The following is a 57,671-nucleotide window of genomic DNA, read 5'->3' as shown; positions in this document are numbered from 1 at the left end:
TCTTGTAAAAATATGTGGTATCACAAATTTTGAAGATGCGATAAACTCTGTTGAATCAGGAGCTGATATGCTTGGGTTTGTATTTTACAAAGGAAGCAAAAGGTATATTGAGCCGGAAAAATCCGCTGAAATAATTCGTGAGGTTTCGTCATTTGCCCTTTGCGTTGGTGTCTTTGTCAATAATGATGTTGAAGAAATTAAACGAATAATTGATCAGACGATGATTGATGTTGTGCAATTAAGTGGGGATGAGAGCCCGGATGTATGCGAAAAATTAAAAAGTTATGTTAAAGTTGTTAAATCTTTCAAAGTCGGGGATAACTTCTCTGAAAAAATTTTGCAAAATTACGATGTTGATTATGTTCATTTTGACACTTTCATTGATGGTGAATTTGGTGGAACGGGGAAGACATTTAACTGGGATAAAATTGTTGGTTTGAGCGAAAAATATAAAGTGATTTTATCGGGTGGATTAAATTCTGAAAATGTTAAGGATGCAATTTTGAAAGTTAAACCTTACGCTGTTGATGTGTCAAGTGGTGTTGAAGATTTTCCGGGGAAGAAAAATTTTGAGAAGATTAAGAAATTCATTGAAAACGCAAAGAGTGTTATGATATGAAATTAAATCTTCCAGATTCAAGAGGATATTTTGGGATTTACGGTGGTAAATTTATTCCTGAAACATTAGTTCCAGCGGTTGAGGAGCTTGAGCGGTGGTATTTGAAGTTGCGAGATGATAAGAGTTTTCAGGAGGAGTTTGATTATTATCTTAAAAATTATGTTGGACGTCCTACGCCACTTTACTTAGCACGTAGATTGAGCGAGTATCTTGGTGGAGCAAAAATTTACTTAAAGAGGGAAGATTTGTGCCACACGGGGGCACACAAAATAAACAACACAATTGGTCAAGCACTTCTTGCGAAGAGAATGGGAAAAAGAAGAATAATTGCAGAAACCGGTGCAGGTCAGCACGGAGTTGCAGTTGCAACAGTTTGTGCGCTTTTTGATTTTGAGTGTGTAATTTATATGGGTGAGGAAGATATGAAAAGGCAGGAAATGAATGTTTACAGGATGAAATTGCTTGGTGCGGATGTAAGACCCGTCGCAGCATCTGGAAGTAAAACTCTAAAAGAAGCGATAAACGAGGCAATTCGTGATTGGGTGACAAATGTTAAAACTACTTTCTACATGATCGGCTCTGTCGTCGGAATGCATCCTTACCCGATGATGGTGAGGGATTTTCAAAGTGTAATTGGAAAGGAAACGAAGAAACAGATTCTTGAAATTGAAGGGAAACTCCCAGATGTAATAATTGCCTGCGTTGGTGGTGGAAGCAATTCAATCGGGATTTTTTATCCATTTATTGAGCATGTGCCGAATGTTAAGTTAATCGGAGTTGAAGCAGGTGGGAAAGGTCTTGACACGGGATTACATTCTGCGTCTTTGACTGCTGGAAAGCCCGGGGTTTTACACGGCGCTATGCAATATCTTTTGCAAGATGAGGATGGACAAGTACTTAACACACATTCAATTTCCGCTGGACTTGATTATCCTGGCGTTGGACCTGAGCATTCCTTTCTTAAAGATGCAGGGCTTGTTGAATATACAATTGCAACGGATGATGAAGCAATTGAGGCATTTCGTTTGCTCTCAAAACTTGAAGGGATAATACCTGCTCTTGAAAGTGCTCACGCTGTCGCTTACGCAATGAAAATCGCGCCGAAAATGAGAAAAGATGAAATTGTAATTGTCAATTTATCTGGTCGCGGTGATAAAGACCTCGCAACAGCAATGAAATATGTTTGAAACTTGACAACAAAAGGAATAACTTTATGGAAACAGTAACAGGACTTTTATACAAAGAGGAACAATATCTCCCGAAATGGATTTATTTCCTGATATTTGCTTGGATTCCAATTATTTTCGCTCTTCCTTTATTTAATCCAGAGTTTGAAAAGCGAGAAGCGTTATGGCTTATGCTGGGCGGAGTGATTATCTTTGAACTTTTTCTGATTGGCTTTATCGGGAAGATGACAGTTCTTGTAAAATGGAATGAACTTTTGGTTTTTATCGGGTTTTTTAGATTGGTAAAATTCAGAATAAGAAAATCTGAAATCAAAAGTGTCAAGTTAATTGATGAAAATCTATGGAGAAAATTTGGTGGGTGGGGTGTGAGAGGCACTTTTGGAACTGTTGCGATCGTCTACGCAAGCAAAGGTGGGGTTGAAATTGAAATGCAAGAATTAAAACAAAGTCAAAGTTTATTTAAAAAACTTACAAAAGTTGAGAAATTTATCATCTCAAGCCAGAATCCAGCACGCTTGATGGATGCGATATTATCAATGACTTGAAAATAAAAAGTAAAGAAATATGTTCCAGACAGAAAAAGCTCTCGTAATCATCCCAGCGAGATTAGAAGATTTGAAAGTTGATGATTGCTTCTCGTATGAGGAAAAAGTTGAAATTTACAAATCCATGCTCCACGATATCGCCGAATACTATGTTCAAAAAAGCAGAAACACAAATGTTTATGTTTATTTTCACGATTATAAAACATGCGACTTCTTGATTCAAGTTTTCCCTTTGAGAGTTAAAGTTTTCGTTTTTGAAGGAGATGGAAATATCTATCTTGAAAGCATTTCAAAAGCATTCAGCGACGAGAGAAAGTTTGTTGTTCTGCTTGAAGTTGCAAGTTTCATTTACCCAGTTCCGTGGATAAACAATGCTTACGAAGTTATGACACATAAATATGATGTTGTTGTCACCTCAATTTACAGAGACAATCCAAACAGATTGATAGGTGTAAAAAAGTTTCACGAAAAATTCTTATCAAAGATAGAAAGTGAAACGGACGAACTTAACATTTTGAAATTTACAAATGATCTTGATGTTCTCTTTGTCCCGTTGAAAAGGATTGAGTATGCTCGTGATATTGAAACTCTTAAAAAAGTTTACTCGCCAATTTTGAAAGATTTAAAATCTGATGATTTCAAGAGAACAAGGTCAGCAATTTTGAATCTTTTGAAGAAAAGAAAGATAGCGGTTTTTGACTGATGAAAATTGGAATTTTCGGTGGAACATTTAATCCACCTCATATTGGGCATTTGATAGTTGCCGAGCGTATAAGGGAAGAAGTGAAACTTGACAAAGTTATATTTATCCCCTGTTCAAGCCCGCCTCATAAACAGGAGAAAAGTTATCTTTCTCAAATTGCAAGCCCCGAACATAGATTTGAAATGGTAAAAATTGCGATAAGAAATAATCCGTTTTTTGAGGTCTCCGATATTGAAATTAAACGTGGTGGAGTTTCCTATACGATTGATACGATAAATCAATTGACCAGAGAATCTCAAACAGATGAGTTTTATCTTCTAATTGGTGCTGATCAGTTTAAAGAATTTCACACATGGAAAGAGCCATACGAGATAGTTAAAAAAGCAAAACTTATCGTTTTCAATCGCCCGAATTACACAATTCCAGATACGGAGTTTTCAAAATTTGCCGAGTTTATAACTGTTCCAAACATTGAAATTTCAGCATCTTCAATAAGGGAAAGAGTTAGAAATGGAAAGTCAATCAAATATCTTGTTCCAGCTGAGGTTGAGGAATATATTTACGCTAATGGGTTATATAGATGAGTTTCACAATCTTTTTAAAACGATAACGGTTTGTTCGCCAAAGTATTTAAATGGGAAACTATGCCAGATGATAGATTCAACTTTATCAAGTGCGTTTAAAATTTTTTTAGGGAGACGCTCGGTTGGTTTGAGATAAGCAGGGGGTAAAAGAAACGGGAGCGCAAAGCAGGTTTCAATTGAGAAAAAATTTTTTGAAAAATTTCTTATGTCGTTAATTGAGTAATATCTTGCGACTGCGTTGGATTCTTTCCCATCAAGCGAGATATAACCCCAGCCTTTTAATCTTTTTCGCAAGTAGTTTGTTATCCCAAGTGTGAAAAATAAAAAATCACCCCAATACCAGCGATTGATTATTGATGTTATGAAATAAGAATTTGGTTTCAAAACTTTGTGGAGTTTTTGAAAAAAATTCTCTATGTTGGTTATGCAGTTTAAAACGCCGAATGAGGAATAAGCGCCGTCAAATTGAATTTTGAAAGAGTCAATATATTCAGCAGGTAAATTTATAACTTTGGGAAAATTATCTCCGCTCGTGTTTGCAACCGTTGTGATTTTTCGTCGTGCAATTTTTAACATTTCAAATGAGATATCTGTTAAGACAAGTTTACAGCCATAATTTAGCATTTCAACTGATTCAGTCCCAGTTCCACAACCGATCTCAAGAAGAGTTTGCCCAGATGAGAAAAATGATTTTAAAATTTTCAAATTTTTATGCCTCAGGTATAAATCAAAATCCTTTTTCTTTTCATCGTAAACGGGAGCGTAGGAGTCCCAGAAAATTTTATTTATTCTGAATCTTCTCATTATCTTCCCTCAGCTGGCTGAAATTGAACTACATTTGATTTTGAAGTGTGAGCGAGAAAGTTAACAATTGACTTTGAAATTTGAAGTTCAATTTTGTTTTTGAATTTTTCATAAAAATTTGCTTTCTTCCCGGCTTTATACCACGCATCTTTCCATTCTCTATTCATCCATCTAATTGCCCAACGATAAAATGTCGTGTTGTATTTTTCACGCTTGAATAAAAGTTTATTCTCCGCTGTATAATCCCAATCAAGCATCCAGTCCTGTGATTCAAACATCAATCTGTCTCTGACCTGTTCGTAAAACTTTGTCCCCGGCAATGGATAAGCGATCGTTGTGCTGAATTCATCCGGGAGTGTTTCTCGTAAAAGTTTGATTGAAAGTTTTATGTCCTCAATATCTTCACCCGGATAACCAACCATCATGAAAAAATAAGTTTTGATTCCGAGCTTCTTGCAAAGTTCCGAAGCTTTGTAAATTTGTTCAACGGTTATACCTTTATCCATTGCGTTGAGAACTTTTTGCGAGCCTGATTCGGCTCCAAAATAAATTTTTTCACATCCCATATCTTTTAACGCTTTCAGCATATCCTCGGAGGCGAGATTTACTCGTGTTAGGCATTCAAAAGGTATGATCGCATCTCTTTTTATGACTTCTTCACTCCATTTTAAAACCCAATTTTTTTGAACGCCTGTTATATCGTCAACAACTCTTATGAAGTCGGGTGAGTAAACTTCTTTTAAAAGTTTCATTTCCTGCGCTGAATTTTGCGGAGAGCGGATTCTGTATTTTCTTCCAAACACAGCTTTCTGACACCACGAGCAATGATAAGGACAACCTCTGCTGTTTATTATGGTAAGAGACCAGTAGCCATGTTTCTTTCGCCAGGCTTTTCTATAATCGTCCATATCAACGAGATCACGCGCTGGAAATGGAATTGAATCAAGATTCTGAATTAATTCTCTATTCCCAGTTGAGATAACTTTTCCATTATCATCTCTCAATCTTAATCCTTTAATTTCCATCAAATCATTTGGGAAGTCATCTTTTTTGAAGTAAAAATTTGCAAGTTCAAGCATTGTAATTTCACCTTCATCAAATACGACCGCATCAACAGGGAATTCATTTTTTGTCCCTTTGTAAAGCAAATATCTTTCTGGTAGGGCAGTTGGATCAGGTCCTCCTAAAATTACCTTTGCACCATATCTGTGTGCGATGTCTGCTATGATGAGAGCATTTCTTCGGATTGTAATTAATGATGTTATGCCAACAAGTTTTGGTTTCTTTGTTTTCATAAAATTTTCAAACTCATCAAAATCTTTTCTAAATGTGCAATCAAAGAGTTCAACCTCATAACCATTTTCTCTCAAAACAGAGGCAAGATACATTAAACCAAGGGGGAAATATGGTGTCATAATTTTCTTTTCAACTGGATCCTTCTCAATAAATAATGGATGAACGAGGGCTATATCTATAGACATTGTTAATTGCTCGCTTAAATTTTTCAAGTCAAAAACCTCAACCGAAAAACACTTCTGCTATCTCAAATAATTCAGGGTTAACAGTTTTCAATCCGCCGACAACTTCGTAGAGTTCAACATCAACGATTTCATTACCTTGAAGTGCTGTCATCACACCAAATCTTCCTTCGTTTATAAGTTCAACTGCTTTGACACCAAATCTTGTTGCAAGTATTCTATCAAATGCTGTTGGCGAGCCACCGCGTTGTATGTGTCCTAATATCGTTGCTCTTGCTTCCATTCCAGTTCTTTTTTCAATCTGGTCAGCTACAAGATTTCCAATTCCGCCAAGGCGAACATGACCGAATTCGTCAACTCTTAAATCTTGAACGATCAAAGTTCCATCTTTATCAACATGTTCTTCAACTTTAAATTTAGCTCCTTCTGCAACGACAACGATGCTGAAATTTTTTCCGCGGGCGTGTCTTTTTTCAATTATCTTGCAAACTTGGTCAATGTCAAATGGTTTCTCTGGAATTAAGATGACATCAGCTCCACCAGCAAGCCCTGAATAGAGCGCAATCCAGCCAGTGTGTCTCCCCATAACTTCAACGACAGCGACGCGATTGTGACTTTCAGCTGTTGTGTGAATTCTGTCAATTGCCTCTGTTGCAATGTTCACCGCAGTATCAAAACCGATGGAGTAATCAGTTCCACGCACATCGTTATCAATTGTTTTTGGAATTCCAACGATATTGACACCAGCTTTGTGGAGTTTATAGGCAACGCTTAAAGTATCTTCACCGCCGATTGCAACAAGTGCGTCAATTTTTGCCTTTTCAAGATTTTCAAGAATTGCTTTCTCTCCGTCGGGATGTTTATATGGATTTGTTCTGGATGTACCAAGTATAGTTCCGCCACGTGGTAGGATTCCAGATATATTGTTAAGATCAAGCGTGAAGGTGTCAAGCGTCATTAAACCTTTCCACCCGTATCTTATTCCAATTGTCTCGTGTCCAGAGGCAAGTGCTTTGCGAACAACCGACCTGATTGCAGCATTAAGACCCGGGCAATCCCCACCGCCTGTTAAGATTCCAATTCGCATTTAATTTCACCTCCTGGTTAGATGATTTCTTTTAATTTTGATTCAAGTTTTGCAAAATCTTTTGTTTCGGTTATTTTCAAAATTTGATTTCCTTCCCTGTCAAACAAAATCACTGTTGGAACATTCAGAATCAGATAATTTTCGGCTATTTGATAATCTTTAAGCACATTAAAATTTAAAACCTTGACACTGCCTTTGAAATTTTCTTTTAATTCATTTACAAATTTTTCCATTTCTCTGCATTTGTGTTCATCGGTCCAGAAAAAAGCAACCGTTGGTTTCCCGTTTATGTATTCAGGTAGAAGTTTTTTCTTTTTCTGCGTCAGATTTATCAAAGCCCAGGTAAGGAATACAAAAACGAACGCGAAAAAGACAATTATAATTACGCTTGTCAATTTTCAGAGAGCAAATTTTGTTTTCAAAATTATTAACCTGTTTTGGTTTATTTTTGTTTCAAAATTATGAAAGAAGTTGCTCATTGTCAAGCAAGTTTTTAAAATTTTTCGCTTGGGTTGAATTTTGTCTGTTCGGGCAAATTTATTAATTTTTAAAAAATTTCAGAACAAATCAGCAATTGAAGATTTGGAGGCGATTTTGATAGATATTCCGGGTTTGGCGGATTATGAGAGAATTTGGAGTTTGCAACTGCATTTTCATAACCTGCGCACGATTGGGAAGATTCCAAATGTGTTAATTTTCGTTGAGCATCAACATGTTTATACGATAGGTAAAGCGGGGGATGAACAGGATTTGAAGGTGAGCAAATTTTTCCTTGAACAAGCCGGAGCAAAAATTTATCAAATTGACCGTGGCGGAAAAATCACATATCACGGTCCGGGACAAATCGTTGGTTATCCAATTTTTAAACTTGATGAGTTTGGAATTGATGTCCATACTTATTTGAGAAAACTTGAAGAAGTAATCATCTTAACACTTAAAGATTACGGAATAGATGCGGAAAGAAAAACTGGGTTAACCGGTGTATGGGTCAAAGATGGGAAAATTGCTTCAATCGGGATAAAAGTAAGTCGTTGGGTCACGATGCATGGGTTTGCTTTGAATGTTAATACCGATTTGAAATTTTTTGATTTGATCTTTCCGTGTGGATTGAAAGATGTTAAGATGACATCAATGAAGGAAATTTTGAAGTGTGATGTTGATATGGATGAGGTTAAGTTAAATTTAAAGGAAAAATTTGAGCGTGTTTTTGGGGTTAAATTTGTTGAGCATTCCACAGAGCTTGTTGAAAAGAATGGAGAATTTTTTTAAAATAAAAGAAAACAAAATTTGAAACTTGCCATGCCAAGGAATACGACCAAACAGGTCAATCGTAATTTTGAAATTGAACCAGGCGTTGAAATAACCGCTGAATTGAAGCCGGATGTGTTAATTCAAGCTTTGAAATCAATGTATGTCGCAAGACAGATAGATAATAAAGCGATGACATTGTTAAAGCAGGGGAAGGTTTTCTTTCACATTGGGGTTTCGGGTCATGAAGCAATTCAAGTTGCAAGTGCAATGACCCTACGTCCGGGATATGATTGGGCTTACCCTTATTACAGAGATTGGGCTTTTGTTTATCAGCTTGGTGTTACGCTTGAAGAACTTTTTTACAGTGTTTTCGGTAGAGCTGATTGCCCCGCAACGGGTGGAAGACAAATGCCTGCTCATTTTGGGAAAAAAGAATTGAGAATAATAACTCAATCAAGCCCAACAGGAACGCAATATCTTCAAGCTGTTGGAACAGCGATGGGTTGCGTAAGAGATGGAACAGATGAAGTTGTTTATGTCTCTGGCGGAGATGGCTCAACAAGTGAAGGTGAATTTCACGAAGCGTTAAATTGGGCAAGCAAAGATAAATTGCCTGTTATCTTTGTGATTCAAAATAATAGATTTGCCATCTCAGTTCCAATTTACGAACAAACTTCCGGCGCTTCGGTTGCAAAAATCGGACAGGGTTTCTTTGGTCTTGAAGTATATGAAATTGATGGGACAGATTTTATACAAAGTTATCAAACAATGAAAAAAGCAGTTGAAAGAGCTCGCTCGGGACTTGGTCCAACGATGGTCGTTGCAAATGTTGTAAGATTAATTCCGCACTCTTCTTCTGACGACCACAGAAAATATAGAACTCCTGAGGAACTTGAACGAGATAAAATGAATGATCCGATTTTGAAGATGGAAAATTTGCTGATTAATGAGGGAATTTTGACGAAAGATGAAATTGAGAAAATTTACGATGAATTAAATCAAGAGATTGAACTTGCGGTTGAAAATGCGGAAAAGAAACCTTACGCTTCACCAGAAACCGTTATGCTTCACATTTATGCACCTGAGGAAACGAGAAAATTAAATTATGAAGCAAGTGTTCCATCAGGGAATCCAATTGTTATGGTTGATGCGATAAATCACGCACTTCACGAGGAAATGGAATTAAATCCGAAGATGCTCGTTTATGGTGAAGATATCGCAGATCCCAAGGGTGGAGTTTTTACAGCGACGAAAGGTTTGACAAATAGATTTGGAAAGAATAGAGCATTTAACTCTCCACTTGCTGAGGCAAGTATCGTTGGAACAGCCATTGGGCTTGCGGTTAAAGGTTATAAACCCGTTGTTGAAATTCAATTTGGAGATTATATCTGGCCTGCGATGATGCAGATAAGAGATGAACTTGCTCCATTTAGATACAGGTCAAACGGGCATTGGTCAGCGCCGGTTGTTATAAGAGTTCCAGTTGGAGGATATATTCACGGGGGACATTATCACAGTCAAAATATAGAGGGATTTTTCGCACATCTTCCGGGAATTTTCATCGCTTATCCTTCAAACGCTGCCGATGCAAAAGGACTTTTAAAAACTGCTTGTAGAATTGAAGACCCTGTTTTATTTCTTGAACATAAAGCACTGTATAGAGCACCGCAAGCGATGGCCCCAGAACCAGATAAAAATTATCTTCTTCCTTTTGGCAAGGCGAAAGTTAAAAAGAGCGGAAAAGATGCGACGATAATAACCTGGGGTTTGATGGTTTATAAATCGCTTGATGCTGTTAAAATCGTTGAGCAAAAATATGGGGTTGAGATTGAAGTCATTGACATAAGAACGATAAATCCTCTTGATAAGGAGACAATTTTAAATTCTGTTAAAAAAACGAGCAGAGTTTTAATCGTCCACGAAGATACATTGACAGCTGGATTTGGAGCGGAAATTTCCGCAATTATTTCAGAAGAAGCGTTTGAGTATCTTGATGCACCTGTTAAGAGAGTAGCAGGGCTTGATGTCCCCGGAATTCCTTATGCGCCTACGCTTGAAGAAGCAGCACTTCCTCAAACGGAGTGGATTGTTAAAGCACTTGAAGAGTTAATAAGATATTGAGCCATAAAAAGTTAATTTGGAGGAAATATGCTTGTCATAACAATTCCAAAGGCATTAAGAGAAAAGCTCGGCGATGAAGCGTCGGATTCATTGGTTGAGTTGCTAAACAAAGTTTATCAAAGGACAAAAGAGGATGTAATTGAGCTTGCTATGGATAAATTTGCAAGTAAAGTTGCAGATGAAAGGGTGTTAATTGAGAAAAGAGTAGTTGATGAGACCGCACGAGTTGAACAAAAGATAACAGACGAAGTTGTGAAGTTGGATAATAAAATAACCAGCGAGACCACACGGCTTGAGAAGATGATAGGTGAAGAGGTGACAAAGTTGGAACAGAAAATAACGAGTGAGACATCACGGCTTGAGAAGGTGATAAGCGAGGAGGTGACGAAGTTGGATCAGAAAATAACGAACGAGACCACACGGCTTGAAAAGATGATAGGCGAGGAGGTGGCAAAATTAGAGCAGAAAATAACCAATGAGACCACGCGGCTTGAGAAGATGATAACTGATGAAGTTGTAAAACTTCGCATTGAAATGAAAGAAGAAATTTCAAAATTGCGGGCTGAAATGTTATCGCATTATGCGTCGTTGATAAGGTGGATGTTTATTTTCTGGATTGGGCAAGTTGGAGCTTTGATTGGAATTTTGTTCGCTTTCTTTAAGTGAAAACAAAATCAAGAGGTAAATTTATGAAAGTTGAGGTCATAATGCCAAAAATGGGGGAAAGTTTACAAGAGGGAACAATTTTAAAATGGCATAAAAAACCCGGTGATAGAGTTCAAAAAGATGAAATTTTGCTTGAGATTAGCACCGACAAAGTTGATACTGAAATACCATCGCCAGCGAGCGGAATCTTGACAGAAATTTTATATAAAGAAAACGAAACTGTTGCAGTTGGAACCGTAATCGCATATATAGAAACCGAAGCTGTCACTGAAACCACACCAAAATTTGTAGATGTTAAGCCAGTTGAAAAAGTTGAGGAAATCAAAGTGGTTGAGAAAGAAATTGAAAGTCCAGTTCTTGAGGAAATTCCAGCACGAGCGAAAAGATTTTATTCTCCTGTTGTGAGAGAAATTGCAAAGCGTGAAGGTATTTCAATTGAAGAGCTTGAAAAAATACCCGGCACAGGTCACGGCGGAAGGTTAACGAAAAACGATCTTTTAAATTACATTGAGACGAGAAAAAAGAAAGTTGAAGTTAAACCGATTGAATTTGAAGAGATAAAAATTGAAGAGGCAAAGCCGGTTTCCGATCCTGAAGGAAAAGTTGAAATCATAGAGATGAGCCATGTCCTTAAAGCTATGGCTGAACATATGGTTCGCAGTGTTAGAACATCGCCACATGTTTCTGCTATTTCCGAGTGTGATATGACCGAGATAATGGCATTTATTGAGAAAAATTCGGATGAATTTCAAAAAAGGGAAGGTTTCAAATTAACTTTAACTCCATTCATCGCTGATGCAGTTGTTAGGGCTTTAAAAGATTTTCCGATGATAAACAGCAGTGTTGATGGTGATAAAATCATCATCAAAAAATTTATAAATCTTGGAATTGCGGTTGCAACAGATTATGGTTTAATTGTTCCTGTTGTGAAAAATGCAGATGAGAAAAATTTCATTGGGCTTGCAAGAGCAATTAACGACATCGTCACAAGAGCAAGGGCTAAAAAATTAACTCCCGATGATGTTCAAGGCGGGACATTCAGCATAACGAACTATGGAGTTTTTGGAAACATAATCGGAACTCCAATTATAAATCAACCTCAAGTTGCAATTCTCGGTGTCGGTGCTGTTAAGAAAAGACCCGTTGTGATAACGAGAAATGATGAAGATTTTATCGCAATTCGTTCAATTTCATTTTTGACATTAACATTTGACCATCGCATAATTGACGGTGCACTCGGCGGAAGATTTCTTGAAAGAGTTGTCTATTATCTTGAGAACTTTGATTTCAAAGGAATTGTCTAAAAAATAAAAAGTGAAAACGATGCGTAAAATTTTAATTGCTTCTTTCTTAATTTTTTCCTTCGCCTGCGGTCAAAGGGAAAATCCAAAAGTTGAGCCAATTGATTATTTAAAACTTCATTATGATGCGATCGTTGCGGACACTCATAACGATGTTTTGTTAAGAGCGATGGAGGGTGAAGATATAACAGTTGAAACAAAAAATGGGCATTCAGATCTTGTCCGATTGAAAAAGGGTGGCGTTGATGTTCAGGTCTTTGCTGTTTGGGTTGATCCAGTTGCGTATGAAAAAAACTCGTTTAAAAGGGCAAATCAAATGATTGACACTCTTTATTCAATTGCAAAAAGAAATCAAGATAAAATTGCGATCGTTAGAAATTCAGATGAAATTGGAAATGCTTTGAGAGAAGGAAAAATTTGCGCTATCATTGGAGTTGAAGGTGGACACGCAATTGAAAATAGCATTGAAAAACTTGAAGAACTTTACAGGCGAGGCGTTAGATATTTGGGTTTAACATGGAATAATAGCGTTGATTGGGCAAGCTCTGCTTTTGACGAGACGACAAATCCAGAAAAGTTAAAAGTGAAAGGATTAAGTGAATTCGGTAAAAAAGTTGTTCAAAAAATGAATGAGCTTGGGATGATAGTTGATGTCTCGCATCTTGGTGAGCAAGCGTTTTGGGATGTGATAAAAACAACGAAAAAGCCAGTTATAGCGTCACATTCAAGCGTGTATAAACTATGCCCGCATTATAGAAATTTGAAAGATGAACAAATAAAAGCAATTGCTCAAACAGGTGGGGTTGTCTTTGTCAATTTTTACGCTGAATATATTGATTCATCATTTGGAACAAAGAGAAAACAAATTGAAGAAAAGTATAAAGCGCAATTTGATTCAATTAGAATTCTTTACGAACACGATCAAAGAGCATATCGTGAAGCAAGAAGACAGCTTATGAGAAAAATTTCAAATGAATTGCGTCCGCCTCTTGAAGTCTTGATTGATCACATTGATTATATCGCAAAACTTGTTGGTGTTGACCATGTCGGAATTGGCTCTGATTTTGACGGTATAAGTATAACACCACTTGAAATGGATGATGTGACATTTCTTCCTAATATCACAAGAGAACTTTTGAAACGTGGATATTCTGTTGAGGACATCAAAAAAATTCTTGGCGGAAACTTTTTGAGAGTTTTTAAAGAAGTTTGCGGTTAAAAACTAAAATCAATTTCAAAATGAAAAATCTCAAAATCATTTTTCTCGTTCTCATTTCAATTCCTATTTTTGCTCAGGATCTTGATTTGCTCCCGATTTCATTCTTCAAGTCAAACAGAGAAAGTTTAATGTCGGCAATTGGAAATGATGCGATTGCAATTTTTTATTCAAACTCTTTAAAAACACGCTCAAACGATGTTGAATACAGATTTAAACAAGACAACAACTTTTATTATCTCACTGGTCTGGAGGAGCCCGACGCTGTGCTTGTTCTTGTCCCAGCTGGATTTTCTCCATCTATTTTGAAACTTGCTGGGAAAGCGACGGGGAAATACTATGACATCACGCTTGACACTGTAAAGTCGGATTTGAAAATTCGTGAAGTTTTATTTTTGAAAGAACGAGATTCTCTTCGTGAAGTTTGGACAGGGCGAACACTTGGAACAAAAGGAGCGACGGAAAAACTTGGTTTTCAACTTGCACTACCAATTGATGAATTCAAAACTTTGATAAGAACAATTATTTTCGCATCACGAGCTAAAACTATTTATTTCCCGTATCCAACAGGTTGCTATGAGGGGAATGTTAAAGAGGTTATTGAAACGCTTGAATCAATTTTAAACTCACAAAGAAGTAGATTGCAATTTTCTGATCCAACGCCAATTCTTGCAAGAATGAGAATGATAAAGAAACCCGAGGAGATAGAACTTATCAAGAAAGCAGTTAATATAACTGTTAAAGCACATCGTCAGATTATGATGTCGTGTGAGCCGGGAATGTATGAGTATGAAATTCAAGCGTTGGCTGAATATGTTTTTACTAAACTTGGTTCTGAATATCCAGCTTTTCCGTCAATCATTGGCTCTGGTGAAAATTCTGTAATTTTGCATTACAGCTCAAACAGGAAAAAAATCAAGGATGGTGATTTAATTGTTGTTGATATTGGGGCGGAATATCATAACTATTGCGCTGATGTCACGAGAACGATCCCGGCAAATGGAAAATTTACACAGGAACAGAGGGAAATTTACGAAATAGTTTTAAAAGCCCAGGAAGAGACAATCAAAATGGTTCGTCCAGGTGCAAGCTTTATTGACCTCCAACTTAAAGCGAGGGAAGTTATCGCTGATGGATTATTAAAACTTGGGGTAATAAAGGATAAAAATGAGGTTGGAAAGTATTTTATGCACGGAGTTACACATCATCTTGGGCTTGATGTCCACGATGTCGGAATTCCTGGAAATCTTGAACCAAATATGGTTATAACAATTGAACCTGGAATTTACATACCCGCTGGCTCTGATTGTGATCCTAAATACTGGAACATAGGTGTAAGGATTGAAGATGATGTCCTTGTTACAGATAAAGGTTGTGTGGTTTTGTCATCCGATGCTCCAAAGACAATAGAGGAGATAGAAAGATTGATGAAAAGGCGTGGGATAGGCAACGAACCAATTGATTAATCTTTGAAAATCAATCACTTTTGATTTGTTTTTTAATCGTTTGGGAATTAAATTTGCGATGTGATTGATAAAAAACTTTTAGAAAATGATGAAACCGCTTTATTTGATAATGCCAGATGGAACAGTCAAGCAGATTAATCCATTTACGGAAAGCGAAGTATGGTCTGTTCCCGGAAGAAATAATAAGCCAATTACAAACGAAATTCCCGAAACCGCAAAACCACTTGAAGTTCATCAACCTGAGGATTATTGTTCATTTTGCCAAACGAGATATTATGAAGTTCCGCCTGAAAAATCTCGTCTTGTTAAGTTAGCAGATGGAAGTTATAAAAAAATTGATTATTTATCTCCAGATAAATACTTTGACAGTGTCGCTGAATTTAGAAGGGTTGGGAATTTGTTTGAGATTGTGACTCTTGATTATTGGCGAAAAAATTATGAGTATAGACCGTCAAAAGACAAAGAGGAATGGAAAAAATCTTATCTTGAAAATCCTGCTGGAATGAAGCATGTCATTGACCTTGTTCATTATAAATTGAGAATGATGGGGAAATCTCCGGATGAAATAAATGCGATGCCAACGGATGAAAAGCTTAAAATTGCAGATAGTTTCTTCGCAGGTTGTCATGAACTTATAATTGCACGCAGGCATTACATTGAAAATGCAAAGTGGACAAGTGATTTATGTTCGTCTGGTGAATTGACCCAGGAGGAACACTACTGGTATTTTAAATTCACAATTGATGCGATGGTTGATATAATGAGTTCAAATCGTTATGTTCGCTACATTGCAGTTTTTCAGAACTGGCTCAGACCTGCTGGGGCATCATTTGATCATCTTCACAAGCAACTTGTTGGGCTTGATGATTGGGGTGCGACAATTGAAAGACAAATCGCAATGGTGCGGGAAAATCCAAATGTGTATAACGAATATGCTGTTAATTTTGCGGGTTATCATAATCTTGTTTTTGCTGAAAATGAAAGTGCAATCGCATTTGCTGGATTTGGTCATCGTTTTCCAACTATATCAATTTATTCAAAGTCAAAAGCCGGGAGACCATTTGAATTAAGCGAAAAAGAACTTCGTGATATGAGCGATCTCGTCCACGCTATACACGCAGCTATGGGAAACCAAATACCTTGCAACGAAGAATGGTATTATACCCCATTTGACTCCGTTTATAAGATGCCTTGGCATGTTTTGATAAAGTGGAGAATAAATGTCCCAGCTGGATTTGAAGGTGGAACAAATATCTACATAAATCCGATAACGCCGATTGAGTTGAGAGATAAACTTGTCCCTCGTTTATTTGAGTTAAGAGATGCTGGCAAAATTTCAAATCTTTTGATTGCAGAGGAATGCAAAGTTGAGCCAAATTCTTTGAAGTATTATTTGCATTGAAATTACGCAAACATAAAAACTTGTGAAATATGTTTTTGCGAATAATTTTCCCATTCCTACTTATATCACTTCTTAATGGGCAGGATTTTGAGTATGATTATTTAATTCACGGTGCTAAGATAATTGATGGAACAGGGGCTCCGTGGTTTGTCGGAGATGTGGCTATCAAAGGTGATAAGATTGTTGCCGTGGATTATAAACTTGATAAGAAGAAAGCGAAGAATTTTATAAATGCAGAAGGGCTTTATCTTGCGCCCGGGTTTATTGATATTCACTCACACGCTCGCGGGGGCTTGCTTTTTGATCCAACTATGGAAAATGTTATAAGGCAGGGAGTTACTACTGTAATTGAAGGGAATGATGGTTCTTCGCCACTGCCTTTAAGTGTTGCATTTTCTGAATTCGGGAAATTGCAGCTTGGTGCAAATATAGGATTTTTTGTGGGACAGGGAAGTATAAGGGATTCAGTTATGGGCTGGGAAAATAGAAAAGCCACGCGTGATGAAATTAACAAAATGAAGAAGATCGTTGAAGATGCAATGAAAGAAGGAGCATTTGGAATCTCAACCGGACTTATTTATCCGCCCGGTTCGTTTGCGGATACAGAGGAAATTATTGAACTTTGTAAAGTTGCAAGTGAATATGGCGGAATTTACATAACACACATGAGAAGTGAATCAAATAAAATCATGGAAGCAATTGAAGAAGCAATAGAAATAGGTAAAAAAGCCAAAATCCCGGTTCAAATTACACATCATAAAATCGTAGGGCGAAGTAACTGGGGAATGAGCGTAAAAACTTTGTTAAGAATAGAAAGGGCAAGAGAAGAAGGTGTTGATATCACGCTTGATCAGTATCCTTATACAGCTACTCACACTGGAATAACTGTTTTAATTCCAAACTGGGCTATGGAAGGCGGAAACGATAGTTTGATAGAAAGATTAAAAAATCCCATGTTGAGAAGTTTGATAAAGCAGGCAATAATTGAAAATATGCAAAGCGATCGTGGAAGCGGAGATCCAGCGAATATACAAATTGGAAGTTGTAGATGGAAACCCGAATATCAAGGCAAGACACTTGCACAAATTTTAAAAGAAAGGAAACTTGAAGTGAATTTTGAAAATGCAGCTGAGCTTGTAATTGAAATTGTCCAAAATGGTGGAGCAATGGCTATTTATCACTCTTTAAACGAAGATGATCTGCAAAGAATTATGCGTTTCCCGTGGACAATGCATGCAAGTGATGGTGGCGTAGCAAAGCCCGGGATGGGTTTTCCTCATCCAAGAACTTATGGAACTTTTCCAAGAGTAATTTCCAGATATGTTAAGGAACTTGGAATTTTAACTCTTGAAGAGGCGATAAGAAAAATGACATCGCTACCAGCTTGGAGATTGAAACTTTTTAATAGAGGAATGATAAGACCGGGTTATTACGCTGATATAGTGATTTTTGATTATAATAAAATCAAAGACAAGGCGACATTTGAAAATCCGCATCAGTATGCTGAAGGTGTAGTTTATTTATGGGTTAATGGTGTTTTAACAATTGAAAATGGAAAATTAACTGGAAAAACAGGTGGTAGGATTTTGAAAAGGGGCGAGTTTTAATTTGACATTGACAAATTAATTTGTTATATTGCAGATAACTTTTTGCGCTCAGGAACAGGTAAAATAGCGAGAGCGACCGCCCGAGTAAATTAGTTCCTGGGTGCGTAAATGGGTGGTTGCTTGAGCAGTTAAACTTATTTAGGAGGTAGTAGTAAGATGTCACGCGGTAAAGTAAAATGGTTCAACAACAAGAAGGGCTACGGATTTATTGAAGCAGAGGATGGGCGTGAGGTTTTCGTCCATTACTCTGAGATTAAATCCGATAAGCGCTTCAAAACCCTTGAAGAAGGGGCAACTGTTGAATTTGAAGTTGTTGACGGACCAAAGGGACCCAAAGCTGTTAATGTCGTTGTCTTGTAAGGCAGACATAACTGGATGAGGTGATTATATCAAACCCCAATTGTTTTGTCCTTGTGGCAGGCAATTGGGGTTTTTTAATTTAAAATCAAAATTTGGTTTATGAAATGAAGTTTACAAAAAAAGATGCAATGAAAATTGCTGATGTGCTGGGTGTATCCCCAGATTTAGAAAGAAAAAATTCATACATTTTTTCCATCAGAAAAACAACACTTGAAATTTACCCCAACATAAAAATTGGAAGAAAAAAGGGGACGCTTGTTGCTGTTTACACTCCGCATACATATATGCAGCTTCATTTCTGCACTGGATATATCGCAAGCGAATTACTTGGTGAAGTCACATTCTTTGGTGAACACAATGGAAAAATTTCGGGTTTAATTGTTGAAAAAAATGGCGCTTGCTCTTTTTATGCAAACCTTGACAAAGAACTTCTCCATTCCGATTTCACAAAACTTGAACCTGAGATTATGATTCCAAGCGTTGCACTCTCTCTTGGCGAACTTTTAATTGAAAAGAGACCAAGGAAAAAATGACGGAAATTAACATAGCAAATTTTAGCAAAAAAGTTAAATTACCGAAGTCAAAAATTTTAAAACTTGCCAAAAGCATAATAAACGAGGAAAAACTTAACTTTTCAACTCTTAACATCATCTTTGTTGACGATAAAACAATCCACGAGATAAATAAAAAGTTTTTAAACCACGATTACCCAACCGATGTCATCTCTTTTGATTTATCAGATGATTTTGACGATGAAAAAATCTCAGAAATTTACATAAGCGTTGACAGGGCAATTGAGCAGGCAAAGGTTTATAAAGTCACAACTGAAAATGAAATTGCTCGTTTAGTTGCTCATGGACTTTTGCATCTTGCGGGTTATAATGACTCAACGAAGAGCGAAAAATTGAAAATGAGAAGAAAAGAAAGTTATTATATAAAAATGGCGGGATTTTAAAAGTTATCTCTTTTTTATCCTGTCATTAACTATCCACGCAAATTTGAAACCATTCTCAACGAGAAATTTCCTCATTAAACTTGCTTCTTCAAGTTTCTCAAAATCACCAACTCTGACTTTGTAATTTGGCGGTTCGTAAATTATATAAACCTTTTGAGATTGAAAATTTGACTGTGAAAGAATTGACTGTGCAAGATTTCGCACGGTATTTGCGCTGTCAAGTTGGGTTGTGACAAGAATTTGAACTCTATATCCAGAAATTACTTGTGCGTCTTCATCGGTGATAAATTTCTTCGGAAAAATCAAATCTTTTATATCGTAAATTGCGGGGTTAAATTGTTTTTCATAATAAGAAAGTGAGTCCTTATTTTGCGCGAAGCAAATCGCTGTTAAGAAAAAAAGGGTGATTAACCTTTTCATCATCTTTTCAAGAGTTTATTTTATCAAAAAAGCGTCTGGGAATTCTGACTTTATCTCGTTTAGTGTCATCTCATCTTTTCCTTCAACAAAAGCTACAACTTTAAAAAGTTTTCCATCTTCAATGACATCTGATTTAACTTTGAATTTTGTCTCAACATAATTTTTAATTTCCATCGCCTTTGAAATTTTTGTGTAAGCGCCGAGTTGAATTTTTATTTGAGATTGCTCGGGTTGAAAATTTATGTTTTGCTTTTGTGGTTGTTCTTTAACTTGAATCGGGATGTTTGATGTTATGAAAGCATCTGGAAAATTTTCTTGTATTGAAGACAGAATTTGAAGCAATTCCGTGGAATCACGGACACCATTTATTTGCACCTTGTAAAAGCCCGATGTTGAGTCAAAGAAAATATGAACATTTTTTGACGGGTAAATTTTCTGAAACTTTTGGGATTGTTCAATTGCTGAATTTTCCGTTACAAAAGCTCCAATTTGAATGAAGAAATTATGAATTTTTTGTGGCTCAACGGGTTTTATTTCAAGTTTTGGAGGTTCTATTTTCTTTTCTTTTATTTCAGGTTTTGGTGGAGGTGTTTGAGGTTTTGGTTCAGGTTCTTTTTTTGTTTCAAGTTTTTTAATTTCTGGTTCTGTTTTTTGTTCTTGAATTTGAGCCGGAAGCGCTGTGATGGGAAGAATTATTGGTGCGATGATAATTTGTGGAATTTTATCCTGTTTAGTTCTTTTGGGGATGACAACTGTGTCAGTGCTTTCTTCGTGAAATTGTTCGGAAAAAATTTTCTTCGGCTCTGTTTGAAGTGTATCCTTTGGGATATTTCCTTCTGAAATTTTTTCGGGTTTTACACTAACCTTTCCTCCAGTGCAAGAAATGAGAAAAAAAGAAATTAAAACGAGAAAAAATTTTTGCATCTTTCATTTTCAATATATTGTTGAGGTTTCAGGTTTTGCTCCAGTTACAATTTTAACACTTGCGCTTGCTCCTATTCTGTCTGCACCGCTTTTTATCATTTGAAGTGCTTCTTCATAACTTCTTATCCCACCGCTTGCTTTTACACCCATCGCAGTTCCAACGACTCTTCGCATAAGCGCAACATCTCCAGCTGTTGCTCCACCTTTGCTAAAACCAGTTGATGTTTTAACAAAATCAGCATTTGCTCTTTTTGCCAGAAGACACGCTTTCACCTTTTCTTCATCTGTTAAAAGTGCTGTTTCAAGTATCACTTTGACGAGAACATCTCTTTTATGTGCGACATTTACAACCGCTCTTATATCCTGCTCAACATACTCATAATATCCTCCTTTTAACATTCCAATGTTCATAACCATATCAACTTCCTGCGCCCCATCATCAATTGCTTTTTCTGTTTCAAAAACTTTTGTCTCGGTTCTATTTGCTCCTAAAGGAAATCCAATCACAGTGCAAACTTTAACTTTTCTTCCTTTCAAAATTTCTGAAGCAAGTTTCACATAGCACGGATTTACACATACGCTTGCAAATTGATATTGTATTGCTTCAAGACAAAGTTTTTCAATATCCTTCGGAGTTGCTTCTGGTTTTAGCAGTGTGTGGTCAATTAGTTTTGCGATATTTGTGTCAATTTCTCCTTGTTCAGTTACACCAAGTGTTGCGCTTATTCTTTCAGCTCCGTTTGAAATTATATTTTTCACTGCTTCTTTTTTATGAACTACACAATAGCCACAACCGGCGCAGGGTTCTCTTGGATCGCAAACACCACCGGGAATTTCAGGCGGTTGATAAGTTTTCTTGACTTCAAGTAAAAGTTCTTCAATTATCCTTTCAAGGTATTCCCTGTCCATTGAGATTATTTTTTGTTATTTTGGTTTAAAAATACAAATTTAAAGCAAATTATTCAACAAGATAAGCGTAATTTTGTCGCAGTTTTTCAAGTGTTAATCTGAAGTTCTCATATTTTTGTCGCTCTCGGTCAATGATTTCTTTCGGGGCTCGTGAGATAAAGTTTGGATCATTTAGTTTTTTCTCTGTTTCCGCAAGCATAGCTTCAAAACGTTTTATCTCTTTTTCAAGTCGCTTCTTCTCAACTTCAACATCAATTAATCCTTCAAGAGGGACGAAAATTTCATCTCCGGAGACGACAGCGCTTGCCGAAAATTTAGGTCTTTTGAGGTTTGAGCCAACCTCTACATTTTGAACCTTTGCAAGTCGTTTCAAATACGGAATGTAGTCATTTATCAAGGTTTGTTTCTTTTCATCTGCTACAGAAATTAACACATCGCACTGTTTTGAATGTGGAACATTCATCTCACCACGGATCGCTCTTATTGCCACGATGACATCTTGAATGAATCTCATATTTTTTGAAATTTCATCGTCAATCCATTTTTCATCCGCGATCGGGAAGGGCTGAATCATAATGCTGTCGCCATCTTTTCTCTTGCGCAAATTTTGCCAAATTTCTTCCGTTATAAACGGCATAAATGGATGCAACAATTTGAGTGCTTCTTCAAATATATAAATGGCACGACTTAACACCGCAACTTTTTCTTCTTCTGAATTTGGAGTATAAATTCTTTCTTTGATAATTTCAAGATACCAGTCGCAGAAGTCATGCCAGAGAAAGTCATAGATTATCCTTGTTGCGTCGTTAATTCTGTATGTTTCAAGAGCTTGCGTTAGTTCAACTATTGTTTTGTTAAGTTCGCTAAGTATCCATTTATCTGCAAGGTCAAGATGTTCAAATTTTAATTCTTCTTTTAATTCAACCCCTTCACAGTTCATTATCAAAAATCTTCCAGCGTTCCAGATCTTGTTTGCAAAGTTTCTTCCGATTTCACATTTTTTCGTTGAGAAAAGAATATCTTGTCCGAGTGGGGCAAGATAAACAATTGTAAATCTTAAAGCATCCGCCCCGTATTCTTTTATCACATCAAGAGGATCGGGGGAATTGCCAAGTGATTTTGACATTTTTCTACCAAATTCATCACGAATTATGCTTGTGAAGTAAACTTCTTTAAATGGAATCTCACCCATAAATTCAAGCCCAGCCATTATCATCCTTGCAACCCAGAAGAAAATTATGTCAGGACCTGTGACAAGTAAATCAGTGGGATAAAAATATCTTAAATCTGGATTGTCTTCGGGCCAGTTTAAGGTTGAAAATGGCCAAAGCCACGAGCTAAACCATGTGTCAAGAACATCTTCGTCTTGTCTTATTTTCGTGCTACCGCATTTTTTGCAAGATTTTGGCTCTTCTCTTTCAACCATAATTTCACCACATTCATCGCAGTAATAAACAGGAATTCTATGTCCCCACCAGATTTGTCTTGAAATACACCAGTCCCTTACATTTCTCATCCAGTGTTCGTAAACCTTCACCCATCTTTCGGGGTAAAATTTTATCTTTCCATCAAGAACAACTTGAAGTGCTTTTTCAGCAAGTGGTTTCATTTTTACAAACCATTGATCTGAAAGATACGGCTCAATTATCGTATCACATCTATAACATCTCCCAACAGAATGAGTATAATCTTCAACTTTTAAAAGATAACCCTGTTCTTCAAGGTCTTTCACAACTTCTTTTCGTGCCTCAAATCTATCAAGCCCGCGATATTTTTCGGGGACATTTTCGTTCATCTTTGCGTGCGTATCCATTGCAACGACAAATTCAAGATTGTGTTTCATCGCCATTAGATAATCGTTCGGGTCGTGGGCTGGTGTAACTTTAACGGCGCCAGTTCCAAATTCAATGTCAACTATTTCATCAGCAATAATTGGAAGTTTGCGACCGACAAGTGGTAATATTGCAAACTTACCAATCAAATGTTTATATCTTTCATCCTTCGGATTCACTGCAACTGCGGTATCGCCAAGCATTGTTTCAGGTCTTGTGGTTGCAACAGTTATAAATTCGTTTGAATTCTCAATCGGATATTTTATATACCAGAGTTTGCCGGATTGTTCTTTATATTCAACCTCATCATCTGCTAATGCAGTGTGGCATCTGGGACACCAATTGACGATATATTTGCCTCTGTAAATTAATCCTTTTTCATAAAGCCGTATAAACACTTCTTTAACTGCGTTTGAAAGTCCCTCATCCATTGTGAATCTTTCCCGTTTCCAGTCGCAGGATACACCGAGTTTTTTTAATTGTTTTATAATTGTATTCCCATATTCTTCTTTCCATTGCCATACTCTTTCAAGAAATTTTTCTCTACCAAGGTCTTCTCTTCTTAAACCTTCCTTTGCAAGTGCTTTTTCAACAACATTTTGTGTTGCAATCCCGGCGTGATCAGTCCCAGGAATCCAGCAAGCTTCATAACCTTGCATTCTTTTCCAGCGGATGTAAATATCTTGAATTGTATTGTTGAGCACATGCCCAAGAGTTAACATTCCAGTTATGTTCGGAGGTGGCATTACAATTGTGTAAGGTCTTTTATCAGGGTTAACCTTTGCATAAAAATAGCCATTTTTCATCCAATAGCCATACCATTTGTCTTCAACTTCTTGTGGGTTATACGCTTTTGCAAGTTCACGCTTTGCCATTTTTCGGGTTAATTTGTGTTTTTGTTTTTAAATTTATCTACTCAAAATCAAACTTAATGCAGTTGTTAATTTCAATATATCGTTGTTTGCCTTTCTTAGTCTTTCAGCGAGAACCTCCGCAATGTTTTTGTATAAAACATATCCAATCTCATTGTTCTTTTCAGCAAGATTTATAAAATCGTTTTTGTGAATTATTGCAAATTTACAGGGCTTTCTTGTTATCACCGTCGCCGTCCTTTCAGCTCGCTCATCAAATAAAACCATTTCTCCAAAAAAAGGAAAACTTTCAGATGAAAGTTTTGTCAACGATTTTTCTTTCTGACCAATTTCAGAACCAGGAAGTTTTAAGACAAGCGTTTTTGAAACTTCAACCTCTCCATCAAGAAGTATGTAAATTTCATCTCCAGCTTCACCTTCTTTTATAACCGCCGTGTCTTCTTCAAATTCTTTAATCTCAATTATTTCTTTCACAATTTTTAAATGTTCTTCTTTCAAACCTTTGAAAATCGGAATTTTCATCAAAAGTTGCTCCGTTATCTCCATTATTCACTCGGTTATATTGCCAATTAAAATTGCATCCTCTTTTTCTCCAATCACATAATCAAGCGGTGGATTCAAATGTAATCTGACATAAGATGATTTTATGTTCAAGCCAGCTTCTTTTAATTTTCGTTCAATGAAAGCATCAATTTCGGTGTAATCGTGAGAGAGGATGTTTTCAAGCGTAATTGTTTCCTCATCGGAGATAAAGCCGATGAGAAGATAATTCTTCTCTGTCTTGAAATAATTGAAAAGTTCTGAAAAAGTTTTTCCGATAAACTTTGGTGGAATCTTTTGGCGAAAAATTTTGAGATTTGATTCCTCGTTAAAAATTGATGATAAAACTTGAACTATCCCAGGCGAGAAAATTTGTCCTGCGATAAGCGACGGAAGATAATCATTGCTTATTATTATTTCGTCAGCGTTTGCTTTTTTAAGATTATTTGCGTTTTCACGATTAATTATTTGAGCATAAACTTTTATTTTCGGATTCAGTGATTTTATGTTAAGAGTTGCGATAAGAGTTTTTTCATCTGATGGATTTGGGGAGATTGTTTCGTCAGGTAAAATTAAAACTTCTTTTGCAAATTTTATATTTGCTCGTTCAAGTATCACCTCTTGAGTGAAATCGCCACGGACGAATTTTATCTCAATGTTTTTATAAATTTCGTTTAAATTTTCCACTTTCTCTGGTGGCAAATTATTTACGAGAACAACTTGCAACTTTCTTTTTGCGTAGAGATTGTTTAATGCTTTGAGCAATCTTTCAGTGTCGTTGTTCCATCCGCATATGACGAGATGATTTGTTAAGTCCACTTTTTCAAGTCCTTCTCTTTCTTTTATCTTTTTCGTCACAAAAATTGATGATACAGTCGCTGTAAACATTGAAACCAAAATCACACCGCTGAACATAACCAGAAATCCGATGATTTTCCCGAGCGTTGTTTCTGGGACTTTATCACCGTATCCAACGGTTGTCATCGTGACAATTGCCCACCATAGACCGTCAAAAATTGACGAAAACTGACGATTTTTTGAATTTTCAGCAAGATAGACTGTTGATGATGCAAAGAATAGCACGACAGTTATCAAAAATAGAATCCGAAAAAGTTCGTGATTCCATATTATTTTTATCGCTTGTCTCAAAACGGGCTTAAAAATTGTTTTATTTTATCAAAAAATTAATCACTTTATCAGAAAGTTTCAAATTTATCGCAATCAAGCGAAGCGTATCGCTTCAACTGGTTCAATGCGTGAGGCGATGTATGAGGGAATTAGCGTGGCAAAAAAACAAAGAAGAAGTGTCACAATTGAAACAAGTATGAAGTTTTCAAGTTGGAGCAAAATCGGAACGGAACTCATCAAGTAAATGTCTTCTGGAAGAGAAAGAGGTTTATATTTCAATTGAATTGAACAAAGAACATAAGCAAGTATATTTCCAAGAATTGTTCCAGCGATGCCGATGAAAAGTCCTTGAAAAACAAAAATTTTCATAATGCTTTTTGAATTTGCTCCCATTGATTTAAGTATTCCAATTTCTTTTGTCTTTTCAAGAACCATCATCAGAAGAGTTCCAATTATATTAAAGACAGCGACAATTATTATCAATCCGAGGACGATCGGGACAGGTTTCTTTTGAAGTTCAAGCCATGCGAAAAGATTTCTATACATTTGATACATTGTTCTTGCGTAATATGGATAACCGAGTTTGTCTTGAATTAGCAACGCTGTTTCGTCAAGATAGTCAACATTTTTAACCATCACATCAAAACCGCTCACTTTATTCCCGAGGTCAAGAAGGTATTGTGCATGGTTAAGGCGAACATAGACAAAAATATCGTCATATTCAGCCATTCCAGTTTCGTAAATTCCTGAAACCTTGAATTGTTCAACTTTTGGAGATGTTAAGTATGGATTATCTGGATCAATTGCAAGTATTACAACTTTATCTCCAAGTTCAACTCCAATTTTGTTTGCAAGTTTTTTGCCGATGATGATTTTTGGCGTTCCATCGCTTTCGTCAAAGTCATATTTGCCTTCAACAATGCTTTTCTTTATTATTGAAAAATCATATTCGGGCAGAATTCCTTTTAAATAAACTCCTTCAATTGCATAGTTTGATCTTATCATCGCTTCTCTTCCTGCGAATGGTGAAACGAACTTAACATTTGGTATTGTCTTTATCTTCTCAAAACTCGCCCAATCGTCTTTATCAAAATATCTCACATCAAATTTTGAAACCTGAATGTGTGAAGTGAAACCAATTACTTTTTCTTTCAATTCCTTTTCAAATCCATTTGATATTGAAAGTGCTATTATCAATGCAGATGTCCCGAGCATAATCCCTATGGTTGCTATCAATGTGATGAATGAGATAAAACCAGTTATCTTTGTTGATTTTATGTATCTTTTCGTGATGTAAAGTTCAAAGGACATTTTTAGCGCAGAATTTTATTTCTCAAAATTTAAAATTAAGCAAGTAGAAAAGCAAGATGAAGAAAATTGAATTTGCCAGTTGCAGTAAAGATTAAAATTTGTTAAATTTTTAAAGTGTTTTTTCGTTCTTTCAAAAAATAAATCATAGGGGAAATGGGTTCACAAAGTTTTTACATATCGTTGCTTGGGGTTTTAACTGAAATAGTTGTGCTTGGTGCAATCTGGTATGTATATCTGCGTGAAAGAGAAAAGGAAAAATATCTTTTATTTTGGATGATTGCTTTTTCATTGATCTTTTTTAGCGAGTTTGTAATTGTTTTGTTTTATTCGCAGGTTTTAAAATATGGAATTTTTTTAAAACAAGTTTTTCAGATAACCGCAACATTTCTTTTGATGTGGGGAGTTTTGGGTTTAAGTTTTAGAGAACAATTTAGATATAAGGGTTTGTTTGCAATTGCAGTTTTATTTGTAATTTTACTATGCATCGCATCAGAAATTCATTTCAAGGACAGATGGAAATATATTGTTTCGCTTGCATTGATACCGCCTGTTTCAGTTTACTCTGGTTTGAAAATGATTTCAAGAGCGAAAAGATTAATGTTTCCATCGTATAAAGTTTTTGGGTTTGCGATAATTTTATGGGGGATTGTTCCAATTTCTCATTTTATTTTTGATTATCTAATTAACAAACCTTCCTACTCTTTGTTGTTAAGATACTCTGTTGAAGAATTTATCGGGATATCCATACTGGTTTTGGTGATAGACCGATCTTTTGCGAGAGCGATCCATATAGAAAAGTTGTATCGCACGATTACAGATACAATGAATGAAGCGCTTGTTTTACTTGACCCTGAAGAAAAAATAATTTACATTAACAATAGATTTTGCGATTTGATGCGTTGTAAAAATCCTGATGCGTTGAGAGGAAAAAATTTTCTTGATTTCGTTCCAGAAAGATTTAAACAAATTGTTGTGGAGAAAACGAGAATGCGAATGCTTGGTGTCAGCGATACATACGAGATTGAACTTAAAGATATGGAAGGCGGTGTTCATAATGTTATCATAAGCGGTGCGCCATATTATGACGAGTTTGGAATTTTTAAAGGAACAATTGGAGTTATACTTGACATAACAGAGAAGAGAAAACTTGAAATTGATTATCAAATGGCATCAAAACTTGCAGCGATAGGTGAACTTGCTGCCGGGATAGCGCATAACATAAAAAATCCATTGCAAGGAATTATACTTGTTGCTGAAACTTTGAAAAGGAAAAATGTTGAACCATATTGGGTTGATATGTTAATAAAACAGGCGGAAAAAATTAACTCAATATTGAACAATCTTCAATTCAAAGCCTTTATGGATAGCAGAACCGATATTCAAGTTGTTGATTTAAATGTCATTTTAAGAGAAGAGTTGAAATTTTTGGAGGCACATAGATTTTTTAAGCATGAGATTGAAAAAGATTTTAACTTCACAGACGAACCTTTGCCCGTGCGTGGAATTTACAGCGATTTTTCGCAAATTTTTTCAAACATAATTAAAAACGCAATTGATGCTATGTATAGCATGGAGAAGAAAATTTTAACGGTTAAGACATATAAAGATGATGGGTTTGGAGTTGTTGAGATCGGTGATACAGGAGTTGGAATTCCTGATGAAATTTTGCCCAAAATCTGGGATATGTTCTTTACTACAAAACCAACTATTTACACGAGAAAGGGTGATGAACCAGTTGGCACAGGTATAGGGTTGGCGACGGTGAAGCGATTGCTTGAAAAATACAATGGAAGGGTTGAAGTTAAAACGAAGGTTGGGGAAGGGACAACATTTATTTTAAGATTTCCACTTGCGACAAATTCAAATTAAAGTTAAGGAGGTTTAAATGCTAAAAAGATTATGGCGTGAATTTGTTGATGGGTTTATACTCAAGCATCCAGCGTTATTTTCTGCGGTGATAATTTATCTTTATTATCTTTTTACAACGCTTGATCTTTTTAAAAGAGTGAAAGAGGGCATCGTTTCAATTTCAGATATTTTCACGCATTTTGATTCTTTGCTTTGGATATGGGGGCTTTCTTATTTATTTGTTAAACTTGTAAATTTACAGGAGCAAAGACACAAAGAGGAAAAACAGCGACTTGAGATGATAAAGCAATATGAGACGCAAATTGCGAAGTTGAAAGCGTTGAAGGACTTTACATTCTCTTTGAGAGATTTAATTTATAATCCGCTTACGATAATAATGAGCGCATCGGCGAGAATTGAGAGAAGATTTCCATATGATAATGAGACATTGAGAGATGTCAGAGCGATTGAACAGGGTTGCAGAAGGATTGAGAAACTTTTGATGGAAGTTAAAGAGTTTGAGGAAAAACTTGTCATAGGGGAGGAAACGGAAGAAGCATTGCTTCCAGCATCACAACCTGAAACATCTCAAACAAAGCAATCATAAAAGAGGTGACAATTCTTGTTGTTGATGATGAGAAGGAATTGCGAAACACTTTAAAGAATGCACTTGAAAGCGAAGGTTATGATGTTATAACTGCTGAAAACGGTCTTTCAGGGATTTTGATGGCTCAAGAGAAAAAACCTGATTTAATTCTTCTTGATATAAGCATGCCTGTAATGGATGGGTTCACTGCGCTTTTTAAGTTAAAACAAAATCCATCAACGAAAGATATACCAGTTATTATTTTAAGAGGGCAATATGTTGATGAGAAAATTCTTGGGCGTGTTTTAAATTTTGGTGCGGTTGATTTTTTTTACAAGCCGATAAAATTTACGGAACTTATATCACGGGTTAGGTCTGTTTTGAGATTGCGTTCACTTGAAATTGAAACGAAGAAAATTGAGTTAATGACCGAAAAATTTTTCATCGGTGAAATAAAGAAGATATTTACATCGGTTAAAGATGTTATGGAGTTTTTAATCGGAGATGAAAGGATTGGGGATGAGATAAAAGTTTTACTTTTAGAAAATTATAAAAAAATCAAAAATGTTTTTGAACTTGCGGATTATTTTTTGAAGTTGAGCGATATTTCCGCTGGCGTGGAGCAATTAAAAATTGAAAATTTTGATTTTAATTTGCTTGTAAAAGATGTCGTTGAGGGCATAAAAAAGAAATTTGATGCAATTGATTTTGAGTTAATTTTTGCGAGGGATTCGCTTGTTAAAGGTGATCAGGAATGGTTGAGAACTGGTTTTTCCGTTCTGTTTGAGGCGATGGCGGAAGCGATGAACTATAAGGGCAAAATTAACATAAGCGAAGTCGTTAGAGCAGGAAGCGATGGGAAATATCTTTTCGTAACAGTTCGTGATGAGGCGAAAAAATTGCCAAGCGAGGTGGCGAAGTTTTTGTTTAATCCATATTTGATTTCGGGTTATGAGTTTAAGCCAGATTATAATTTGATGGCGATGAAAATTTTTCAAAAAGTCATTGAATTAAATGGTGGCTCTATAGTTGTTGAACCGTCGGAGCAGGAAACTGGAAATAAATTTATTATCCGCCTTCACGCAGTTTAATTATGCTGGTTTTGAATCCTTTCTTTTTTCCATCGTGTAAAAAACCATTTTTAAAAATCGGTTATTTTGCTTGATTATTTTAAACGCTCTTGGTATATTTTGTGTAAGTTAAACTTATGCGCAACATTTTGAGAACGGAATGAGAAAATCGGCGATACTTGAAAAAAAAGCAAATTCTGGTTTGACATCGGAATTTAGAAGGACTATTCTTGAAAATGGAATTAGGGTTATCTCCGAGCGTGTTCCTTATGTCAGAAGCATTTCTTTAGGGGTTTGGGTTGATGTCGGCTCAAGAGATGAAAACGAGAAAGACAACGGTATCACGCACTTTATTGAGCATATGGTTTTCAAAGGGACAAAGAAAAGAAACGCAAGACAGATTGCCGAATTTATTGAGGACATCGGGGGATATTTAAACGCCTTCACGACGAAGGAAAATACCTGCTTTTATGTCAGAATTTTGGGTGAGCATCTTGAAAAAGGAATTGAAGTTCTTTCAGACCTTGTTCAAAATCCTGTGTTTGATAAGAGAGGGATTGAAAAAGAAAAAAGCGTTGTTTTTGAGGAGATAAAGAATGTTGAAGATGATTTTGAGGAATACATTGGCGATCTCCTTGAGTATCATATTTTTTATCCACATCCACTTGGGTTTCCGATAATTGGAACGAGAAAGACAGTTGCTGAATTTACGCAAGATAAACTTTTTGAGCATTTGAAAAAATTTTACACTCCTAATAGAATTGTAATTTCAGCCGCTGGAAACTTAAATCACGATGCGCTTGTGGATTATGCTTTGAAGTATTTTGATTTGAATTTGAAAAATGGTTTTTATCATAAAAGAGAAAAGCCAGAGGTAAAGAGAGCGAAAAATTATGTTATTGAAAAGCCATCAAGTCAATCGCATGTTTGTATCGGGACTATTACATACGGAGCAAAAGACCCAAGGCGAGATCATGTTCTATTGCTTAACACTTTGCTTGGTGATGGGATGAGTTCAAGGTTGTTTCAGGAGATAAGAGAAAAATATGGGCTTGTTTATTCAATTTATTCGTTTTATTCAACTTTTAATGATTCTGGGGTTTTCGGAGTTTATTTTGCGTCGGATAAAAGAAATGTTGAAAGGACGCTTGATTTGATTTTTAAGGAATTTGATTCGGTTGTTAAAAAAGGAGTTGATGTTTATGAACTGGAAAGAGCGAAATCGCAAGTAAAAAGTTCGCTGTTAATTGGACTTGAAAGCATGTCAAACAGGATGCAACGACTTGCGCAGATAGAATTTGTTTATGATGGGAAATATTCAAGCGTTGATGAAATTATTTCAAGGATTGAGAAAATTCAACCTGATGAGGTTCAAGAGGTTGCAAATGAAATTTTAAAACCAGAAAATTTCACGAGGGTTATAATTAATCCTTCAAAAAAGTCAAAATAAATCTGGAGAGAAAATATGATCATAGGCGTTCCGAAAGAAATTAAAAGGATGGAGAACAGAGTAGCACTTTTACCAGCAGGTGTTTCCATCCTCAAAGCACATGGTCATACTGTTCTTGTTGAAAAGGGAGCTGGCGTTGGAAGTGGTTTCAGTGATGAACTTTACAAAGAAGCAGGAGCAGAACTTGTTGATGATCCAAGGGAAATTTACGCAAAAGCAGATATGATAGTTAAAGTGAAAGAGCCGATTGATTATGAGTATGAGCTTTTGAGAAAAGATCAAATAGTTTTCACATACTTTCATTTCGCAGCAAGTCGTGAGTTGACGGAAGCGGTTATAAAGTCGGGTTGTGTCGCAATTGCTTATGAGACAGTTCAAAAAGATGATGGAAGTTTGCCGTTGCTTGAACCGATGAGTGAGATTGCGGGGCGAATGGCTCCGCAGGAAGGAGCAAAATATCTTGAAAAAGCAATGGGTGGCAGAGGAGTTTTGCTCGGTGGTGTCCCAGGAGTTGAACCAGCAGATGTTACGATAATTGGCGCAGGTGTTGTTGGGACAAATGCTGCTAAAATCGCAGCTGGTCTTGGAGCAAGAGTTACAATTCTTGATGTCAATCTTCAAAGGTTGCGTTATCTTGACGATATTATGCCGAAAAATGTTATAACGATGGCTTCAAATGAGTATAACATAATGAAGGCAGTCAGAAGAGCTGATGTTTTGATTGGTGCAGTTTTGATACCCGGAGCTAAAGCCCCAAAACTTGTCACAAAAGAAATGGTTGCGCAAATGAAAGAGGGCTCTGTGATAATTGATGTTTCAGTTGATCAAGGTGGTTGCGTTGAGACGATAAGACCAACGACACACGATAATCCGATTTACTTTGAATATGGAGTTGTTCATTACGGCGTTGCAAACATGCCCGGAGCTGTCCCGAAGACATCAACGATCGCCCTTACAAATGCAACACTTCCATACATAATTGAACTTGCTGATAAAGGTTTTGAAACGGCGATTAAAACGAACAAAGAATTAAGACGCGGTGTTAACATTATAAACGGAAAAGTCACGCACATCGGTGTTGCGGAAGCTTTTGGGCTTGAATATACACCAATTGAAGACCTTTTTAAACTTGATTAAATAAACAAAAGAACATTGAAAAAATGGCAAAAATAACAATAGATGGAAAAACAGTTGAAGTAAAAGACGGACTTACAATTTTACAAGCAGCACAGGAAATCGGAATTGATATTCCGCATTTTTGTTATCATCCTGCGCTTTCAATCGCTGGAAATTGTAGAATGTGTCTTGTTGAGGTAGAGAAGATGCCGAAACTTGCGATCGCTTGTGCAACGCGCGTGATAGATGGAATGGTTGTTTATACGCAGAGCGAAAAAGTCAAAAAAGCAAGGCAAGCGGTTCTTGAATTTATACTTATCAATCACCCGCTTGATTGTCCAATTTGTGATGAAGCTGGTGAATGTAAACTTCAAAACTACACATACATCTATGGTCCCGGACATAGCAGATTTGAAGAAGAAAAAGCACACAAACCAAAACGTGTTCCGCTTGGTCCAAACATTGTTCTTGATGTTGAAAGATGCATAATGTGTTCGCGTTGTGTTAGATTTTTTGATGAAATAGTCAAAGACCCGCAATTGACATTTACTCAAAGGGGTGATAGAGTCGTTTTGACAACTTTTCCAGGAAAAAGAGTTGATAACCCTTATTCAATGAATATAATTGACATCTGCCCCGTTGGAGCTTTGACATCAAAAGATTTCAGATTTAAAGAGAGAACTTGGAACATGACCGCCGTTGAAAGTGTATGCCCGGGTTGTGCACGTGGTTGCAATGTTTATCTGTGGGTGCGAAACAATCAAATTTTGAGAATAACACCGCGTGTGAATCTTGAAGTTAACAGATACTGGATGTGCGATTACGGACGATTTACTTACAAACCTGTTAATTCTGATGATAGGATCAAAAACCCAATGATTAAAGTAAATGGTGAACTTGTTGAGACGGATTGGGAAATAGCGGTTGAAACCGCTGCGTCAATTTTGAAAAGTGTAAAGCCGGATGAGGTTGCTGTTTTAGGTTCTGCTTATGCAACAAATGAAGATAATTATCTGCTTCAAAAATTTGCTAAGTCAGTTTTGAAAACGAAGTATGTTGATTTTTTGAGGCATGTTAAAGATGGTGATGAAGATAACTTTCTGATCCGTGCGGATAAAACGCCTAATTCTTACGGTGCTTATCTTGTTGGGGTGAGGTCAAATAATGGTTTTGGATTTAATGAAATTGTTGAAGGTTTGAGGACGAAAAAGTTTAAAGTCGTTTATGTTATGGACGACGATATCGTCTTAAACGATGAAATTTATTCATTGCTTGATGAAGTCAAAGTAATAGTTCACGCCACGAATAAGAATAAAACAGTTGAGAAAGCAGATGTTGTTTTTGCGAGCGCATCTTTTGCGGAAAAAGAAGGAACATTTACGAATTTTGAAGGTAGAGTTCAAAAGATAAATATCGCTGTCTTGCCAAAAGATTACGAGCCGTGGATGCTTTACAAGCCCAGAAAATTCGGCGAAGTAAAACCGAACACTGGTGAAATAAACAAAGCAAATCTCGCTTTATCAAGATTGTTTAAATTCGGAACTCAATTTGACAGATGGGCAAGTGGAGAGAGAAGAAATGTTAAACCGTCGTGGTGGGTGATTATGCAGGTTGCAAATAAACTTGGTGCTAAATTTACATACGCAAGTTCATCTGATGTCTTCAAAGAAATTTCCGAAACAATTCGTGAGTTCAAAGGGCTGTCATACGATTTAATAGGCGATGAAGGAGCAATGATAAACAAAAATTAAAATTGGCAAAGCACATGGAAAGCATCTTAATAGCAATTTTAAAAGCGATAATTTTTATACTTTTGTTTTTGACATTTTCGGCGGTTTTAACATATGTTGAAAGACGAATTTCTGCATTTATTCAAGATCGTCTCGGTCCAAATAGAGTTGGTCCATTTGGCTTATTTCAGCCAATTGCGGATGTTGTGAAAATTATTTTCAAAGAAGAAATAATACCTGCAAATGCGGACAGAACTTTACACACACTTGCGCCGATAATTTCTCTTTTCGTCGCTTACAGCGTTTTTGCTGTTTTACCGATTGGAGAAAAACTTGTGATTGATGGTAAAGAGATTAAACTTGTCCTTGCAGATGTGAATGTCGGATTTTTGTATATACTTGCATTGAGCTCACTTGGAGTTTATGGAGTTACATTGAGCGGATGGTCATCAAATAACAAGTATTCACTCCTTGGCGCTTTGAGAGCTTCTGCGCAGATGATAAGTTATGAACTTTCGCTTGGTTTATCGCTTGTTGGTGTTGTTCTCGTTTCTGGCTCTATTCAAATTGATGAAATAATAAGATCGCAGGCAAATGTTTGGAACATTTTTTATCAGCCAGTTGGATTTATAATTTTCCTTGTTTCGGTTTTCGCAGAAACCAATAGATTACCTTTTGATCTTCCGGAAGCAGAGCCAGAACTTGTGGCTGGTTATCATACTGAATATTCTGGAATGAAATTCGGTGCTTTCTATCTTGCTGAATACACAAACATTATAACCGCAAGTTTGCTTGTCACTGCGTTTTTCCTTGGTGGATGGTATTTTCCATTCGTTGATATTTACAGCGGTTTAAATCCAAATCTTTCTGCAATTTTGCAGGTTATTGTCTTCTTTGGCAAAGCAAGTTTGATAATTTTCCTCTTTATGCTTGTTAGATGGACATTGCCGAGATTTAGATATGATCAGTTGATGCGTCTTGGTTGGCAAGTTCTTTTGCCACTTGCGCTTTTAAATGTTCTCGTCACAGGGCTTGTGAAAATTCTTCTTTAAAAATTAATTCAGAGAAAAATTATGACGCAGACAAAAATAGATGGAAGAGCAAAAACTCGGGAGATAAAGAGAAAAGCAAACTTGAATTTGCTTGAACGACTCTATCTTCCTGAAATTTTCAAAGGTTTAAGCATAACATTTAGGCAAATTTTTAAGCCGAAATTTACATTTGAATATCCCGATGTCAAATGGCAACCCCCGGCTTCATTTCGTGGTCGTCCTGTTCTTGTCGTAGATGATGAAACGGGAGTTGAAAGATGCGTCGCTTGTGGTCTCTGTGCAAGGGTTTGCCCAGCGCTTGCAATTGAAGTAGTCGCAGATGAAACTGAACTTGATAAGGAAAGATATCCGAAGAAATTTGAAATAAATATGTTGCGATGTATTTACTGTGGATTGTGTGAAGAAGTTTGCCCTGAAGAAGCAATCGTTATGAGCAAAGAATATGAACTTGTCTTTACAAGCAGAGAGGAAGCAATTTTCGGAAAAGATAAACTGTTAACCCCAGCGTCAAAGTTGAAAGATCGCCTTGAATTCTTGCGTAAAATGAGGTAAAAACAAATTCTGTTTTCCCATATGGAGGATGATAATAACTCAATGTCGTCTTGTCTGAATTTCAGAAAAATTTTTCTCGTTTTTTTGCTTGTTCTGACTTTAATTTCGGATTCGTTCTCGCAAAGAATTTCACTTATTCAATCCCCAAGTGAAGTTGTGAGAGGTGATAAGTTCTCCGTAAAGTTAAATCTTATTGCAAATCCAGATGATACGCTTTATGTGGTTGTTTCCATTGATGGCGATGTGAATTTAAATTCTGCATTTTTATTTGATGATTCACTCATTAACATTGAACCTGAAAAAATTGAATCTGAAAAAATTGAACCTTTGTCTTTTTCAAAATCTGCTTTGAAAAGATTGCTTTATAGCCAAAATTTAGTTTTTGCTGATACATTTAAACATTCTTCATCACTGCGAAGTTATGCTTTTGTGATGTCTGCAAGATCATCTGGCGATGTCAAGATAAAGTTTATACCTGTGAAAATTTCTTCTGATTCTTTAATTTTCAACGAAGCGAATGTTGGTCAATTAGTTATCAAAGTAAAAAGTGCGGTTGAGAAACTTGCTGGCTTGTGTGTTAAGTTTGAAAAAGATGGATTTATTAAGTTTAACCTCAATGATAAATTTACCGCAAGAAATGGATTTACGCTTTCTTTCTGGTTGAAGACGACATCAATGAATGCTCGCATTATAAGTTTAAGGTCGGGTGTTGATAGAAGTTTTTTGCTGGTTGGAGTTAAATTTGGAAATCTTGTTTTTTCAATCAGCAATTCAATCGGAAAATATGAGATAACTTTGCCGAAATTTATAAGCGATGGAGGATGGCATAATATCGTCATAACCGCAGGATGGGATAATGTTTTAAAATTTTTCGTTGATCTTGAAAAAGTTGATGAAATTTTCATCCCAAATCTAAACCTTTTTGAAATAAATCGTCCTGTTGTAAGGATTGAGCAGGGTTCAATTGACGAGATCGCATTATTCAAATTCTCAAAGCAGGAATTGATTGAGCGACTTTCAAGATATTTTGTTAAGTTTGATACATCTGCGGTTTTTGTTTTAAAGTTTGAAAACGAGACGATAAATGTAAGTGGCAATGTTTCGGGGGTTGAGTCAAATGGTGTTAAGTTTTTCCCTTCTTCTGCCCCGATTTGTTCGCCCGAAGTCAGAGTGTCCGCCGAGTTGAAGGGAAATGGAATAAATGTAAACTGGGAAGTTGATGATCCTGTTTTTGTTGATAGATTCATCCTTGAAAGAAAAGTCGGAGATGAATTTTATCAAACTATTTATCAAGTTTTTGCTTCAAATGAGAAAAGATATTCGTTTTTTGATTCACCTGTGGGAAACAACGCAGTTTATTATTACAGGGTCAAAAGGATCAATAAAGATGGCAGTTTTGAATTTTCAGACGAGGTCAAAGTTGGGATTGGTTTAAAGAAAGATTTTGAAATACTTGGCAATTTCCCAAATCCTTTTAATTCGGAGACAAAAATAATTTACAATCTTTTCACGGACACTTATGTTAAGTTAATTGTTTATGACATTGTTGGGAGGGAGATAGCAGTTCTTGTTGATGAATTTCAAACTGCTGGAAGACACGAGATAATTTTCAACCTTAACAATATAAAAGATCACGAAACCACAAGCGGAATTTATCTTTACAAACTTCAGACACAGCGAGGTTATGAGATAAGAAAAATGATAGTGATAAAGTGAAATGCGTTTAATTTTATTTCTCTCTGTTTTTATAATTTCCTGCTCAATTTCAAAATACACATCAAATGTAAAGCCAATGATTGAACTCACTGGAGAATGGCTTTTTAAAATTGACCCCGATGACAATGGGCTTGCACAATACTGGTATTCTTCAAATTTTGATAGAAGCGATTGGCAAAGTGTGGAAGTCCCTGGGTTTTGGGAGAGATATTCAAATTTCGCAAAGTATGATGGCATCGCATGGTATTACAAAAGTTTTGAACTTAACAGAATTGACAAAAGAAAAAAATATGCGATATTTTTCGGTGGCGTTGACGATGATTGTGGCGTTTGGTTAAATGGTGAATTTGTCGGAGAACATCGTGGATATAGTGATGAGTTTTATTTTGATGTGACAAAGTTTTTAAAACAGGGGAAAAATGAACTCGTTGTTATGGTTATTGATCACGGTGGACCAGGTGGAATTTACAAACCAGTTGCTATAGTTGAGTATTCCGAAATTGCAGACCTTTTAAAAAGTGAATTTTATTACAAAAGCGCAAGGAAAAGTGAGGATTGGGTTAAAGATGCAATCATATATGAGATTTTTCCGCGTGCTTATTCAAAAGAAGGAACTTTAAAAGAGATTGAAAAAGATATCCCGCGACTTAAAGAACTTGGCGTAAATGTTATCTGGCTTATGCCGATTCACCCAATTGGTGAAATCAAAAGAAAAGGAAAATACGGAAGCCCTTACTCAATAAAAGATTATTACGCCATCAATCCTGAATATGGAACTCCTGATGACTTTAAATCTCTTGTTAAGACAGCTCATAAAAACGACATCAAAGTTATAATAGACCTTGTCATAAATCATACTTCATGGGACAACAATCTAATTTCAGAACATCCAGATTGGTATGTCAGAAATGAAGATGGAGAAATTATTTCTCCGAATTCTGACTGGACTGATGTTGCAGATTTAAATTATGAGAATCGCGAGTTGAGAAAATATATGATTGAAATGATGAAATACTGGGTGCGGGAATTTGACATTGATGGTTATCGTTGTGATGTCGCCGAACTTGTTCCGATTGATTTTTGGAATGAAGCAAGGAAAGAGCTTGAAAAAATTAAACCTGTTTTAATGCTTGCTGAAGGTAGTTTGCCTGAACAACATCTTGAGGCATTTGATTTAACATATAGTTGGAATGTTTATGACGCTCTTGCAAGGATAATACGCAAGGGACATCTTCCATCTGTTCTTGATAATGTCCTTGAAAGCGAAAGATATAAATTTCCAAAAGGTTCGCTTCGTTTGAGATTCAATGAAAATCACGACAAACCACGTGCTGTTAAGTTTTTCGGCGAAGAAGGTGCTCTCCTCAGCGCTTTAATTGTTAGCACAATTCCCGGAGTTCCGCTAATTTACAACGGTCAGGAATACGGCGATACAACGGAGTTATCTTTGTTTGAAAAAGTAACAATGTCAAGAGATACGACAAGTGAAAAAGGAAAAAGATTTTATGCGTTTTACAAAAAATTGTTTAACTTTAGAAAAAATTCACTTGCTCTTAAAAGAGGCGAGATGATAAAAGCAAAAACATTGAATGATGATAAAATTTATGCGTTTTGGAGAAAATTTAAAGACGAAACAGTGCTTGTCATTGCAAATCTTTCAACTTGGGGAGTTACGACGAAATTGCAGGTTGATGATGTTTTGAGAAAGAAAATAAAAAATGGAAAAGTTAAGTTTTATGATGTCTTTGAAGAAAAAACTTTTGAGATAAAAGTTGATGAATTTATCAATTTCAAACTTGAACCTTTTGGTTTTAAGCTTATAAATCTCTACTAAAACAAAATCGGTTAAAGTGATGAAGTCATACACGGAGTATCTTACATTCAATACCAAGAACAAGCGTGAGATAATAAACATCACGGATAAAGTTAATGAAGCGTTGAAGAAAAGCGGGATAAAGGAGGGATTTTGTCTTGTCTCCGCAATGCATGTTACCGCTGGAGTTTTCGTAAACGATGATGAAGATGGCTTAATTCAGGACTTGACAGAGTGGCTTGAAAAACTTGCCCCGTTCAATCCAAATTATAAACATCATAGAACTGGCGAGACAAACGCCGACGCTCATCTTAAAAGTTTGCTTATTCATCATGAAGTGATAATACCTGTGACAGATGGACGGCTTGATTTTGGACCTTGGCAACAGGTTTTTTACGCAGAGTTTGACGGACAAAGAAGAAAAAGAGTTATCATCAAAATTATCGGTGAGTGATTTTATCAAGTAGGTCGTTAAAAATTTGTCTTGTTTTTCTCATCCGCTTTTTAATTGAGTCAACGAATTCATCCACAAATCTATATCCAAGACAAAGAGAAAGATATTCAAGTTTATCACTATCAGATGGGATTAAATTTGATCTTGTCCCTATGGAAACACGCAAAAATTTTTCAACCTCTCTATAAAATCTGTAATTTGAAGTTAAAATTTCGTATTCGGTCTCATTGATAAAATCATTTCTCAGCAAAAAGTCCAGCGCTTTGAGCGTATTTCTTTCAATTTTTCTCGTCTTGTTAAAGTTTTTCATTTGCAGTATCTGTGCTACGAATTCAATATCGGTTAATCCACCTGCGCTTAACTTTATGTCAATTTCTCCTGTCTTAACATTTTTCTCCATTTTGCTCCTCATCTCTTGAAGATATTTTGCGGTCAATTCATTGAATTTAAGTTTTAGAATTTTTTGAAATAAAACTTCTTTAACATTTTCCCAAATTTTTGGATTGCCATTTATAACTCTTGCTCTCGTAAATGCCTGAATTTCCCATAACTCTGCACGATTTTCAAAATATGATTTGATGTAATTAATTTCTGCAAGAATTGGGGCATTTCTGCCTTCAGGACGAAGGCGAATGTCAACATTGTAAAGTTTTTCAATTTCTATCTCTGTTAAGATTTTAAGCATTGCTTCACACTTTAAAATAAGATTTTCATATCTTCCGAAATTTATCTCGTCTGTTATCATCACAATGTCAAGGTCAGAGTCAAAACTCATCTCTTCTGAGCCAAATTTCCCAAGTCCAATGATAACTATTTTCTCTTTTTCTGATTCATCAAAAATTTTTGAGAAAATTTCGTTGAAAATTAAATCCGCAAGATGTGTCAATTCCATTGCGAGCTCATCAATGTCAAGTAAGTTGTCAAGATTCAAAATTAAAAATTTCAGCTCGTTTAAAAACTTGAAATCGTGCAGTTTGAAGTTCTCGGTTTGTTTTAGCGTTTGCAAAATTTCTTTCGTTTTTTTATGCTTGCTTAAATTATTTTCAGAAACAAGTGTTTCAAGAAGATAAGTTTTGAGCGAAAGAAGATTTGAAAATCTTGGGCTGTATTGAGATAAATTTAGAATTATTTTTCTGACGGAGTCGTTTTGAATAAATTCGTAAAATGATTTTGAATATCTGAAACCTTCTGCGATTTTTCGGAAGTTGTCAAGCGTTATATCTGGAATCAGCGTTTTTGATATTTCTCCAAGCAAAATTGGGGCAATTTTTAAAAATGAGTTTTCTTCAATTGGGCTAAAAATTTCTTCACCAGTTATGAGGCGTCCTTTTGAAAGAAATTGAATGTTTCGCAGTGCTTTTTCTTTGTCTTTGAAATTTAAATCATCAAGAGTTTTATAAATTTTGGTTCTGTCAATTTCTTCACCAAAAATCTCTGTGATTAAAAACGCTGGTTTTGTTTGGACATTGAAAATTTTATCAAAAATTTTCCGCACGCTTTCAAATCTATCTTCAAGCTCTCGCTTGAAAATTTTCCAATCGGGGATTATTTGTTCGGGGAAAGAGAGTTTGTGTTTTTCTCTTTCGTAATTTCTCATCGCTTTTGCAAGCGATGTTAAAAAATTTGGATCGGATGGAATTGTATGGACTTGAAGGTTCTGTGAGATTTGCAAGAGATGTTCAATCCTTCTAAAATAAATATAGTTTTCGCTCAAAATTTTTGCTTCGTTTTGTGTTAAGAAGCCAGCAGTTGCAAGTTTCTCAATCGCTTTTAAAGTGTTCGGTTCTTTTAGGTCTGGATTGCGACCACCGTTTAAAAGTTGCAGTGTTTGAACGATGAATTCAATGTCTCTTATCCCACCTTTGCGAAGTTTTATGTTAAGTTCAGATGTGGCGGTTGACTCAATTTTTGACTTTATTTTGGCGATTTCTTCAATCGGGTTTTCATAAAATGATTTTGGATAAACGAAAGAGTCAAGAATTTTGATGAACTCATATCCAAAGTTCAAATTTCCAGCAATCGGTCTTGCTTTTATGAGCATTTGTCTTTCCCATATTTTCCCGTAAACCTCGTAATATGTCAAATATCCAAGAAGTGAACGGGCAAGAGAGCCAACGCTTCCTTCGGGTCTTAATCTGAAATCAACTCTGTAAAGATTTCCCTCTTCGGTCTTTTCTGAGAGAAAATTTATTAAAGTTGAAACGAGATCATTGAAAATCTCATAATGCGATACAACCCCTTTTGATGTTTTAATTTCTCCTTCCTGATTGTAGACAAAAATAAGGTCAATGTCTGAGCTATAGTTAAGTTCTTTTCCACCAAGTTTGCCAAGTGCGATTATGACATATTCGGTTTCTGGAAATGCTGAAAACTTTTTCTTTATCTCTTCAATTGCAAGTTCAAGGCATACTTCAACAATTGCTTCCGCAAGGTCGGAAATTGAATTTACCGTTTCATTGAAATCAGCGATGTTAAAAATATCACGAACTCCAATTCTTAAAATTTCATGCCTTTTGTATCTTCTTAAAGTATTTAACTTCTTAACAGTTGATTTAAAAGGCAAAATCGCATTGCGAATTTCGGAGGTGTAGTTTTCTTTTGTCATTTTTCTGTCAAGGATGTCGGTGTATGTAAGCCAGCGGAAAAGTTCTGGATCACGAACGAGAATATCTGCAAAGTATTGAGAATAGCCAAATGTTGTGATCAAAATTTTCATCATTTGAGGATAAATTGCAAGGTCTTTATAAATGGAGGTTTTGTTAAAAGTGTTCTCAATAAAGCGAGTGAAATTGTTTAAACTCTGCTCTGGGTTTGGTGAGTGTTTTAATGAGGAAATTAAATTTTCAATGAATGAATCTGCAAGATCAAAACGAAAAGTTGAATTTATAAAATCATCGGTTACTTCCTCAATGATTTTGATTGCTTTTTCGGATTGTTTTGAAAATTTTTTCAATTCCTGTTGTATCTTCGGGTCAAGGTTAAACTTTGACATTTATTTTCGCTTGCTCTGAAATTTTTTCCTTTTTCTTTTTGAATTCAAGCGCCGATTTTACGAAATCCTTGAAGAGGGGATGTGGTTTTGTCGCCCTTGATTTAAGTTCGGGGTGAAATTGCACTCCAACGAACCATGGATGATCTGGAAGTTCAATTATCTCAACCAGCAAGCCATCTGGAGAAAGACCGCTGAAGATCATTCCATTTGATTCAAGTATTTCACGAAATCTATTGTTAAGTTCGTATCTATGCCTGTGCCTTTCGTTTATTTTTTCCGTTCCATAAGCAGAATATGCTTTTGTTCCCGGTTTTAAAATTGCGGGGTAAGAGCCAAGTCGCATTGTTCCACCTTTGGCTTGAACTCCAATTTGTTCAGGGAGAAGGTCAATGACTGGGTATGGGGTGGTGGGATTAAATTCAGTGCTGTTTGCTTGTTTAAGTCCGCAGACATTCCTTGCGAATTCTATAACAGCGCATTGCATCCCAAGACAAATTCCAAAAAATGGTATTTTATTTTCACGAGCAAATTGAATTGCTTTTATCTTACCTTCAATTCCTCTTTCTCCAAATCCGCCGGGAATTAACAAACCATGAACATCTTTGAGAAATTTTTCTGCTCCATAAGTTTCAATTTCTTCCGCCTTTACCCATTTGATATTAACTTTACATTCATTTTCTGCCCCTGCGTGAACAAATGCTTCTATTATGCTTTTATAAGCATCTCTTAATTCCGTATATTTCCCACAAATTGCAATTTCAACTGTCTCCTTTGGATTTTTTATCTTATCAACAAATTTTATCCATTCTGTTAAGTCTGGTTCTTTTGCGCTTATATTTAACTTTTTCAACACGATATCATCAAGCCCTTCTTCATAAAAAATGAGTGGAACCTCATAAATTGACTCAACATCAATCCCCTGTATAACTGCTTCTGGTTCAACATTCGTAAATAGCGCAATTTTTTCTTTTATCTCTTTTGACAATGGTCTTTCGGTTCTACAAATCAATATATCTGGCTGAATTCCAATTTCAAGCAATGTCTTAACACTGTGTTGTGTCGGTTTCGTCTTTAACTCACCAGCGGATTTTATATATGGAATCAATGTGACATGAATGTTAATTGCGTTTTGTTTTCCAACCTGCAACATAAATTGTCTTATTGCTTCAAGGAATGGGAGACCTTCAATATCTCCCACTGTTCCACCTATTTCAGTTATTATCACATCGTAATCATCTTCTTTTGTCAAAAGAGTTATTCTTCTTTTTATTTCGTTTGTTATGTGCGGAACTACTTGAACTGTTGCGCCGAGATAATCGCCTTTTCTTTCTCTCATTATAACTTCGTAATAAACTTGACCAGTTGTTGTGTTATTCCATTTTGACATATTTATGTCAAGGAATCTTTCATAATGCCCGAGGTCAAGGTCAGTTTCTGCGCCATCATCTGTGACATAAACTTCACCGTGCTGATATGGGTTCATAGTTCCAGCGTCAACATTTATGTATGGGTCAAATTTTTGAATCGTTACTTTTAGACCTCTTGCTTTGAGGAGAAGCCCGAGAGATGCGCATGCAATTCCTTTACCAAGCGATGAGACAACTCCACCAGTTACAAATATAAATTTTGTCTTTTTATCCAGCATTTGAAAACTCTTTTTTGTTTTTGAAAATCTGAATCACCTTTTCAAGATCGTTTGGGGTATCAACTCCGATAGTATCTTTTTCCGTGATCACAATTTTAATTTTCATCCCGTTTTCAAGCGCCCGAAGTTGCTCAAGTTTTTCAAGTTCTTCAAGTTTTGAATTTGGTAAATTGACAAATTTTAGAAGCGATGTCTTTGAATAAACATAAATTCCGATGTGTTTGTAGTGCTCGCCTTTTTTGAGCCATTCTTCTTTTGTCAAAGCATCTCTGCAAAATGGGATTGGATTTCGTGAAAAGTAAAGAGCAAAATTATTTTTGTCAAAAACAACTTTAACAACATTCGGATTGAATAGATCATCGGTATTTTTTATTTTCACCGCAAGCGTTGAAATGTCAATTTTCTCTTCTGTGAAGAATGGCTCAATTGCAGAATCAATCATATCTGGGGTAAGCAATGGTTCGTCGCCTTGAATGTTTACAACAATATCCGTGTTAATTTCTTTAGCAACGAAGGCAACTCTGTCTGTTCCAGTCGGAATCTCGGATGGAGTCATAACGACATCTGCGTTAAACTTTTTTGCGACCTCATAAATTCTTTCATCATCGGTTGCAATTATCAACTCGTTTATGAACTTTGATTTTTTTGCGTTTTCATACACAATTTGGATCAGCGGTTTCCCAAGTATTTCAGCGAGTGGTTTGCCAGGAAATCGTGTTGATTTATATCTTGCTGGAATTATTCCAGTTATATGTGGCATAAAAATTATTCTTTTTCTTCATCTTCTTTTGCGCGTTTTTCTACCTGAATGACTTTCGGGACTTTGAAAAAGTATTCCGTTCTTGATGGAGCATTTTTCAAAATTTCTTCCCTTGGATAACTTGGTTTTACAACATCTTCACGGAAAACATTTTTTAAATCAATCACATGATAAAGTGGCTCAACATCTGTCGTGTCAAGTTCGTTTAACTTGTCCATATATTCAAGAATTCTGTTAAATTGCTCCGTAAATTTTTCTTTTTCTTCTTCTTTAAATTCAAGTCGTGCGAGATTTGCAATGTATTCAACATCTTTGATTGTAACTGGCATTGCTTATCCGAGTTTTTGTTTTTCAAGATTTGATTTTATCACTTCTCTTGTTAATTCCATAAGTTGATTTTCCCCTTCTCTTCCTGTGAAGTTTTCAACTTGAATTGGTTTATCAACTATGATTTCAATCGTTCCGGGATTTACTTCAAGTTTGTGCTTTTTCATAATTTTGTGACTGCCGAGAATTGTAACCGGGACTATGGGTGTATTTGATTTGATTGCGAGCATAAAACCACCACGCTTGAATGGAAGAAGTTCACCATCAAAACTTCTTGTGCCTTCTGCAAACACAAGAACTGAAACACCGCTTTTGATTTTTTCAATCGCTTTTTGAACGCTTCTAATTGCTCTTTTCGGATTTCTTCTGTCAATCAAAATATAACCTCCATACCTCAAAAGCCATCCCCACAAAGGAATTTTACCAAGTTCTTGTTTTGCAAGGAAACGAATTTGATCAGGTATCCCGCAAATCAAAGCAGGTATATCCATTGCACTTGCGTGATTTGAAATGTAGATGTAGTTCTTTCCTTTTGATAAATTTTCAAGACCATTCACTTTAACTTTGACATTGAAAATTGACAAAACAATTTTTGACCAAATTTTTGCCATAAAGTGGTAAATTTTGCCTTTGTAATTAAACGGAAGAAGCAATGCGGTTAAAATTGCCATTGGAATTGTGATTAAAAAAATGATTCCTGCTTTAAGCCAAAAGAGAACTTTCTTCATCTTCTAACTTTGGGTGGTTGGTTTTTTACAATGATAATCAAAAGCGATGATAAAATCAAGTGTCAGAAGTTGTAATCATAAAGTTGTGAAATTTTGTGCTTTAATTTATATTATCACACAAAAATAAAAAACAAAAGCGAAGGTTATGCGGTTAAAACGAGTCCCGAATCTTGTCTATAGCGACGGAAATGGAAATATATATGATGTCCCGGAAATTGAGATGGCTGGTAGAAGTGGATTTGATTTTGTTCGGATAAATCCAGATGATTTAATTGAACTTCCAGAGGGAAGTCAATTGTTTGAATTGCCGATGAGAAAACCAATTGGGTTTGATAGAAAAACAGGTAAGAAAGTAATTTTTGAAGATGGTTGGGCGGTGGCTGCTTTTCTTGCGCCTGCTCATACTCAATTTTTTCTATCAGCGTATGAAAAGCAAAACAATGCTCCTGTGCTTCCTCTTTTTGCTTATACTGCTGTTGGATGGCTTGATGGAAAATTTTATGTCCCTGCAATTAGAATTGACCCCGATATAAGACAGGATTGTGATCAATTTGATCAAAATCTTGTGGCTAAAAATGTTTATAAAAAGTTTAAACAGTTTCCGAAAAATCGTTTAATCCGTCATCTTGGTGAGAATTGTGCGCTTCGTTATCTTTGTCCAGCTGCGAGAAATTATTTCCTTGGGAGATGGGAAGCACCAATTCCAACATCTCCCGGATGCAATGCGAATTGTATTGGATGTATTTCTTTTCAACCGCAGGAAGCAGGAATTCCAAGCACGCAAGATAGATTAACATTTATTCCGACAGTTGATGAAATTTTGGAAGTTGCAGTTCCACATCTTGAAAATGCGCCCAAACCCGTTGTGAGTTTTGGTCAGGGGTGCGAGGGAGAACCATTGCTTGTTTGGGAGGTTATAAGAGATGCGATAAAAGAGATAAGAAGAAAGACAAAACGAGGAATTATAAACATCAACACAAACGCAAGCAAGCCAGATGCAATTGAAGAACTTTGTAAAGCTGGGCTTAACAGTGTCCGTGTAAGTATGAACAGCGCAATTCCAGAAATTTATCATCGCTATTACAGACCGAATAATTACTCTTTTGATGATGTCGTTGAATCAATAAAAGTTGCAAGGAAATTTAATTGCTGGGTTTCAATAAACTATTTCGTTTTCCCGGGGATGACGGACTGGGTTGAAGAATATCAAGCAATGCGAAATCTCATAAGGGAAACCAATATATCAATGATCCAGTGGCGAAATTTTAACATTGACCCAGATTGGTATCTTGAATTAATTGGGATTGACAAAGATACAAAAAAGCTCGGTGTTAAGAATGTGATGAAACTTTTAAAGGAAGAATTTCCACATCTTGCATATGGATATTTTAATCCACCTCTTGAAGTTATGAGAAAGTATGTCAATTTAAAGCCGATTGTTTCAAAATAAACTTTCCTGCTCTGGTTTTCTTTGTTCGCCGGGTTTTATCTCACCACGTCTTAAAGCATTGACCAAATTGTGTGCTTGTCTTGTTGGTTCGGGAATTCTAAATCCCCGAACATTTTGAAGTATTATCTTTATTGATTCTTCAAGCGTGATTTTGTGTCCTATGGAAACGAAAACGGGTTGGACATTATCTCTTGTTCTCAAAACTGCACCAATAATTTCGCCTGAATCATAAAGATAGGAATAACTTCCGGCTTTTTCTCCGGGCTCATCATATTTTCCAACGAGCAAACTTTTTGCACATCCAATTGTCGGTTTATCAATCAAAACTCCAAAGTGTGAGGCAATTCCAAATCTTCTTGGGTGAGCTATACCCTGACCATCAATCACAACGACATCAGGTTCAACTTTTATTTTTTCCCACGCCTTAATTAAAGCCGGAGATTCTCTGAAAGATAGAAGCCCGGGTATATACGGGAAATTTACTTCTGTTATCACGAGCGAGCGATCAACTTCTTCAAGTTCTGGAAATTTCAAAACAATTATCCCCGCATAAACTATGTTTGAACCTTTGTCAAAAGAAATATCAGCACCTGCAATGTAATGGATTTCTTTTTTTAAGTTTTCAATTTTTACAAGTCCACGCAATTCGTTCTGTATCTTTATCGCTTCTTCCGCTGTGACATCCCACGAGTGTAGGATTTTGAATTCAGCCATGGTTGAAATTGTAATTTATTTGTTCATTTTTTATCTTAAAATCGCAATTAAAAATTTAACCAAACTCGGATGAAGAGAAAGTTTTTCTTAATTTTGCTAATTTTTGTTTTAAGTTGCAACTCCGATAAAAAGTCCAAACCACAAGTTGAGCCGAAGGTTCAAATATCAATTCCCGAATTTAACGCTGATTCTGCTTTTGAATATCTAAAAAAACAAGTTTCTTTTGGAGCTCGGGTTCCGAACACAAAGGCGCACGAAGATTGCAAAAATTTTTTGGTTGCCGAAATTTCAAAATATGCTGACGCTGTGAATCTACAGGAGTTTACACATTTTTATTTGGGTAAAATTTTCAATCTCACAAACATAATTGCATCGTTTAATTTAAATTCGGGTTATAGAATTTTGCTCTGTGCTCATTGGGATTCAAGACCTTATGCTGATGAGGAAAAAGAGGCGTCAAAAAAAATTCAACCTGTCCCTGGGGCAAATGATGGCGCCAGTGGTGTTGCTGTATTGCTTGAAATTGCCAGAATCCTTAAAGAAAATCCGCCACCAATTGGCGTTGATATCGTCTTCTTTGATGGTGAAGACCTTGGAGCTTCCGGTGACCTTGAAAATTTCTGTATCGGCTCAAAGTATTTCGCAAAAAATAAATCACCAAACTATCTCCCACAATTTGGCATTTTGCTTGACATGGTTGGAGATAAAGAATTGGAAATTTACAAAGAAGAAAACTCCGTTAAATATGTGCCCGATGTTGTAAATTATGTTTGGTCAATTGCACGGGAACTTGGAATATATGAGTTTAAAGAAAGTGTTAAGCACAGCGTTTATGACGACCACATTCCATTGAATGAAGCTGGAATTAGAACAATTGATATAATTGACTTTGATTATCCATACTGGCATACAACGGAAGACACTCCGGATAAATGTTCGCCAGAAAGTTTAAAAAAAGTTGGAACAGTTGTTTTGAATGTAATTTATAGATATGGAGAGAAAATTGCTGTGAAATGAACTTGAATTTTGTTTTTAAAACAAAAGTGAGAGAAAATTATGCGCGAAAATCTTGAAAAGTTGAAAAAGGAGTGGGAAGAAAAATTTCTGCGCTCGGGAAAGTTCAAGGAAAGAGAAAAAGTTTTTAAAACTGACTCCGGAATTGAGATAGATAGAATTTATCTTCCTGATGAAAGTTTTGACTATGTTTCAAAACTTGGTTTTCCGGGTGAATATCCCTTCACGCGTGGAGTTTATCCGACGATGTATAGAGGAAGATTATGGACAATGAGGCAGTATGCGGGCTTTGGAACAGCTGAGGAGACAAACAAAAGATTTAAGTATTTGCTTGAACACGGGCAGACAGGTTTGTCCGTTGCTTTTGATTTGCCAACCCAAATGGGCTATGACTCGGATCATCCAATGGCAGAGGGTGAAGTTGGAAGGGTCGGTGTTGCAATTGATTCGCTTCAAGATATGGAAATACTTTTTGATGGAATAAAACTTGAAAATATAACCACATCAATGACGATAAATGCAACAGCCGGAATTTTGCTTGCGATGTATGTTGCAGTTGCGAAAAAGCAGGGAGCGGATTTGAAGAAAATTTCAGGGACAATTCAAAACGATATTTTGAAAGAATATATCGCACGGGGGACATACATTTATCCACCACAGCAATCAATGAAATTAATCGTTGATATTTTTCAATGGTGTAATGAGAATCTGCCAAAGTGGAATGTTATTTCAATAAGTGGATATCACATTCGTGAAGCTGGTGCAAATGCGGTTCAGGAACTTGCTTTCACATTTGCAAATGCGATTGAATATGTGAGGTCTGCGATAAAGGCGGGGCTTGATGTGAATAAATTTGGCGAGCAACTTTCTTTTTTCTTCAATGCACATAACAATTTCTTTGAGGAGATAGCCAAGTTCAGAGCAGCTCGTAGAATTTGGGCGAAAATAATGCGTGAAAAATTTGGCGTTACAAATGAGGAAGCGTTAAAATTAAAATTTCATGCTCAAACCGGCGGTTCAACTTTGACAGCGCAACAGATTGAAAATAACATCGTTCGTGTCACAATTCAAGCGCTTGCTGCTGTCCTCGGTGGTTGTCAATCACTTCACACAAATGCGAAAGACGAAGCCCTCGCTCTTCCGACGGAAGAATCAGCAAGAACTGCTTTGAGAACTCAACAAATAATTGCTTATGAAAGTGACGTCGCTGATACGGTTGATCCACTTGCAGGAAGTTACTTCGTTGAGTATTTGACCGATGAAATTGAAAAGAAAGTTTGGGAGTATATTGATAAAATTGAATCTATGGGAGGCGCTATAAGAGCGATTGAATCAGGTTTCATTCAAAACGAAATCTCAAAGAGCGCGTATGAGTATCAAATGAAAATTGAGAAAAAGGAGAAAATAATCGTGGGTGTGAATGAATTTAAAACAGATGAAAAGCAAAAAATTGAAATTTTTAAACTCAACGAAGAAGCAATAAAAAAACAAATTGAAAAATTGAAGAAACTTAAAAAAGAAAGAGACAACGACAGGGTTAAGGGATCGCTTAAAAGATTGCGCGATTGCGCTATTTCGGGAGAAAATTTGATGCCAGCAATTATTGAATGCGTTGAATCATACGCAACGCTTGGTGAAATTTCCGATACTTTGCGTGAAATTTGGGGAGAATATAAAGAGAGATGAAACCGTGAAATTAAGCAGACAAAAATTTTCGCTTCTTCAACTTCTGAAAAACAAAAAATACAGATATAAAAGTGGTCTTTTTACACTTGAAGGCGAAAAGATCATCAGAGATGCTGTTAAGTTTGGGGCTGAAATTTCATTTGTCGCTTATTCTCCAAAATTTATCAAATCCCCAAAAGATGAAGAATTTTTAAACTATTTGAAAAACAAAAAAATTGAAATTTATGAGATAAGCGAAAGTGAAATTGAAAAAGTTTCAGAAGTTGAAACTTCGCAAGGGATAATTGCAGTTGCGAAAATGTTTTCATACGATGAAGAAAATGTTTTCAAGAGCATTGAGCGAAAAAAATTTGCGACGGTTGTTGCGCTTGAAAAAATTTCAGACCCCGGAAATCTCGGAACAATTTTTAGGATTTGTGATTGGTTTGGAATTGATCTGGTTTTAATTTCAGATGGAAGCGTTGATGTTTTTAATCCAAAAACATTGCGCGCTACGATGGGCTCAATTTTCAATGTCCCATTTCTGCAAAATGTTGATTTGAAAAATTTTCTCACAAAATTTAAAAACATTGGATTTAAACTTTATTCCACATCTCCATCCGGTAAAATTGATTTTCACGAAGTTTTGGGGAGCGAAAAAATTATTTTTGTCTTCGGAAGCGAAGCTCATGGCGTGAGCAACGAGATAATTAAAATTTCAGATGCAACTGTGAAAGTGAGAAAATTTGGAAAAGCAGAATCGTTAAATGTAGCGGTTTCAACCGCAGTTATACTATCGGAAAGAGCGTATATCATTTCTGGGCGATGATGAAAATCCCGGGATAAATTAAATGGTTTTCTTCAGCAATTTCAATAAGTTCAAATCCAGTTTTGGTTAACATCTCAACAAATTCTTCTTTCCCTGCATAATGAAGATGTGCTTTAACATTTTCGCCGTAAACTCCAAATTTTAACTTTATCTTCTCTTCAACGCTTGTGTATCGGAAACGAATTGAATTTGATTTTAAAGTGTCTTTGATGAATATGATTCCAGAGTTTTCAAGTTTGTCGTAAAACAATTCAAAAAGTTGGGCTTTCTCGTGCGTGGGGATGAAAAGCAAGACATCAACGAAAAGAACGAGTTTTAAATTTTTGAGTTCATCTAATTTAAAATCGTTTTGAAATTTAACTCCAGTTATTTTTGCTGATTCTTTGGCTATCTCAATTCGTTTTTTTAGAGATGTCAAAACCGATGATGTGCAAATTTGGATTTTTAAGTTTCATATAGTTTGCAAAAATTCCATATCCACAGCCATAATCAAAAACACAGCCCGAGTCAGGCGTGAACCTATCAAGATACTTTTTGATTTGATTGAAGTTAAAAAGAATGCGTGCGTAAATTTTTACTTTTTCCCCTAAAGGTGCTTTTCTATAAAGTTTCAAAAGTTGAATTTGTTCATCTGAAATTTTCATATCGCTTCATTTTCCATCTGTTTATCTTTCTCTCGGCGTTTGATGATTTATCAACTTGTTGATTTTGTTTCTTTTTTACGGAGTTTAAAATTGCAAAAGCAATCGCTGGTGCTATTTCAGGAGTTAATTTCCCATCTTTTGAAATCTCGTCAAATTCATTTAATTCGGATGGTTTGAAATAATTTTGAATGAAGTGAGTATCATATTTACCTTGGCGAAAATGTTCGTTGTTCATAACCCAAAGACAAAACGGGATTGTTGTTTTGACTCCAAAAATTTTGTATTCACTCAATGCGGTTTTCATTCTATCAATTGCTTCAATTCTATCTTTGCCCCAGACGACAAGTTTTGAAATCATAGGGTCGTAATGAATTGTAATTTCGTTTCCCTCTTCAATTCCAGCGTCAACCCTTACCCATGGACCTGTTGGCTCTTTCATCAAGGTGATTTTCCCAGTTGATGGTAAGAAATTGTTGAATGGATCTTCGGCGTAAATTCGGCATTCAATTGCGTGTCCTCTTGGTTTTATATCTTCCTGCGAAAAACTTAACTTATTTCCAAGTGCGATTTTAATCTGTTCAGCGACGATGTCAATCCCTGTGACCATTTCAGTTACTGGATGTTCAACCTGTAAGCGTGTGTTCATTTCAAGAAAATAAAAGTTTCTATTTTTGTCAACGATGAATTCAATTGTTCCAGCGTTTTCATAGTTTACTGCTTTTGCGATTTTAATTGCTGACTCAAAAAGTTTTTCCCTCAATTCTGCTGTGACGATGGGGGAAGGCGTTTCTTCAATTACTTTTTGATGTCTTCTTTGAATTGAGCATTCTCTTTCACCAAGTGCGATGACATTGCCAAATTTATCAGCGAGGATTTGAACTTCAATGTGATGTGGTTCTTCAACATATTTTTCAATGTAAACTCTATCGTCTCCGAATGCAAATTTTGCTTCATTTTTTGCGCCTCTTATTGCCGATTCAAAGTCCTCTTCTTTATGGACGATTCTCATACCTTTGCCACCGCCACCCGCAGCTGCTTTTATAAGGATTGGGAAGCCAATTTTTCTTGCTATTTCAATCGCAGATTGAATGTCCGAGATTGGACTTTCAGAGCCAGGGACAATAGGGACGCCGACCTTTTTTGCTATTTCACGCGCTTCAAGTTTATCTCCCATTTTTTTAATTGCATCTGCTGATGGACCAATAAAAATTAACCCATTATCTTGAACGAGTTTAGCAAATTCATCATTTTCGGATAAAAATCCATAGCCGGGGTGGATTGCGTCAGCTTTTAATTTTTTTGCGACATCAATTATCTTTTCCATATTTAAGTATGTCTCGGCTGGATTTGCTTCACCAATGCATTCAGCGTAATCAGCCATTGCAACGAATGGTTTGTCTTTATCAACTTTTGAATAAATCGCTATTGTTTCAATGCCAAGCACTTTACATGTTCGGATTATCCTTACTGCTATCTCCCCGCGATTTGCGATTAAAATCCTCATGTCCGATTTTAATTTTGTTTTCAATCAACATTTAATTCAACTATCGTCACACCATCTCCTCCTTCTTCCCAGCTTCCAAGGCGAAATGATTTAACATTTGGATGGCGTTTTAAAAATTCGTTGATTTCCTTTCTCAATCTCCCAGTCCCTTTGCCGTGAATTATCTCAATTCTTTTCAATCTGTAAAGAAAACTTGTATCAATGAATTTATCAACAGCACTTATCGCTTCATCAACTCGCATACCTCTGACATCAATTCTCGTTGACACAGGGGCGAATAAATCCGTCGTTAAATTTAATTTTCTAACTTCTTTTTGTTCAACTTTTTCAACTTGATCTGATTTCAAAACCATTTTCACAGAGCCAAATGCAACAACGATATTTGAGCCATCAATCTGCAAAACTTCTCCAACTTGCGAGCCATCTTTTATTTTTACGAAATCACCTGGCTTTATTTCTAATGTTTCTGTTTTTTCGGTTTCAATTTGCTTGATGATGTCTTGAAGTTGCTGTTGAACCTGTTGAGCTGTTGAATGTGCCTGCTTTATGCTTTCTTTTGAAGCTGATGTCTCTTTTATTTTTCTTATTGCTTCTTCAATTTTTGCTCTTGCGGTCTCAGCGATTTCTCTGATTTCAGCGATTGCGTCTTTTTTCGCTCTTTTTCTCTCTCTTTCAACTTCAATCAATTTTTGCTTGTATTCCGAAATCATTTTGTTAAGATTTTGCTCTTTTTCTTTCAACTCTTCAATGAGTTTTCTGTATTCAATTTCAAGCGATTCAAGCCGTGATAAAATTTCTTCAATTTTGAACTGCGATTCATCAAGATTTTTCTTGGCATTGTTTATCACATCTTCATCAAGTCCAAGTCGGCGTGCTATTTCAAATGCGTAACTACTTCCGGGAACCCCGATTCTCAATCTATATGCGGGCGCAAGGGTTTGATGGTCAAACTCCATTGCTCCACATTCAATCTCTGGATTGTTGTATGCGTAAAATTTTAAAGCACTATTGTGCGTTGTCACGATGACAAATGAACCTTTGCTTTTAAGCTTTTCAATTATCGCAATTCCAAGTGCCCCACCTTCAGCTGGATCTGTTCCAGAGCCAAGCTCATCAAGAAGAACGAGCGTTTTATTATCTGAATCAGAAATTATCTTTTTGAGATTTTTTATATGAGAACCAAATGATGAAAGATCCTTTTCAACGGATTGCTCATCTCCAATGTCAATGAAAACTTTTTTGAAAATTCTTATTTTGCTTGACTCTTTCAGAGGAACTGGAATTCCCGCTTGAGCCATAAGTGTCAAAAGCCCGACTGTTTTCAGAACAACTGTTTTACCGCCTGAGTTTGGACCCGAGATCACAAGTATTTGAGAGCCATCGCCAAGTTTAAAATCAAGTGGAACGACTTTGTTTTTACCATGTCTTAAAAGAAGTATCGGATGATAAGCGGTGTTCAAAATGATCGGACCTGTTTCGGAAACCTCAGGTGCATAACCATCAATTTGAAGTGCGAATTTTGCCTTTGCATAAATGAAATCAATCTTGCCGAGTATACTTGTGTTCGTTTGAAGATATTTTAAATTTTCTCTCACTTTGTTCGTGATCTCGCGAAGAATTCTTTCAACTTCTTTTTGTTCTTGAAATTGAAGCTGTAAAATTTCATTGTTAAGTTCAACAATTTCAGCTGGCTCAATGAAGACCGTTAACCCTGTTGATGATGTCCCGTGAACAACCCCCTCAACATGTCTTTTATGTTCAACTTTTACAGGTATTACAAGCCGTCCATCTCTTTGCGGTATTATATCATCCTGTGTATAATCTTTCTCAGAGATTTGTTTTAAAATTGCGTATAATCTTTTTCTGACATAATCTTGCTTTCTCAAAATTTCCTCACGAAGGTATTTCAACTCGGGACTTGCGGTGTCTTTGACTTTACCATTTTCATCAACAATCTCATCAATGTTATATTCAAGCACACGATTGACGAAGATATTTTTTGCAAGTTCCCATAGGTTTGGATATTTTTCGCTTCGTTTGTTAAGATATTCTCTAATTAACCTTGAAACCCCAAGAACTGACTTTATGTCAAGAAGTTCCTCAGGCATCAAAAAACTTCCCTCAATTTCACATCTTCTTAATGCAATCCTAATGTCCTTTATTCCATCAATAGGGAATGGATCATCATAAGCAAGTATATCTTTCATTTCAACTGTTAACTTAAGTTCACGCTCAATGATGTTTTTGTTTGTGTATGGTGAAAGGTCTTCAATTTGTTCTTTCCCAAGTTGAGATGTTGCAAATTGAAGTATGAATTGTTTTATCTTGTCAAATTCAAGTTTATTTAGTGTCTCGCTGTTCACTTTTTATTGATTCAATTGTTTTTTGAATTTGCTCTTTGAAGTTGATTTTTGAGCCGAAATTTTTCTCAATGAAATCGTAAATTGAAATCGTTGCTTTTGTGACTGGCTTGTAAAATTTAGATGAGTTTCTCACTTTTTCAGATGGAAAATTTAAAGTCCCGAGAAAAATTAACAAAATTCCAAGTATAAGCAAACCCTCCGCAAGCCCGAGGATAGAGCCAAGTATGTTATCGGTAAGGTCAACGAAAATTGAGATATTTTTTATAAATCTTGCAATAAGATTGGCAATTATAATGCAAGCAAGAAAGATCAAAAACATAGCAAGATAGGTTGAAATCTCCGGAGAGACGCCAGCATCTTT

General features: G+C 36.0%; 53 protein-coding genes (1 of these 53 running past the window's edge). 31 read left to right on the top strand and 22 right to left on the bottom strand.

Annotation, left to right across the window (positions count from 1 at the left end):
- The 5 genes in view from AWW83_RS06015 to nadD are tightly spaced (at most 26 nt apart) and all read left to right on the top strand, a layout consistent with a single transcriptional unit that may run on beyond the window.
- On the top strand, positions 1–619 hold the 3' portion of the coding sequence (locus AWW83_RS06015; protein WP_092349949.1) for a phosphoribosylanthranilate isomerase. The gene continues 8 nt to the left of window position 1, outside the view; 619 of the gene's 627 nt are visible here — the last part of the coding sequence; its start codon lies beyond the left edge, outside the window; the stop codon is at positions 617–619.
- The gene (gene trpB / locus AWW83_RS06010; protein WP_092349947.1) at positions 616–1,806 is read left to right on the top strand and encodes a tryptophan synthase subunit beta; all 1,191 of its coding nucleotides are present in this window, start codon (positions 616–618) and stop codon (positions 1,804–1,806) included. The genes AWW83_RS06015 and trpB overlap by 4 nt, the downstream gene beginning before the upstream one ends.
- A 26-nt stretch (positions 1,807–1,832) precedes the next feature.
- The gene (locus tag AWW83_RS06005; protein WP_092349945.1) at positions 1,833–2,351 is read left to right on the top strand and encodes a hypothetical protein; all 519 of its coding nucleotides are present in this window, start codon (positions 1,833–1,835) and stop codon (positions 2,349–2,351) included.
- Positions 2,352–2,370: 19 nt separating this feature from the next.
- Positions 2,371–3,054, top strand: coding sequence for a hypothetical protein (locus AWW83_RS06000; RefSeq protein ID WP_092349943.1), 684 nt, complete (start codon positions 2,371–2,373; stop codon positions 3,052–3,054).
- Positions 3,054–3,638, top strand: a complete 585-nt coding sequence (gene nadD, locus AWW83_RS05995) for a nicotinate-nucleotide adenylyltransferase (RefSeq protein ID WP_092349941.1) — start codon at positions 3,054–3,056, stop codon at positions 3,636–3,638. Before AWW83_RS06000 ends, nadD begins: the two co-directional genes overlap by 1 nt.
- A 3-nt stretch (positions 3,639–3,641) precedes the next feature.
- Here the strand turns inward: nadD and AWW83_RS05990 are convergent, their stop codons facing one another.
- The 4 genes from AWW83_RS05990 to AWW83_RS05975 are packed head-to-tail and all read right to left on the bottom strand — an operon-like array spanning position 3,642 to position 7,342.
- The gene (locus tag AWW83_RS05990) at positions 3,642–4,442 is read right to left on the bottom strand and encodes a class I SAM-dependent methyltransferase (RefSeq protein ID WP_092349939.1); all 801 of its coding nucleotides are present in this window, start codon (positions 4,440–4,442) and stop codon (positions 3,642–3,644) included.
- Positions 4,442–5,923 carry a B12-binding domain-containing radical SAM protein gene (locus AWW83_RS05985; protein WP_092349937.1) on the bottom strand — a complete coding sequence of 494 codons (1,482 nt, stop codon included), beginning with the start codon at positions 5,921–5,923 and terminating at the stop codon, positions 4,442–4,444. Before AWW83_RS05985 ends, AWW83_RS05990 begins: the two co-directional genes overlap by 1 nt.
- Positions 5,924–5,960: 37 nt before the next feature.
- Positions 5,961–7,007, bottom strand: a complete 1,047-nt coding sequence (locus AWW83_RS05980) for a 6-phosphofructokinase (RefSeq protein ID WP_092349935.1) — start codon at positions 7,005–7,007, stop codon at positions 5,961–5,963.
- A 17-nt stretch (positions 7,008–7,024) separates the two neighbouring features.
- Positions 7,025–7,342, bottom strand: coding sequence for a thioredoxin family protein (locus tag AWW83_RS05975; RefSeq protein ID WP_234697263.1), 318 nt, complete (start codon positions 7,340–7,342; stop codon positions 7,025–7,027).
- Positions 7,343–7,526: 184 nt separating this feature from the next.
- Here AWW83_RS05975 and lipB point away from each other — a divergent pair, with 184 nt between their 5' ends.
- The 11 genes from lipB to ybeY all read left to right on the top strand — a co-directional run bounded on the left by lipB (position 7,527) and on the right by ybeY (position 19,352).
- Positions 7,527–8,276 (top strand): lipoyl(octanoyl) transferase LipB, encoded by a 750-nt coding sequence (gene lipB / locus AWW83_RS05970; protein WP_268761461.1) that lies wholly within the window; start codon positions 7,527–7,529, stop codon positions 8,274–8,276.
- Between the two features lie 30 nt (positions 8,277–8,306).
- Positions 8,307–10,379 (top strand): alpha-ketoacid dehydrogenase subunit alpha/beta, encoded by a 2,073-nt coding sequence (locus AWW83_RS05965; RefSeq protein ID WP_092349929.1) that lies wholly within the window; start codon positions 8,307–8,309, stop codon positions 10,377–10,379.
- A 27-nt stretch (positions 10,380–10,406) separates the two neighbouring features.
- Positions 10,407–11,045 carry an LA_3696 family protein gene (locus AWW83_RS05960; RefSeq protein WP_092349927.1) on the top strand — a complete coding sequence of 213 codons (639 nt, stop codon included), beginning with the start codon at positions 10,407–10,409 and terminating at the stop codon, positions 11,043–11,045.
- A 23-nt stretch (positions 11,046–11,068) separates the two neighbouring features.
- Complete coding sequence (locus tag AWW83_RS05955) at positions 11,069–12,349, top strand: dihydrolipoamide acetyltransferase family protein (protein ID WP_092349925.1); 1,281 nt, start codon at positions 11,069–11,071, stop codon at positions 12,347–12,349.
- Positions 12,350–12,368: 19 nt separating this feature from the next.
- Positions 12,369–13,565, top strand: a complete 1,197-nt coding sequence (locus tag AWW83_RS05950) for a dipeptidase (protein WP_092349923.1) — start codon at positions 12,369–12,371, stop codon at positions 13,563–13,565.
- 20 nt (positions 13,566–13,585) lie between these two features.
- Positions 13,586–15,028, top strand: a complete 1,443-nt coding sequence (locus AWW83_RS05945; RefSeq protein ID WP_092349921.1) for an aminopeptidase P N-terminal domain-containing protein — start codon at positions 13,586–13,588, stop codon at positions 15,026–15,028.
- A gap of 85 nt (positions 15,029–15,113) precedes the next feature.
- Positions 15,114–16,430: a DUF4921 family protein gene (locus AWW83_RS05940; protein ID WP_092349919.1), complete on the top strand. Its 1,317-nt coding sequence runs from the start codon at positions 15,114–15,116 to the stop codon at positions 16,428–16,430.
- A 29-nt stretch (positions 16,431–16,459) separates the two neighbouring features.
- Complete coding sequence (locus AWW83_RS05935; RefSeq protein ID WP_092349917.1) at positions 16,460–18,037, top strand: N-acyl-D-amino-acid deacylase family protein; 1,578 nt, start codon at positions 16,460–16,462, stop codon at positions 18,035–18,037.
- 156 nt (positions 18,038–18,193) lie between these two features.
- Complete coding sequence (locus tag AWW83_RS05930; protein WP_092349916.1) at positions 18,194–18,397, top strand: cold-shock protein; 204 nt, start codon at positions 18,194–18,196, stop codon at positions 18,395–18,397.
- Positions 18,398–18,501: 104 nt separating this feature from the next.
- A complete protein-coding gene (locus tag AWW83_RS05925) occupies positions 18,502–18,930 on the top strand; it encodes a hypothetical protein (RefSeq protein ID WP_092349914.1) in 429 nt (142 codons plus the stop codon).
- Entirely contained in the window at positions 18,927–19,352 is a 426-nt protein-coding gene (gene ybeY, locus AWW83_RS05920; RefSeq protein ID WP_092349912.1) for an rRNA maturation RNase YbeY, read from the top strand. Before AWW83_RS05925 ends, ybeY begins: the two co-directional genes overlap by 4 nt.
- A 3-nt stretch (positions 19,353–19,355) precedes the next feature.
- Here ybeY and AWW83_RS05915 read toward each other — a convergent pair whose 3' ends face one another.
- The 7 genes from AWW83_RS05915 to AWW83_RS05885 form a co-directional block, all read right to left on the bottom strand.
- A complete protein-coding gene (locus AWW83_RS05915; RefSeq protein ID WP_143713903.1) occupies positions 19,356–19,775 on the bottom strand; it encodes an SPOR domain-containing protein in 420 nt (139 codons plus the stop codon).
- 12 nt (positions 19,776–19,787) lie between these two features.
- The gene (locus AWW83_RS05910) at positions 19,788–20,696 is read right to left on the bottom strand and encodes an SPOR domain-containing protein (protein WP_092349908.1); all 909 of its coding nucleotides are present in this window, start codon (positions 20,694–20,696) and stop codon (positions 19,788–19,790) included.
- A gap of 9 nt (positions 20,697–20,705) precedes the next feature.
- Entirely contained in the window at positions 20,706–21,386 is a 681-nt protein-coding gene (gene deoC, locus AWW83_RS05905; protein ID WP_234697264.1) for a deoxyribose-phosphate aldolase, read from the bottom strand.
- 268 nt (positions 21,387–21,654) lie between these two features.
- A complete protein-coding gene (locus AWW83_RS05900; protein ID WP_092349904.1) occupies positions 21,655–24,312 on the bottom strand; it encodes a valine--tRNA ligase in 2,658 nt (885 codons plus the stop codon).
- A gap of 33 nt (positions 24,313–24,345) precedes the next feature.
- The gene (locus AWW83_RS05895) at positions 24,346–24,855 is read right to left on the bottom strand and encodes a cyclic nucleotide-binding domain-containing protein (RefSeq protein ID WP_092349902.1); all 510 of its coding nucleotides are present in this window, start codon (positions 24,853–24,855) and stop codon (positions 24,346–24,348) included.
- 3 nt (positions 24,856–24,858) lie between these two features.
- Entirely contained in the window at positions 24,859–25,998 is a 1,140-nt protein-coding gene (locus tag AWW83_RS05890) for a potassium channel family protein (protein WP_092349900.1), read from the bottom strand.
- A gap of 72 nt (positions 25,999–26,070) precedes the next feature.
- On the bottom strand, positions 26,071–27,288 hold the full coding sequence (locus AWW83_RS05885; RefSeq protein ID WP_092349898.1) for an ABC transporter permease: 1,218 nt from the start codon (positions 27,286–27,288) through the stop codon (positions 26,071–26,073).
- Between the two features lie 153 nt (positions 27,289–27,441).
- Between AWW83_RS05885 and AWW83_RS05880 the strand changes: the two genes are divergently transcribed.
- The 11 genes from AWW83_RS05880 to AWW83_RS05830 all read left to right on the top strand — a co-directional run bounded on the left by AWW83_RS05880 (position 27,442) and on the right by AWW83_RS05830 (position 40,675).
- Positions 27,442–29,157, top strand: coding sequence for a two-component system sensor histidine kinase NtrB (locus tag AWW83_RS05880; RefSeq protein ID WP_092349896.1), 1,716 nt, complete (start codon positions 27,442–27,444; stop codon positions 29,155–29,157).
- Positions 29,158–29,173: 16 nt separating this feature from the next.
- Entirely contained in the window at positions 29,174–29,743 is a 570-nt protein-coding gene (locus tag AWW83_RS05875) for a hypothetical protein (RefSeq protein WP_092349894.1), read from the top strand.
- Between the two features lie 5 nt (positions 29,744–29,748).
- Positions 29,749–30,813: an ATP-binding response regulator gene (locus AWW83_RS05870; RefSeq protein ID WP_159421123.1), complete on the top strand. Its 1,065-nt coding sequence runs from the start codon at positions 29,749–29,751 to the stop codon at positions 30,811–30,813.
- 139 nt (positions 30,814–30,952) lie between these two features.
- Positions 30,953–32,242, top strand: coding sequence for a M16 family metallopeptidase (locus AWW83_RS05865; protein ID WP_092349890.1), 1,290 nt, complete (start codon positions 30,953–30,955; stop codon positions 32,240–32,242).
- A 15-nt stretch (positions 32,243–32,257) separates the two neighbouring features.
- Positions 32,258–33,379, top strand: coding sequence for an alanine dehydrogenase (gene ald, locus AWW83_RS05860; protein ID WP_092349888.1), 1,122 nt, complete (start codon positions 32,258–32,260; stop codon positions 33,377–33,379).
- Between the two features lie 23 nt (positions 33,380–33,402).
- Positions 33,403–35,109: an NADH-quinone oxidoreductase subunit G gene (locus tag AWW83_RS05855; RefSeq protein WP_092349886.1), complete on the top strand. Its 1,707-nt coding sequence runs from the start codon at positions 33,403–33,405 to the stop codon at positions 35,107–35,109.
- Positions 35,110–35,123: 14 nt separating this feature from the next.
- Positions 35,124–36,140: an NADH-quinone oxidoreductase subunit NuoH gene (gene nuoH / locus AWW83_RS05850; RefSeq protein WP_092349884.1), complete on the top strand. Its 1,017-nt coding sequence runs from the start codon at positions 35,124–35,126 to the stop codon at positions 36,138–36,140.
- Between the two features lie 21 nt (positions 36,141–36,161).
- A complete protein-coding gene (locus AWW83_RS05845; protein ID WP_092349882.1) occupies positions 36,162–36,692 on the top strand; it encodes a NuoI/complex I 23 kDa subunit family protein in 531 nt (176 codons plus the stop codon).
- Positions 36,693–36,713: 21 nt separating this feature from the next.
- Positions 36,714–38,408: a T9SS type A sorting domain-containing protein gene (locus AWW83_RS05840; RefSeq protein WP_092349880.1), complete on the top strand. Its 1,695-nt coding sequence runs from the start codon at positions 36,714–36,716 to the stop codon at positions 38,406–38,408.
- 1 nt (position 38,409) lies between these two features.
- Positions 38,410–40,242 carry an alpha-amylase family glycosyl hydrolase gene (locus tag AWW83_RS05835; protein WP_092349878.1) on the top strand — a complete coding sequence of 611 codons (1,833 nt, stop codon included), beginning with the start codon at positions 38,410–38,412 and terminating at the stop codon, positions 40,240–40,242.
- Positions 40,243–40,261: 19 nt separating this feature from the next.
- The gene (locus tag AWW83_RS05830) at positions 40,262–40,675 is read left to right on the top strand and encodes a secondary thiamine-phosphate synthase enzyme YjbQ (protein WP_092349876.1); all 414 of its coding nucleotides are present in this window, start codon (positions 40,262–40,264) and stop codon (positions 40,673–40,675) included.
- Here the strand turns inward: AWW83_RS05830 and AWW83_RS05825 are convergent.
- From AWW83_RS05825 to AWW83_RS05805, 5 genes are read right to left on the bottom strand one after another with little or no spacing between them, the layout of a single operon-like run.
- On the bottom strand, positions 40,662–43,667 hold the full coding sequence (locus AWW83_RS05825; protein ID WP_092349874.1) for a [protein-PII] uridylyltransferase family protein: 3,006 nt from the start codon (positions 43,665–43,667) through the stop codon (positions 40,662–40,664). The two genes, AWW83_RS05830 and AWW83_RS05825, sit on opposite strands and share 14 nt — an antisense overlap.
- Complete coding sequence (locus tag AWW83_RS05820; protein WP_200753993.1) at positions 43,654–45,312, bottom strand: CTP synthase; 1,659 nt, start codon at positions 45,310–45,312, stop codon at positions 43,654–43,656. Before AWW83_RS05820 ends, AWW83_RS05825 begins: the two co-directional genes overlap by 14 nt.
- Positions 45,302–46,072 carry a 3-deoxy-manno-octulosonate cytidylyltransferase gene (kdsB, locus tag AWW83_RS05815; protein ID WP_092349872.1) on the bottom strand — a complete coding sequence of 257 codons (771 nt, stop codon included), beginning with the start codon at positions 46,070–46,072 and terminating at the stop codon, positions 45,302–45,304. Before kdsB ends, AWW83_RS05820 begins: the two co-directional genes overlap by 11 nt.
- Before the next feature lie 5 nt (positions 46,073–46,077).
- On the bottom strand, positions 46,078–46,401 hold the full coding sequence (gene gatC / locus AWW83_RS05810; RefSeq protein ID WP_092349870.1) for an Asp-tRNA(Asn)/Glu-tRNA(Gln) amidotransferase subunit GatC: 324 nt from the start codon (positions 46,399–46,401) through the stop codon (positions 46,078–46,080).
- Between the two features lie 3 nt (positions 46,402–46,404).
- Complete coding sequence (locus AWW83_RS05805) at positions 46,405–47,127, bottom strand: lysophospholipid acyltransferase family protein (RefSeq protein ID WP_092349868.1); 723 nt, start codon at positions 47,125–47,127, stop codon at positions 46,405–46,407.
- Between the two features lie 145 nt (positions 47,128–47,272).
- On the opposite strand from AWW83_RS05805, the gene AWW83_RS05800 reads away from it, so the two are divergent.
- Positions 47,273–48,577 carry a radical SAM family protein gene (locus AWW83_RS05800; protein WP_092349866.1) on the top strand — a complete coding sequence of 435 codons (1,305 nt, stop codon included), beginning with the start codon at positions 47,273–47,275 and terminating at the stop codon, positions 48,575–48,577.
- Here AWW83_RS05800 and nfi read toward each other — a convergent pair.
- Positions 48,569–49,291, bottom strand: coding sequence for an endonuclease V (gene nfi, locus AWW83_RS05795; protein WP_092349864.1), 723 nt, complete (start codon positions 49,289–49,291; stop codon positions 48,569–48,571). The genes AWW83_RS05800 and nfi overlap by 9 nt on opposite strands.
- A 69-nt stretch (positions 49,292–49,360) precedes the next feature.
- On the opposite strand from nfi, the gene AWW83_RS05790 reads away from it, so the two are divergent.
- From AWW83_RS05790 to AWW83_RS05780, 3 genes are read left to right on the top strand one after another with little or no spacing between them, the layout of a single operon-like run.
- The gene (locus tag AWW83_RS05790; protein WP_092349862.1) at positions 49,361–50,308 is read left to right on the top strand and encodes a M28 family peptidase; all 948 of its coding nucleotides are present in this window, start codon (positions 49,361–49,363) and stop codon (positions 50,306–50,308) included.
- A gap of 39 nt (positions 50,309–50,347) precedes the next feature.
- Entirely contained in the window at positions 50,348–51,991 is a 1,644-nt protein-coding gene (locus AWW83_RS05785; protein WP_092349860.1) for an acyl-CoA mutase large subunit family protein, read from the top strand.
- 4 nt (positions 51,992–51,995) lie between these two features.
- A complete protein-coding gene (locus tag AWW83_RS05780) occupies positions 51,996–52,799 on the top strand; it encodes a TrmH family RNA methyltransferase (protein WP_159421121.1) in 804 nt (267 codons plus the stop codon).
- On the opposite strand, the gene AWW83_RS05775 is transcribed toward AWW83_RS05780, so the two are convergent.
- From AWW83_RS05775 to AWW83_RS05755, 5 genes are all read right to left on the bottom strand, one after another.
- Positions 52,783–53,217: a hypothetical protein gene (locus AWW83_RS05775; RefSeq protein ID WP_092349855.1), complete on the bottom strand. Its 435-nt coding sequence runs from the start codon at positions 53,215–53,217 to the stop codon at positions 52,783–52,785. The genes AWW83_RS05780 and AWW83_RS05775 overlap by 17 nt on opposite strands.
- Positions 53,192–53,443 carry a methyltransferase domain-containing protein gene (locus tag AWW83_RS05770; RefSeq protein ID WP_092349853.1) on the bottom strand — a complete coding sequence of 84 codons (252 nt, stop codon included), beginning with the start codon at positions 53,441–53,443 and terminating at the stop codon, positions 53,192–53,194. The genes AWW83_RS05775 and AWW83_RS05770 overlap by 26 nt, the downstream gene beginning before the upstream one ends.
- Complete coding sequence (gene accC / locus AWW83_RS05765; protein WP_092349851.1) at positions 53,427–54,947, bottom strand: acetyl-CoA carboxylase biotin carboxylase subunit; 1,521 nt, start codon at positions 54,945–54,947, stop codon at positions 53,427–53,429. Before accC ends, AWW83_RS05770 begins: the two co-directional genes overlap by 17 nt.
- 20 nt (positions 54,948–54,967) lie before the next feature.
- Positions 54,968–57,310: an endonuclease MutS2 gene (locus AWW83_RS05760; protein ID WP_092349849.1), complete on the bottom strand. Its 2,343-nt coding sequence runs from the start codon at positions 57,308–57,310 to the stop codon at positions 54,968–54,970.
- The coding region (locus AWW83_RS05755) for a CvpA family protein (RefSeq protein WP_143713902.1) at positions 57,288–57,671 on the bottom strand (384 nt) is incomplete at its 5' end. The genes AWW83_RS05755 and AWW83_RS05760, both read right to left, overlap by 23 nt.

Source organism: Candidatus Chryseopegocella kryptomonas, from assembly GCF_001536065.1.
In the GTDB taxonomy this organism is placed as follows: domain Bacteria; phylum Bacteroidota; class Ignavibacteria; order Kryptoniales; family Kryptoniaceae; genus Kryptonium; species Kryptonium kryptomonas.
Note: the sequence above shows the minus strand (reverse complement) of the source record. Positions and strands in the feature narration are given on the sequence as shown.

Excerpts from the sequence above, each read along its gene's own strand:
- AWW83_RS05805 (WP_092349868.1), bottom strand. The coding sequence starts at position 47,127 with ATGAAGAAAGTTCTCTTTTGGCTTAAAGCAGGAATCATTTTTTTAATC.
- AWW83_RS06005 (WP_092349945.1), top strand. The coding sequence starts at position 1,833 with ATGGAAACAGTAACAGGACTTTTATACAAAGAGGAACAATATCTCCCG.
- ybeY (WP_092349912.1), top strand. The coding sequence starts at position 18,927 with ATGACGGAAATTAACATAGCAAATTTTAGCAAAAAAGTTAAATTACCG.
- AWW83_RS05895 (WP_092349902.1), bottom strand. The coding sequence starts at position 24,855 with ATGGAGATAACGGAGCAACTTTTGATGAAAATTCCGATTTTCAAAGGT.
- AWW83_RS06000 (WP_092349943.1), top strand. The coding sequence starts at position 2,371 with ATGTTCCAGACAGAAAAAGCTCTCGTAATCATCCCAGCGAGATTAGAA.
- AWW83_RS05935 (WP_092349917.1), top strand. The coding sequence starts at position 16,460 with ATGTTTTTGCGAATAATTTTCCCATTCCTACTTATATCACTTCTTAAT.
- AWW83_RS05830 (WP_092349876.1), top strand. The coding sequence starts at position 40,262 with ATGAAGTCATACACGGAGTATCTTACATTCAATACCAAGAACAAGCGT.
- AWW83_RS05885 (WP_092349898.1), bottom strand. The coding sequence starts at position 27,288 with ATGTCCTTTGAACTTTACATCACGAAAAGATACATAAAATCAACAAAG.
- ald (WP_092349888.1), top strand. The coding sequence starts at position 32,258 with ATGATCATAGGCGTTCCGAAAGAAATTAAAAGGATGGAGAACAGAGTA.
- AWW83_RS05875 (WP_092349894.1), top strand. The coding sequence starts at position 29,174 with ATGCTAAAAAGATTATGGCGTGAATTTGTTGATGGGTTTATACTCAAG.
- AWW83_RS05980 (WP_092349935.1), bottom strand. The coding sequence starts at position 7,007 with ATGCGAATTGGAATCTTAACAGGCGGTGGGGATTGCCCGGGTCTTAAT.
- trpB (WP_092349947.1), top strand. The coding sequence starts at position 616 with ATGAAATTAAATCTTCCAGATTCAAGAGGATATTTTGGGATTTACGGT.
- AWW83_RS05965 (WP_092349929.1), top strand. The coding sequence starts at position 8,307 with ATGCCAAGGAATACGACCAAACAGGTCAATCGTAATTTTGAAATTGAA.
- AWW83_RS05770 (WP_092349853.1), bottom strand. The coding sequence starts at position 53,443 with ATGAAAATTTCAGATGAACAAATTCAACTTTTGAAACTTTATAGAAAA.
- kdsB (WP_092349872.1), bottom strand. The coding sequence starts at position 46,072 with ATGCCACATATAACTGGAATAATTCCAGCAAGATATAAATCAACACGA.
- AWW83_RS05950 (WP_092349923.1), top strand. The coding sequence starts at position 12,369 with ATGCGTAAAATTTTAATTGCTTCTTTCTTAATTTTTTCCTTCGCCTGC.
- nuoH (WP_092349884.1), top strand. The coding sequence starts at position 35,124 with ATGGAAAGCATCTTAATAGCAATTTTAAAAGCGATAATTTTTATACTT.
- AWW83_RS05880 (WP_092349896.1), top strand. The coding sequence starts at position 27,442 with ATGGGTTCACAAAGTTTTTACATATCGTTGCTTGGGGTTTTAACTGAA.
- AWW83_RS05900 (WP_092349904.1), bottom strand. The coding sequence starts at position 24,312 with ATGGCAAAGCGTGAACTTGCAAAAGCGTATAACCCACAAGAAGTTGAA.
- AWW83_RS05960 (WP_092349927.1), top strand. The coding sequence starts at position 10,407 with ATGCTTGTCATAACAATTCCAAAGGCATTAAGAGAAAAGCTCGGCGAT.
- AWW83_RS05955 (WP_092349925.1), top strand. The coding sequence starts at position 11,069 with ATGAAAGTTGAGGTCATAATGCCAAAAATGGGGGAAAGTTTACAAGAG.
- AWW83_RS05800 (WP_092349866.1), top strand. The coding sequence starts at position 47,273 with ATGCGGTTAAAACGAGTCCCGAATCTTGTCTATAGCGACGGAAATGGA.
- accC (WP_092349851.1), bottom strand. The coding sequence starts at position 54,947 with ATGAGGATTTTAATCGCAAATCGCGGGGAGATAGCAGTAAGGATAATC.
- AWW83_RS05985 (WP_092349937.1), bottom strand. The coding sequence starts at position 5,923 with ATGTCTATAGATATAGCCCTCGTTCATCCATTATTTATTGAGAAGGAT.
- AWW83_RS05925 (WP_092349914.1), top strand. The coding sequence starts at position 18,502 with ATGAAGTTTACAAAAAAAGATGCAATGAAAATTGCTGATGTGCTGGGT.
- nadD (WP_092349941.1), top strand. The coding sequence starts at position 3,054 with ATGAAAATTGGAATTTTCGGTGGAACATTTAATCCACCTCATATTGGG.
- AWW83_RS05865 (WP_092349890.1), top strand. The coding sequence starts at position 30,953 with ATGAGAAAATCGGCGATACTTGAAAAAAAAGCAAATTCTGGTTTGACA.
- AWW83_RS05945 (WP_092349921.1), top strand. The coding sequence starts at position 13,586 with ATGAAAAATCTCAAAATCATTTTTCTCGTTCTCATTTCAATTCCTATT.
- gatC (WP_092349870.1), bottom strand. The coding sequence starts at position 46,401 with ATGCCAGTTACAATCAAAGATGTTGAATACATTGCAAATCTCGCACGA.
- AWW83_RS05840 (WP_092349880.1), top strand. The coding sequence starts at position 36,714 with ATGGAGGATGATAATAACTCAATGTCGTCTTGTCTGAATTTCAGAAAA.
- nfi (WP_092349864.1), bottom strand. The coding sequence starts at position 49,291 with ATGGCTGAATTCAAAATCCTACACTCGTGGGATGTCACAGCGGAAGAA.
- AWW83_RS05855 (WP_092349886.1), top strand. The coding sequence starts at position 33,403 with ATGGCAAAAATAACAATAGATGGAAAAACAGTTGAAGTAAAAGACGGA.
- AWW83_RS05915 (WP_143713903.1), bottom strand. The coding sequence starts at position 19,775 with ATGATGAAAAGGTTAATCACCCTTTTTTTCTTAACAGCGATTTGCTTC.
- AWW83_RS05820 (WP_200753993.1), bottom strand. The coding sequence starts at position 45,312 with ATGCTGGATAAAAAGACAAAATTTATATTTGTAACTGGTGGAGTTGTC.
- AWW83_RS05990 (WP_092349939.1), bottom strand. The coding sequence starts at position 4,442 with ATGAGAAGATTCAGAATAAATAAAATTTTCTGGGACTCCTACGCTCCC.
- AWW83_RS05790 (WP_092349862.1), top strand. The coding sequence starts at position 49,361 with ATGAAGAGAAAGTTTTTCTTAATTTTGCTAATTTTTGTTTTAAGTTGC.
- AWW83_RS05930 (WP_092349916.1), top strand. The coding sequence starts at position 18,194 with ATGTCACGCGGTAAAGTAAAATGGTTCAACAACAAGAAGGGCTACGGA.
- AWW83_RS05835 (WP_092349878.1), top strand. The coding sequence starts at position 38,410 with ATGCGTTTAATTTTATTTCTCTCTGTTTTTATAATTTCCTGCTCAATT.
- AWW83_RS05845 (WP_092349882.1), top strand. The coding sequence starts at position 36,162 with ATGACGCAGACAAAAATAGATGGAAGAGCAAAAACTCGGGAGATAAAG.
- AWW83_RS05825 (WP_092349874.1), bottom strand. The coding sequence starts at position 43,667 with ATGTCAAAGTTTAACCTTGACCCGAAGATACAACAGGAATTGAAAAAA.
- AWW83_RS05940 (WP_092349919.1), top strand. The coding sequence starts at position 15,114 with ATGATGAAACCGCTTTATTTGATAATGCCAGATGGAACAGTCAAGCAG.
- AWW83_RS05910 (WP_092349908.1), bottom strand. The coding sequence starts at position 20,696 with ATGCAAAAATTTTTTCTCGTTTTAATTTCTTTTTTTCTCATTTCTTGC.
- AWW83_RS05785 (WP_092349860.1), top strand. The coding sequence starts at position 50,348 with ATGCGCGAAAATCTTGAAAAGTTGAAAAAGGAGTGGGAAGAAAAATTT.